The sequence below is a fragment of the Pseudomonas sp. NPDC089554 genome, from assembly GCF_050280645.1.
Lineage (GTDB): Bacteria > Pseudomonadota > Gammaproteobacteria > Pseudomonadales > Pseudomonadaceae > Aquipseudomonas.
The window spans coordinates 1-49,769 of the sequence record NZ_JBNNVR010000031.1 but is presented as its reverse complement, the minus strand read 5'-3'; the positions used below and the strand labels follow the sequence as shown (position 1 = coordinate 49,769).

At 64.1% G+C, this 49,769-nt stretch carries 51 protein-coding genes and 1 pseudogene; 20 read left to right on the top strand and 32 right to left on the bottom strand.

All coding sequences use genetic code 11. From position 1 onward, the window contains the following. Window positions 1-201 precede the first annotated feature (201 nt). Window positions 202-600 (bottom strand): DoxX family protein, encoded by a 399-nt coding sequence (locus ACQKPE_RS12045; protein WP_427666059.1) that lies wholly within the window; start codon window positions 598-600, stop codon window positions 202-204. A 164-nt stretch (window positions 601-764) separates the two neighbouring features. Between ACQKPE_RS12045 and ACQKPE_RS12040 the strand changes: the two genes are divergently transcribed. After that, the gene (locus ACQKPE_RS12040; RefSeq protein WP_427666058.1) at window positions 765-1,331 is read left to right on the top strand and encodes a TetR/AcrR family transcriptional regulator; all 567 of its coding nucleotides are present in this window, start codon (window positions 765-767) and stop codon (window positions 1,329-1,331) included. Window positions 1,332-1,334: 3 nt separating this feature from the next. On the opposite strand, the gene glcC is transcribed toward ACQKPE_RS12040, so the two are convergent. Continuing rightward, window positions 1,335-2,114, bottom strand: coding sequence for a transcriptional regulator GlcC (glcC, locus tag ACQKPE_RS12035; RefSeq protein WP_427666057.1), 780 nt, complete (start codon window positions 2,112-2,114; stop codon window positions 1,335-1,337). A gap of 229 nt (window positions 2,115-2,343) precedes the next feature. On the opposite strand from glcC, the gene glcD reads away from it, so the two are divergent. From glcD to ACQKPE_RS12015, 4 genes are read left to right on the top strand one after another with little or no spacing between them, the layout of a single operon-like run. Beyond that, complete coding sequence (gene glcD / locus ACQKPE_RS12030) at window positions 2,344-3,843, top strand: glycolate oxidase subunit GlcD (protein WP_427666063.1); 1,500 nt, start codon at window positions 2,344-2,346, stop codon at window positions 3,841-3,843. After that, window positions 3,843-4,895 carry a glycolate oxidase subunit GlcE gene (gene glcE, locus ACQKPE_RS12025; RefSeq protein WP_427666055.1) on the top strand — a complete coding sequence of 351 codons (1,053 nt, stop codon included), beginning with the start codon at window positions 3,843-3,845 and terminating at the stop codon, window positions 4,893-4,895. Before glcD ends, glcE begins: the two co-directional genes overlap by 1 nt. Window positions 4,896-4,904: 9 nt before the next feature. Continuing rightward, on the top strand, window positions 4,905-6,122 hold the full coding sequence (gene glcF / locus ACQKPE_RS12020; protein ID WP_427666053.1) for a glycolate oxidase subunit GlcF: 1,218 nt from the start codon (window positions 4,905-4,907) through the stop codon (window positions 6,120-6,122). A 9-nt stretch (window positions 6,123-6,131) separates the two neighbouring features. Continuing rightward, complete coding sequence (locus ACQKPE_RS12015; RefSeq protein ID WP_427666052.1) at window positions 6,132-6,530, top strand: heme-binding protein; 399 nt, start codon at window positions 6,132-6,134, stop codon at window positions 6,528-6,530. 76 nt (window positions 6,531-6,606) lie between these two features. Here ACQKPE_RS12015 and ACQKPE_RS12010 read toward each other — a convergent pair whose 3' ends face one another. Next, window positions 6,607-7,155: a GNAT family N-acetyltransferase gene (locus tag ACQKPE_RS12010; protein WP_427666050.1), complete on the bottom strand. Its 549-nt coding sequence runs from the start codon at window positions 7,153-7,155 to the stop codon at window positions 6,607-6,609. A 328-nt stretch (window positions 7,156-7,483) separates the two neighbouring features. Between ACQKPE_RS12010 and ACQKPE_RS12005 the strand changes: the two genes are divergently transcribed. The 4 genes from ACQKPE_RS12005 (at window position 7,484) to ACQKPE_RS11990 (ending at window position 12,712) form a co-directional block, all read left to right on the top strand. Further along, window positions 7,484-7,942, top strand: a complete 459-nt coding sequence (locus tag ACQKPE_RS12005; RefSeq protein ID WP_427666049.1) for a (2Fe-2S)-binding protein — start codon at window positions 7,484-7,486, stop codon at window positions 7,940-7,942. Further along, the gene (locus tag ACQKPE_RS12000) at window positions 7,942-10,194 is read left to right on the top strand and encodes a molybdopterin cofactor-binding domain-containing protein (RefSeq protein WP_427666048.1); all 2,253 of its coding nucleotides are present in this window, start codon (window positions 7,942-7,944) and stop codon (window positions 10,192-10,194) included. Before ACQKPE_RS12005 ends, ACQKPE_RS12000 begins: the two co-directional genes overlap by 1 nt. 15 nt (window positions 10,195-10,209) lie before the next feature. Next, a complete protein-coding gene (locus ACQKPE_RS11995; RefSeq protein WP_427666046.1) occupies window positions 10,210-11,553 on the top strand; it encodes a c-type cytochrome in 1,344 nt (447 codons plus the stop codon). Between the two features lie 136 nt (window positions 11,554-11,689). Then, a complete protein-coding gene (locus ACQKPE_RS11990; RefSeq protein ID WP_427666045.1) occupies window positions 11,690-12,712 on the top strand; it encodes an XdhC family protein in 1,023 nt (340 codons plus the stop codon). Window positions 12,713-12,731: 19 nt separating this feature from the next. On the opposite strand, the gene ACQKPE_RS11985 is transcribed toward ACQKPE_RS11990, so the two are convergent. From ACQKPE_RS11985 to ACQKPE_RS11975, 3 genes are all read right to left on the bottom strand, one after another. Continuing rightward, window positions 12,732-14,144 carry a DOPA decarboxylase gene (locus ACQKPE_RS11985; protein WP_427666043.1) on the bottom strand — a complete coding sequence of 471 codons (1,413 nt, stop codon included), beginning with the start codon at window positions 14,142-14,144 and terminating at the stop codon, window positions 12,732-12,734. A gap of 89 nt (window positions 14,145-14,233) precedes the next feature. Next, window positions 14,234-15,178 carry a LysR family transcriptional regulator gene (locus ACQKPE_RS11980; protein WP_427666041.1) on the bottom strand — a complete coding sequence of 315 codons (945 nt, stop codon included), beginning with the start codon at window positions 15,176-15,178 and terminating at the stop codon, window positions 14,234-14,236. A 135-nt stretch (window positions 15,179-15,313) separates the two neighbouring features. After that, complete coding sequence (locus ACQKPE_RS11975) at window positions 15,314-16,027, bottom strand: YebC/PmpR family DNA-binding transcriptional regulator (protein WP_427666039.1); 714 nt, start codon at window positions 16,025-16,027, stop codon at window positions 15,314-15,316. A gap of 191 nt (window positions 16,028-16,218) precedes the next feature. Here ACQKPE_RS11975 and ACQKPE_RS11970 point away from each other — a divergent pair, with 191 nt between their 5' ends. After that, window positions 16,219-16,593, top strand: coding sequence for a DUF2784 domain-containing protein (locus ACQKPE_RS11970; RefSeq protein WP_427666061.1), 375 nt, complete (start codon window positions 16,219-16,221; stop codon window positions 16,591-16,593). Here the strand turns inward: ACQKPE_RS11970 and tam are convergent. The 5 genes from tam to ACQKPE_RS11945 form a co-directional block, all read right to left on the bottom strand. Beyond that, window positions 16,570-17,346 (bottom strand): trans-aconitate 2-methyltransferase, encoded by a 777-nt coding sequence (gene tam, locus ACQKPE_RS11965; protein ID WP_427666037.1) that lies wholly within the window; start codon window positions 17,344-17,346, stop codon window positions 16,570-16,572. The two genes, ACQKPE_RS11970 and tam, sit on opposite strands and share 24 nt — an antisense overlap. Window positions 17,347-17,417: 71 nt before the next feature. Next, entirely contained in the window at window positions 17,418-18,281 is an 864-nt protein-coding gene (locus tag ACQKPE_RS11960; protein WP_427666036.1) for a diguanylate cyclase domain-containing protein, read from the bottom strand. A gap of 452 nt (window positions 18,282-18,733) precedes the next feature. Then, window positions 18,734-19,150 carry a RidA family protein gene (locus ACQKPE_RS11955; protein ID WP_427666034.1) on the bottom strand — a complete coding sequence of 139 codons (417 nt, stop codon included), beginning with the start codon at window positions 19,148-19,150 and terminating at the stop codon, window positions 18,734-18,736. Between the two features lie 132 nt (window positions 19,151-19,282). Then, complete coding sequence (locus ACQKPE_RS11950; protein ID WP_427666032.1) at window positions 19,283-20,074, bottom strand: hypothetical protein; 792 nt, start codon at window positions 20,072-20,074, stop codon at window positions 19,283-19,285. A 102-nt stretch (window positions 20,075-20,176) separates the two neighbouring features. Then, window positions 20,177-21,616, bottom strand: a complete 1,440-nt coding sequence (locus ACQKPE_RS11945) for an amidase (RefSeq protein ID WP_427666030.1) — start codon at window positions 21,614-21,616, stop codon at window positions 20,177-20,179. A 117-nt stretch (window positions 21,617-21,733) separates the two neighbouring features. On the opposite strand from ACQKPE_RS11945, the gene ACQKPE_RS11940 reads away from it, so the two are divergent. Both ACQKPE_RS11940 and ACQKPE_RS11935 read left to right on the top strand, forming a co-directional pair. Further along, on the top strand, window positions 21,734-22,315 hold the full coding sequence (locus ACQKPE_RS11940) for a TetR/AcrR family transcriptional regulator (RefSeq protein WP_427666028.1): 582 nt from the start codon (window positions 21,734-21,736) through the stop codon (window positions 22,313-22,315). Window positions 22,316-22,443: 128 nt separating this feature from the next. After that, complete coding sequence (locus ACQKPE_RS11935) at window positions 22,444-22,824, top strand: NUDIX hydrolase (RefSeq protein ID WP_427666026.1); 381 nt, start codon at window positions 22,444-22,446, stop codon at window positions 22,822-22,824. Between the two features lie 35 nt (window positions 22,825-22,859). Here the strand turns inward: ACQKPE_RS11935 and ACQKPE_RS11930 are convergent, their stop codons facing one another. After that, complete coding sequence (locus ACQKPE_RS11930) at window positions 22,860-23,030, bottom strand: hypothetical protein (protein WP_427666024.1); 171 nt, start codon at window positions 23,028-23,030, stop codon at window positions 22,860-22,862. Between the two features lie 377 nt (window positions 23,031-23,407). On the opposite strand from ACQKPE_RS11930, the pseudogene ACQKPE_RS11925 reads away from it, so the two are divergent. Continuing rightward, window positions 23,408-25,155 (top strand): annotated as a pseudogene (locus ACQKPE_RS11925) (OPT family oligopeptide transporter). 238 nt (window positions 25,156-25,393) lie between these two features. Here the strand turns inward: ACQKPE_RS11925 and ACQKPE_RS11920 are convergent. Beyond that, entirely contained in the window at window positions 25,394-25,804 is a 411-nt protein-coding gene (locus tag ACQKPE_RS11920) for a hypothetical protein (protein ID WP_427666023.1), read from the bottom strand. 421 nt (window positions 25,805-26,225) lie between these two features. Here ACQKPE_RS11920 and ACQKPE_RS11915 point away from each other — a divergent pair, with 421 nt between their 5' ends. Continuing rightward, window positions 26,226-26,894 (top strand): glutathione S-transferase family protein, encoded by a 669-nt coding sequence (locus ACQKPE_RS11915; RefSeq protein WP_427666021.1) that lies wholly within the window; start codon window positions 26,226-26,228, stop codon window positions 26,892-26,894. Window positions 26,895-26,921: 27 nt separating this feature from the next. Here the strand turns inward: ACQKPE_RS11915 and ACQKPE_RS11910 are convergent, their stop codons facing one another. Next, window positions 26,922-27,827 (bottom strand): LysR family transcriptional regulator, encoded by a 906-nt coding sequence (locus ACQKPE_RS11910; RefSeq protein ID WP_427666019.1) that lies wholly within the window; start codon window positions 27,825-27,827, stop codon window positions 26,922-26,924. 424 nt (window positions 27,828-28,251) lie between these two features. On the opposite strand from ACQKPE_RS11910, the gene ACQKPE_RS11905 reads away from it, so the two are divergent. The 3 genes from ACQKPE_RS11905 (at window position 28,252) to ACQKPE_RS11895 (ending at window position 30,172) form a co-directional block, all read left to right on the top strand. After that, window positions 28,252-28,500 (top strand): hypothetical protein, encoded by a 249-nt coding sequence (locus ACQKPE_RS11905; protein ID WP_427666018.1) that lies wholly within the window; start codon window positions 28,252-28,254, stop codon window positions 28,498-28,500. Between the two features lie 142 nt (window positions 28,501-28,642). Further along, complete coding sequence (locus tag ACQKPE_RS11900) at window positions 28,643-28,927, top strand: DUF3077 domain-containing protein (protein WP_427666016.1); 285 nt, start codon at window positions 28,643-28,645, stop codon at window positions 28,925-28,927. A gap of 324 nt (window positions 28,928-29,251) precedes the next feature. Then, window positions 29,252-30,172 (top strand): LysR family transcriptional regulator, encoded by a 921-nt coding sequence (locus ACQKPE_RS11895; RefSeq protein ID WP_427666014.1) that lies wholly within the window; start codon window positions 29,252-29,254, stop codon window positions 30,170-30,172. A 119-nt stretch (window positions 30,173-30,291) separates the two neighbouring features. On the opposite strand, the gene ACQKPE_RS11890 is transcribed toward ACQKPE_RS11895, so the two are convergent. Further along, window positions 30,292-31,233, bottom strand: a complete 942-nt coding sequence (locus tag ACQKPE_RS11890; RefSeq protein ID WP_427666012.1) for a GlxA family transcriptional regulator — start codon at window positions 31,231-31,233, stop codon at window positions 30,292-30,294. A 113-nt stretch (window positions 31,234-31,346) separates the two neighbouring features. Between ACQKPE_RS11890 and ACQKPE_RS11885 the strand changes: the two genes are divergently transcribed. Continuing rightward, window positions 31,347-32,144 carry an SDR family NAD(P)-dependent oxidoreductase gene (locus ACQKPE_RS11885; RefSeq protein WP_427666010.1) on the top strand — a complete coding sequence of 266 codons (798 nt, stop codon included), beginning with the start codon at window positions 31,347-31,349 and terminating at the stop codon, window positions 32,142-32,144. A gap of 10 nt (window positions 32,145-32,154) precedes the next feature. On the opposite strand, the gene choX is transcribed toward ACQKPE_RS11885, so the two are convergent. From choX to ACQKPE_RS11825, 12 genes are all read right to left on the bottom strand, one after another. Continuing rightward, window positions 32,155-33,102, bottom strand: a complete 948-nt coding sequence (choX, locus tag ACQKPE_RS11880) for a choline ABC transporter substrate-binding protein (RefSeq protein WP_427666008.1) — start codon at window positions 33,100-33,102, stop codon at window positions 32,155-32,157. 85 nt (window positions 33,103-33,187) lie between these two features. Then, window positions 33,188-33,661 carry a thioesterase family protein gene (locus ACQKPE_RS11875; RefSeq protein WP_427666006.1) on the bottom strand — a complete coding sequence of 158 codons (474 nt, stop codon included), beginning with the start codon at window positions 33,659-33,661 and terminating at the stop codon, window positions 33,188-33,190. Between the two features lie 17 nt (window positions 33,662-33,678). Next, the gene (locus ACQKPE_RS11870; RefSeq protein WP_427666004.1) at window positions 33,679-34,632 is read right to left on the bottom strand and encodes a PDR/VanB family oxidoreductase; all 954 of its coding nucleotides are present in this window, start codon (window positions 34,630-34,632) and stop codon (window positions 33,679-33,681) included. Between the two features lie 55 nt (window positions 34,633-34,687). Next, window positions 34,688-35,620, bottom strand: a complete 933-nt coding sequence (locus ACQKPE_RS11865) for a 3-hydroxyacyl-CoA dehydrogenase NAD-binding domain-containing protein (protein ID WP_427666002.1) — start codon at window positions 35,618-35,620, stop codon at window positions 34,688-34,690. Beyond that, the gene (locus ACQKPE_RS11860) at window positions 35,620-36,369 is read right to left on the bottom strand and encodes an SDR family NAD(P)-dependent oxidoreductase (protein WP_427666000.1); all 750 of its coding nucleotides are present in this window, start codon (window positions 36,367-36,369) and stop codon (window positions 35,620-35,622) included. The genes ACQKPE_RS11865 and ACQKPE_RS11860 overlap by 1 nt, the downstream gene beginning before the upstream one ends. Then, window positions 36,366-37,796 carry an aminobutyraldehyde dehydrogenase gene (locus ACQKPE_RS11855; RefSeq protein ID WP_427665998.1) on the bottom strand — a complete coding sequence of 477 codons (1,431 nt, stop codon included), beginning with the start codon at window positions 37,794-37,796 and terminating at the stop codon, window positions 36,366-36,368. The genes ACQKPE_RS11860 and ACQKPE_RS11855 overlap by 4 nt, the downstream gene beginning before the upstream one ends. Before the next feature lie 20 nt (window positions 37,797-37,816). Beyond that, window positions 37,817-38,746, bottom strand: coding sequence for a 3-keto-5-aminohexanoate cleavage protein (locus ACQKPE_RS11850; protein ID WP_427665996.1), 930 nt, complete (start codon window positions 38,744-38,746; stop codon window positions 37,817-37,819). An 8-nt stretch (window positions 38,747-38,754) separates the two neighbouring features. Beyond that, the gene (locus tag ACQKPE_RS11845) at window positions 38,755-39,510 is read right to left on the bottom strand and encodes an SDR family NAD(P)-dependent oxidoreductase (protein ID WP_427665994.1); all 756 of its coding nucleotides are present in this window, start codon (window positions 39,508-39,510) and stop codon (window positions 38,755-38,757) included. Further along, window positions 39,507-40,649, bottom strand: coding sequence for an aromatic ring-hydroxylating oxygenase subunit alpha (locus ACQKPE_RS11840; protein ID WP_427665992.1), 1,143 nt, complete (start codon window positions 40,647-40,649; stop codon window positions 39,507-39,509). Before ACQKPE_RS11840 ends, ACQKPE_RS11845 begins: the two co-directional genes overlap by 4 nt. Before the next feature lie 158 nt (window positions 40,650-40,807). Continuing rightward, the gene (locus ACQKPE_RS11835; protein WP_427665990.1) at window positions 40,808-41,812 is read right to left on the bottom strand and encodes a GlxA family transcriptional regulator; all 1,005 of its coding nucleotides are present in this window, start codon (window positions 41,810-41,812) and stop codon (window positions 40,808-40,810) included. A gap of 164 nt (window positions 41,813-41,976) precedes the next feature. After that, a complete protein-coding gene (locus ACQKPE_RS11830; RefSeq protein ID WP_427665988.1) occupies window positions 41,977-43,071 on the bottom strand; it encodes an alkene reductase in 1,095 nt (364 codons plus the stop codon). 28 nt (window positions 43,072-43,099) lie between these two features. After that, entirely contained in the window at window positions 43,100-43,849 is a 750-nt protein-coding gene (locus tag ACQKPE_RS11825) for an SDR family oxidoreductase (RefSeq protein ID WP_427665986.1), read from the bottom strand. 122 nt (window positions 43,850-43,971) lie between these two features. On the opposite strand from ACQKPE_RS11825, the gene ACQKPE_RS11820 reads away from it, so the two are divergent. Beyond that, window positions 43,972-44,937, top strand: coding sequence for a LysR substrate-binding domain-containing protein (locus ACQKPE_RS11820; RefSeq protein WP_427665984.1), 966 nt, complete (start codon window positions 43,972-43,974; stop codon window positions 44,935-44,937). On the opposite strand, the gene ACQKPE_RS11815 is transcribed toward ACQKPE_RS11820, so the two are convergent. Further along, window positions 44,927-45,679, bottom strand: coding sequence for an SDR family oxidoreductase (locus tag ACQKPE_RS11815; RefSeq protein ID WP_427665982.1), 753 nt, complete (start codon window positions 45,677-45,679; stop codon window positions 44,927-44,929). The two genes, ACQKPE_RS11820 and ACQKPE_RS11815, sit on opposite strands and share 11 nt — an antisense overlap. Before the next feature lie 111 nt (window positions 45,680-45,790). Here ACQKPE_RS11815 and ACQKPE_RS11810 point away from each other — a divergent pair, with 111 nt between their 5' ends. Then, window positions 45,791-46,717 (top strand): LysR substrate-binding domain-containing protein, encoded by a 927-nt coding sequence (locus tag ACQKPE_RS11810; protein WP_427665980.1) that lies wholly within the window; start codon window positions 45,791-45,793, stop codon window positions 46,715-46,717. Window positions 46,718-46,723: 6 nt separating this feature from the next. Here the strand turns inward: ACQKPE_RS11810 and ACQKPE_RS11805 are convergent, their stop codons facing one another. From ACQKPE_RS11805 to ACQKPE_RS11790, 4 genes are all read right to left on the bottom strand, one after another. Continuing rightward, window positions 46,724-47,356 (bottom strand): response regulator, encoded by a 633-nt coding sequence (locus ACQKPE_RS11805; RefSeq protein ID WP_427665978.1) that lies wholly within the window; start codon window positions 47,354-47,356, stop codon window positions 46,724-46,726. 33 nt (window positions 47,357-47,389) lie between these two features. After that, window positions 47,390-48,736, bottom strand: coding sequence for a cache domain-containing protein (locus ACQKPE_RS11800; protein ID WP_427665976.1), 1,347 nt, complete (start codon window positions 48,734-48,736; stop codon window positions 47,390-47,392). A gap of 66 nt (window positions 48,737-48,802) precedes the next feature. After that, window positions 48,803-49,006, bottom strand: a complete 204-nt coding sequence (locus ACQKPE_RS11795; RefSeq protein WP_427665974.1) for a YbdD/YjiX family protein — start codon at window positions 49,004-49,006, stop codon at window positions 48,803-48,805. A 10-nt stretch (window positions 49,007-49,016) separates the two neighbouring features. Continuing rightward, window positions 49,017-49,769: carbon starvation CstA family protein (locus tag ACQKPE_RS11790; RefSeq protein WP_427665972.1), on the bottom strand; the 753-nt coding region annotated here is incomplete at its 5' end.

The window sequence follows — 49,769 nt, the reverse complement described above, 5'->3', positions numbered from 1 at the left end:
ATCTCGCGACTTCGGCTACGCCGAAGGGCGCTGCGCGCCATGGCCCTCCAGACGCCTCCGTTCGGCCTCCTGTAAGTCGCAATTTGTGTCGCCTGGGCTATCGCGCACGAAGATCAAGATCAAAAGCGGTTGCGAGGCGCTGCGCGCTTGCTGAAGCAAGAGCAAGAGCAAGCCTGGCCAGCACCTGGTTCTTGCCAAATATCAAACGGTCAAAGCCGCCGCACACATCAGCCCCCCAATGATCCCCACATGCTCAAGTGCAATCTGAAACTCCTCCATTTTCCTGGGCGCCTCAAGCTTCCAGAACGCATGCCCCAACGGAATGGAGAGCAGCGTGAAAACCCCCAGCGCCCCCGCCCCGAGCCATCCCAGATTCGCGAAGTTGGTAATCAGCAAAGCCGAACCAAAAAGCTCGGTTACCACCATGAGCACGACGATCCATTCAGGTGCGGGCAGCCGATGCACTTTGATGGCCTGCACCATCACCTCGAACTTCAGAAGGCCGAATATCCCCGCCACCCAGAAGAACGAAGTCAATACGATGCGAGCTAGAAGCTCGAATACAGGGCTGAGCAGAAGGTCATGTATCAACGTTGGCATCCTATGGCTGATCCTTTAAGGTGGCTGACGCAACGTATTGCGCAGAGACTGGAAAAGCCTACGGCATAAGGTGCCAAGCACTTACTCGCATTCCAAGGAGCCGTCCCGCCATGCCCTCGAGCCCCTACAGCCCCCGAAAAGCCCCACGGCAAACCCGGGCACACATGACCTACGCCGCCATTTTGCAAAGCGCTACTCAGCTTCTCTCAAGAACCGGGCTGGACGGCTTCAATACCAATGCCATCGCAGAACGCGCAGGCACAAGCATTGGCACGCTCTACCAGTACTTCCCCAACAAGGAAGCGGTGATGCTGGAGCTCATACATCGGCAAAAACGAGACATGCTTGCCAATATCTACGAGGCGATGCGCGACGCCTCCGGACGTACGCTCGACGAAGCGGTGCGCTTGTTGATTCAAGGAAGGGTCAAGCACCTGCGCGGCGACCCTCCCATCGCCTGGGTGATCACTCAACAAGAGCAGTCATTGCCAATTCCACACGTCAGGGCTGACCACCTGGCACAAGGCAGCCAGGTATTCATGCGCGGTTTGAGCTATTGGGGGCCTACCGTGCAAGACGTCGACCCGCTGCAACTATCAAGGACAATTCCTGCGTTGGTGCGCGGTGTCATCGAACACTGGACCGACGGGTCGCAGCGCGGGCTCGATGTAGCGGAGCGCGAAGCCGTGGATTGCGTGCTGGGTTACCTCGATCGTCAACAACGTCGGTAGTTATCAGCTCCACCCCTCCAAGCGCATTGTCGCCCGCACCAAACGCTGCTCCTCCTGCTCGATTTCCCGCAAGTTGTCGCGAATGCTGTGGATGTGCTCGCGCGCCGCCCGCTGCGCCTGCTCGGGCAACTGCTCCATCACCGCGTGATACAAACGCCTGTGCTGGCGGTCGATCTGGCGCATCTGCGCCGGGCGTCCGTACAGGTTGTTCACCGAAGCGAATACCGTGCTCAGGTTCAACTCGCTGAGCGACTGCAAGGTGTGCACCAGCACCGGGTTGTGCGAGGCCTCGCTGATCGCCCGATGAAACGCATGGTCGCGACGGGCATGCTCGCGTGGGTCGTGGGCCTGGAGGTCCTCATGGGCCTCGAGCATTTCCTCGTAGCGTCGCTTGATCATTACCCGGTCGACCTCGGTGGCGCGCAACGCCGCCAGCCTGGCCGACTCGCCTTCGAGCAGCGCGCGTACCTCCAGCAGGTCGTACAGCGTGCGTGGCTGCGAGCTGAACAGATGCATCAGCGGTGTGACGTGGTCGGCACCGCTGAGGTCAGCGACGAACGAACCCCGTCCCTGCTCGGTATCGACGATGCCGCGCCCGCGCAGCACCCGCAAACCTTCGCGCAGTGCCGAACGCGAACAGCCCAGCTTCTCCACCAGGCGTCGCTCCGAAGGCAAGGCCTGGCCCACCTTCAGCACCCCGTCGACGATCAGCTTCTCGATACGCTCGGCCACCTGGTCGGCGACCTGCGGCTTGCCTTGCTTGCCTGAACCGGACACAGCCATTGCCACGCTCCATGAACTGGTAGGACCAGTGGCCGCTCACCCGCCACCTGTTCGCCACTCTATACCCGTCAAGCGCAGTTCCTCTACGCTTCAGGTTCAGCACTGGGCAAAAAGTGGTAGGACCAGTGCATCGCCTCATCGACGTCCAGCGCCAATTACGCGCAATCTGCAAACACCCTGCGGCCCAGAGCACGCGGGTTCCAAGAACAACAAGAAGCGCGTGAGCCTTATGAACATCCTCTACGATGAGCGCGTCGATGGCGTGCTGCCTAACGTCGACAAAGCCGCCCTGCTCCAGGCCCTGCAAGACGCCCTGCCCGACCTGCACGTGCTGCACAGCCAGGAAGACTTGCGCCCCTATGAATGCGATGGGCTTTCGGCCTACCGCGTGGTACCGCTGCTGGTAGTGCTACCCGAGCGCCTGGAGCAGGTACAAACGCTGCTCAAGCTGTGCCACGCCCACCAAGTGCCAGTGGTAGCTCGAGGCGCAGGCACCGGGCTGTCCGGCGGCGCGCTGCCACTGGAAAAAGGCATCCTGCTGGTGATGGCGCGCTTCAATCGCATTCTCGAGGTCAACCCTCAGGGCCGCTTCGCCCGGGTCCAGCCGGGGGTGCGCAACCTGGCCATTTCCCAAGCCGCCGCGCCCTTCGGGCTGTACTACGCCCCCGACCCCTCGTCGCAGATCGCCTGCTCCATCGGCGGCAATGTCGCGGAGAACGCCGGTGGTGTGCATTGCCTGAAATATGGGCTGACCGTGCACAACCTGCTCAAGGTCGAGATCCTCACCGTCGAGGGCGAGTACATGACCCTGGGCAGCGACGCCCTCGACGCCCCCGGCTTCGACCTGCTAGCGCTGTTCACAGGCTCCGAAGGCCTGCTCGGCATCGTCACCGAAGTCACCGTGAAACTGCTGCCCAAGCCCCAGGTGGCGAGGGTGCTGCTGGCCAGCTTCGACAGCGTGGAAAAGGCCGGCGGCGCGGTGGCCGACATCATCGCGGCCGGCATCATTCCCGGCGGGCTGGAGATGATGGACAACCTGTCGATTCGCGCCGCCGAAGACTTCATCCATGCAGGCTACCCCGTGGACGCCGCGGCCATCCTGCTGTGCGAGCTCGACGGCGTGGAAGCCGACGTGCACGACGACTGCGAACGGGTCGAGGCAGTACTGAACGCCGCTGGCGCCACCGAAGTGCGCCTGGCCTGCGACGAGGCCGAGCGCGCGCGTTTCTGGGCCGGGCGCAAGAACGCCTTCCCGGCGGTGGGGCGCATCTCGCCGGACTACTACTGCATGGACGGCACCATCCCGCGCCGGGCGCTGCCCAAGGTGCTCAACGGCATCAGTGAGCTGGCCCGCGAACATGGCCTGCGGGTGGCCAATGTGTTCCATGCCGGCGACGGCAACATGCACCCGCTGATTCTCTTCGACGCCAACCAGCCTGGCGAGCTGGAACGGGCCGAGGCGCTGGGCGGCAAGATCCTTGAGCTGTGCGTGGCGGTCGGCGGCAGCATCACCGGCGAGCACGGCGTGGGCCGCGAGAAGATCAACCAGATGTGCGCCCAGTTCAACAGCGACGAGCTGACGCTGTTTCACGCCGTCAAGCACGCCTTCGACCCGCAAGGTCTGCTCAACCCCGGCAAGAACATTCCCACCCTGCACCGCTGCGCCGAGTTCGGCGCCATGCACGTGCACCACGGCAAGCTGCCCTTCCCCGACCTGGAGCGTTTCTGATGCGACACGATCACGACGCCAGTGCCGCGCTGCTGGAACAGGTCAACCAGGCACTCAACCAACGCACGCCGCTGCGTATCCAGGGCAGCAACAGCAAGGCCATGCTCGGCCGCCCGGCGAGCGGCGAAGTGCTCGACACCCGCAGCCACCGCGGCATCGTCAGCTACGACCCTACCGAGCTGGTGCTGACGGCCCGGGCGGGTACGCCGCTGCGCGAGATCGAAGCGGCGCTGGAGGCCGCCGGGCAGATGCTGCCCTTCGAGCCGCCACACCTGGGCAGCGAGGCCACCCTGGGCGGCATGGTCGCGGCCGGGCTGTCCGGCCCACGCCGTCCATGGGCCGGGTCGGTGCGCGACCATGTGCTCGGCACGCGGGTCATCACCGGCCACGGCAAGCTGCTGCGTTTCGGTGGCGAGGTGATGAAGAACGTCGCAGGCTACGACCTGTCGCGCTTGATGGCGGGCAGCTTCGGCTGCCTTGGCGTGCTCACCGAGGTATCGCTGAAGGTGCTGCCCAAGCCGCGACGCTGCCACAGCCTGCGCCTGGAAATGGGTGTGCACCAGGCCCTGGGCGAGTTGGCCGAATGGGGCCAGCAGCCCATGCCGATCAGCGCCGCCAGCCATGATGGCCAGGCCCTGCACCTGCGACTGGAAGGTGGTGAAGGCTCGGTGGAATCGGCGTTGCAGCGCCTGGGCGGCGAGACGCTGGACGAAGGCTATTGGCAAGCCCTGCGCGAGCAACGCCTGGGGTTCTTCGACGCACCCGAGCCGCTGTGGCGCCTGTCGCTGCCGCACAACTGCCCGCCATTGGAACTGCCCGGGCGTCAGTTGCTGGACTGGGGCGGCGCGCAGCGCTGGCTGAAGTCCGACGCCACGCCTGCGCATGTGCGCCTGAGCGTGGCACGGCTGGGCGGCCACGCCACCTTGTACGAGCCGGACCCCGAGGCCTTCCACCCGCTCAGCGGCCCACTGCTGCGCCACCACCGCAGCCTCAAGCAGCAACTCGACCCGTTGGGCATCTTCAACCCTGGCCGCCTGTACGCCGATGTGTGAGAACCCGCCATGCAAACCAACCTGAGCGAACAGGCCAAGCGCCTGCCACGCGCCGCCGAGGCCGAAAGCATCCTGCGCGCGTGCGTGCACTGCGGTTTCTGCACCGCCACCTGCCCTACCTACCAACTGCTGGGCGATGAGCTGGACGGCCCGCGCGGGCGCATCTACCTGATCAAGCAAGTGCTCGAAGGCCAGCCGGTCACCGCCAAGACCCAGCAGCACCTGGACCGCTGCCTGAGCTGCCGTAACTGCGAAACCACCTGCCCCTCCGGGGTGCAGTACCACAACCTGCTGGACATCGGCCGCGCCGTGGTCGAGCAACAGGTGCCGCGCAGCCTCGGCCAGCGCCTGCTGCGCGAAGGCCTGCGCGCCGTGGTGCCGCGCCCTGCGCTGTTCAAGGCCCTGACCCGAGGCGCCAAGGCCTTGCGCCCGCTGCTGCCCCAAGCCTTGCACGCCAAGCTGCCGCGCCATGAGCATCCGGCCAAACCGCGCCCAACCGCTGTGCATGCGCGCCGCGTGCTGATGCTCGAAGGCTGCGTGCAGCCGTCGCTGTCGCCCAATACCAATGCCGCCGCCGCCCGCGTGCTGGACCGCCTGGGCATCTGCGTAACCCCGGCCCGCGAGGCCGGCTGCTGCGGCGCCGTGGACTATCACCTCGACGCCCAGCACACCGGCCTTGACCGTGCCCGACGCAATATCGACGCCTGGTGGCCCGCCATCGAAGCCGGTGCCGAAGCCATCGTGCAAACCGCCAGCGGCTGCGGCGCCTTCGTGCGCGACTACGGCCACCTGCTCGCAGGCGACCCTGCCTACGCCGCCAAAGCCGCGCGGGTGAGCGCCCTGGCCCGCGACCTGGTCGAAGTGCTGCGCGCCGAACCCTTGGAACAGCTGGGCATTCATGGCGACCGCCGCCTGGCCTTCCACTGCCCGTGCACCCTGCAACATGCGCAAAAGCTCGGCGGCGCCGTGGAAGCCGTACTCGAACGCCTGGGCTTCAGCCTGACCGCCGTGCCCGACAGCCACCTGTGCTGCGGCTCGGCCGGCACCTACTCGCTGACCCAGCCAACGCTGTCGCGCCAGCTGCGCGACAACAAGCTCAATGCCCTGGAAAGCGGCAACCCCGAAGTCATCGTCACCGCCAATATCGGCTGCCAAAGCCACCTCGACAGTGCCGGGCGCACTCCCGTGCGACACTGGATCGAATTGGTCGAACAAGCCCTCGCCTAGGAGAAACCCATGCAACGTAAAGCCGTGCTCGAACATGCAGACGCTACCCGCATCCTCGCCGCCGCCCGCGCCGAGGCGCTGGAAAACCAATGGGCGGTGACCATCGCCGTGGTCGATGATGGCGGCCATCTACTGGCGCTGGAGCGCCTCGATGGCGCGGCGCCCATCAGCGCCTACATCGCCGCCGAAAAAGCTCGCAGCGCGGCGCTGGGGCGGCGGGAAACCAAGGGCTATGAAGACATGGTCAACGGCGGGCGCACGGCATTCGTCAGCGCGCCGCTGCTGACCTCACTGGAAGGCGGCGTGCCGGTGCGGGTGGACGGGCATGTGGTGGCAGCGGTGGGCGTGTCCGGGGTGAAGGCCGAGCAGGATGCCCAGGTGGCGATGGCGGGTATTGCAGCGCTCTGATTTGCATGCCAGGTCAGGTCTGTGGGTGTTGCCTCATCCCCGTCCACGCGGGGATGAGTGCAGTATTCGTGATGGCTCAAGAAGCGTCATGAGGGTTGATCAGCGACCTCAGCGTGTGGTCCTCCCAAACGCCCGCAATTTTCAGGTAGGCCCGCGCATAGCCTTCCTTTTCAAAGCCTAAAGAATCAAGAACTCGCTCGCTGCGTAAGTTGCGTGGCATGTGATTGGCCATGATCCGGTGAAGTTGCAACTGTTCGAAACAGTAACGGTTGGTGACTGCAAGGGACTGCCTCATCAAACCCTGCCCTTGAGCACTTTCTGCCAACGAAAAGCCGAGATTACATGCCTGGAAAATGCCCCTTACCATGTTTGTGTAGTTGCACCGCCCCAGCAACTTCCCACCTTCAGACTCCAGAATGAGGAAAAAAATGGACTGCCCAGCCTCCATGTTTTCAACCTGCTGCGCGACCCTGCCCCTGACACTGTCGCGGCTGAAATAGCCTTCACCTCTAAGAGGCTCCCATGGCGACAGGTGCTGACGGTTGTCGCGTTCATAATCGCCGACAAGCGAAAAATCGTCCTGCCGAAGTAATCGAATAAAGAAACCGTTACCTGAATAATTCATGGGTATCGTCCGAGTCACTCGTGATCAGGTTTTACCAAGGCGTATAGATAAACAGAACCACGACCTGAACCACACTAAAAATGGTAATCCGCACGTTTAATGATCTATCCAAGCGTTTTCCTGATCCAGCGCACCAGCGAACATCACACTTGCATCGCCCTAGCACAATCCACCGAAATGCTTGCCTGATTCTCTGATTCACCTACTCCCCGCATGGGCAAACACCCCCTCCAAGGTCTAGAGTTCTTGCACTAAGGCCGCGGCGCCAGGCGCCTCGCTGCACGGCCAATAACGACAAGCCATCGACCGATGATCAGCGGGTGAGCCCATGGAACTACGCATCAACCAGAAGACCTACCAAGTCGACGCCGACGCCGATACCCCGCTGTTGTGGGTGATCCGCGATGACCTGGGCCTGACCGGCACCAAGTACGGCTGTGGCCTGGCGCAATGCGGCGCCTGTTCGGTGCTGGTTGACGGCAACGTAGTGCGCGCCTGCGTCACCCCAGTGGCCGGGGTGGTGGGCCGCGAGGTCACCACCATCGAGGCGGTCGAGGCGGACCCGGTGGGCAAGCGCGTGGTCGCGGCCTGGGTCGAGCACCAGGTGGCCCAGTGCGGCTACTGCCAGTCGGGCCAGGTGATGGCCGCCACGGCGCTGCTCAAGCACACGCCCAAGCCAAGCGATGAGCAGATCAGCGCGGCGATGGTCAACCTGTGCCGCTGCGGCACCTACAACGCCATCCATGCCGCCGTGCACGACCTGGCCGGCCAGCAGGAGAACGCCTGATGAAGCTGCATAGCGAGGCCTTCGAGGCCGTGATGAAGCTGCCTGAGGGCGAAACCGTCAACCTGTCGCGCCGACGCTTCCTCACCGGCACCGCCATCGGCGCGCTGGTGCTGGGCTTCGGCCTGCCGCTGGGTTCGACCCGGGTGCAGGCGGCTGCGGCGGCCAGCACTGTCGAGCGTGGTACCCAGGTGCCGGCGTTCCTGGCGATCCAGCCCGACAACCGGGTGCGCCTGCTGTGCCCGTTCATCGAAGGTGGCCAGGGTACCTTCACCGCCATGGCACAGATCGTCGGCGAAGAACTCGACGCCGACCCCGCATCCTTCCTGGTCGAATGCGCACCGCCGGGCGATGCCTATTACGTGATGGAAAACGGCCTGCGTATCACCGGCGGCAGTATGTCGATACGCATGAGCTACCCGACCATGCGCCGCCTCGGTGCGCTGGCCCGCGCCATGTTGCTGCAGGCCGGTGCCGAAGCGCTGAAGGTTCCGGTGGGCGAACTCACCACCGAGCCTGGCAAGGTGGTACACGCCGCCTCCGGCCGTTCGCTGCCCTATGGCGAGCTGGCTGAGCGCGCTCTCGACCTGCCGGTACCGGACCCAGCCAGCGTGCAACTGCGCGACCCCAGCCAGTTCCGCTGGATCGGCAAGCCGGTCAAGCGCCTGGATGCCTACGACAAATCCACCGGCAAGGCGGTGTTCAGCATCGACCTCAAGGTCGACGATATGCTCCACGCCGCCGTGCAACACGCCCCGCGCCTGGGCATGACCGTAGGCGCGCTGCGCAACGAAGCGCAGGTCAAGGCCATGAAGGGCGTGCACTCGGTGCACCAGTTGCCCGGCGCCGTGGCCGTGGTGGCCGAACGCTGGTGGCACGCCAAGCGCGCGGTCGAGGCGATCCAGGTCGACTGGCAGGAAGCGGCCAGCGACTCGGCGTTGCGGGTGATGCCTGCCGATTTCTCCAGCGACGGATGGCGCGACCACCTGGCCGCACAGACCGGCCCGGCCCGCGACGACGAGAACCATGGCAACCTGGCCGATGCGCTGGCAGGCGCCAAGACCCAGGTCGAGGCCACTTACCACAACCAGTACCTCAACCACGCGCAGCTAGAGCCGCCCTCCTCCCTGGCGCGCTTCAACCCCGACGGCTCGCTCGAGGTGTGGATCCCCAACCAGGCCCCTGAGATGTACGTAGCCGACATCGCCAAGCGCACCGGCCTGAAACCCGAGCAGATCACCCTGCATTCGCCGCTGCTCGGCGGCTTCTTCGGCCGGCACTTCCTCTACGACTCGGCCAACCCCTATCCCCAGGCCATCGCCCTGGCCAAGGCGGTGGGTAGGCCGGTCAAGATGATCTGGACTCGCGAGGAGGAATTCCTGCGTGACGCCCTGCGCCCGGTGGCGCTGGTGAAGTTCCGCGCCGGGCTGGACGACAAGGGCCTGCCGGTGGCGATCGAGGCGGTCAGCGCCACCGAAGGCCCCACCGAGGCCCTGGCCGGCAAGCAGGGCGAGAAGATCGACCCTACCGCCATGGAAGGGCTGGCGGGCAAGGCGTATGCAATCGCCAACAAACGTATCGCACAGATCTACGTCAAAGGCCCGGTGATGCTGGGTTACTGGCGCTCGGTGGGCAACTCGCTGAACGATTTCTTCTATGAAGCCTTCCTCGACGAGTTGGCCGACAAGGGCGGGCACGACCCGTTCGAGCTGCGCCTGCACCTGCTGCGCGACAACGCGCGCCTGACCACCTTGCTGCAAGCGGTGGGCGAGTTGTCCGGCGGCTGGAAGCGCGGCCCGTTCACTGCCGAGGACGGCAGCAAGCGTGCCCGGGGCGTGGCCATGGCCTCGCCGTTCGGCACGGAAACGGCAGTGATTGCCGAGGTGTCGATCGAGAACGGCCAGGTCAAGGTGCACGATATCTGGCAGGCCATCGACCCCGGCAGCATCGTCAACCCGGCGATCGTCCAGGCGCAGGTCAGTGGTGCAGTGGCGCTGGGGTTGTCGCAAACCCTGGTGGAGGAAACGGTGTACGTGAACGGCCAGCCGAAAGCGCGCAACTACGACCTCTACCCGATCCTGCCGCCGGCGCGCATGGCGCGGGTGCATGTGAAGGTGGTGGAAAGCGGCGCGAAGATGGGCGGCATTGGCGAACCTCCGTTGCCTGCCGTGGCACCTGCCGTGGCCAATGCGGTCGCGCAGTTGACCGGCCAACGCGTGCGTAGCCTGCCCATGAGCCGCCATACCTTCAGCTGACCAGGGATACGCTTGATGAACAACAGCCGAGTGCTAAACACCTTGGGCTGGCTGGCCCTGCCGTGCCTGGTCGCGGCAGGCTTGCTGGCCTGGTACGTCACCCGCGAGCCTGCCTCGCCCCTGGCGCAGGAACCGCCTAGCGCCGATGCGGCGATGGTGGCGCGCGGCGAATACGTTGCGCGCCTGAGCGACTGCGTGGCCTGCCACAGCCTGCCCGGCAAGGCGCCATTCGCCGGCGGGCTGGAGATGGCCACGCCCTTGGGCGCGATCCATGCCACCAACATCACCCCGGACCGCGAGACCGGCATCGGCACCTACAGCCTGGCCGACTTCGACCGCGCCGTGCGCCATGGCGTGGCCCCCGGCGGGCGGCGCCTGTACCCGGCCATGCCCTATCCGTCCTATGCCAAGCTCAGCGACGACGATGTGCGCGCGCTGTACGCCTTCTTCATGAACGGCGTGCAACCGGCCAACCAGGCGAATATCCCCAGCGATATTCCCTGGCCGATGAACATGCGTTGGCCAATCGCGCTGTGGAATGGCCTGTTCGCAGCGGATACGCCCTATGCCGCCAAGCCTGGCGAGGATGCAGCGTGGAACCGTGGCGCCTACATCGTCCAGGGCCCGGGCCACTGCGGCAGCTGTCACACCCCACGGGGCCTGGCGTTCAACGAGAAGGCCCTGGACGAGGACGACAAAGCCTTCCTGGCCGGCGCCCTGCTCGACGGCTGGTATGCGCCAAGCCTGCGCCAGGACCCGAACACCGGCCTTGCACGCTGGAGCGAAGCGGACATCGTGCAGTTCCTCAAGGTCGGGCGTAACAAGCATGCGGTGGTGTATGGCTCGATGACCGAGGCGTTCAACAACTCCACGCAGTTCATGAGCGACGACGACCTCGGCGCCATCGCCCGCTACCTGAAGTCGCTGCCCGGCGACCCGGCGCGCGACGGTACGCCATGGCAGTACCAGGCGGTGTCGGCCGCGGAAAAACTGGACGTGCCCGGTGCCCATACCTACGTCACCCAGTGCGCCTCGTGCCATGGCCTGGACGGCAAGGGCCAGGCCGAATGGATCCCGCCGCTGGCGGGCGCGACCTCGATGTTGGCCAAGGAGGATGCCTCGGCGATCAACATCACCCTGAACGGCTCGCAGCGTATCGTCGCCGCCGGGGTGCCGGACGCCTACCGCATGCCGGCACTGCGCGAGCAGCTGTCGGACCAGCAGATCGCTGAAGTACTGAGTTTCGCCCGTGCGGCCTGGGGTAACCATGGCGGCGCGGTGGATGCCAAGGCCGTGGCCAAGTTGCGCGAGCATACCGATCCGGCCAGCAGCAGCCCGATCATTCTGCATATGCGATAGTGAATGTAAGGGCCTCTTCGCGGCGGTCCGTCGCCACGGCAAGCCCCGCTCCTACAAGGACCATATTGAACCCTGTAGGAGCGGGCTTGCCCGCGAAGCGGCCCTTATAGCTCCCCAATAATCCCAAGGAGCCCCCATGGAAAGTATCGACCTGTTGGTCCTGCGCACCGCCCGTGACTGGCTCCAGGAAGGTCACCGGGTGCTGCTCGCCACTGTGGCACGCACCTGGGGTTCGTCCCCCCGTCCGGTCGGCTCGATGATGGCCCTACGCAACGATGGCCGCGTGGTCGGCAGCGTGTCCGGCGGTTGCATCGAGGACGACCTGATCCACCGCTACACCACCGCCTATGGTGGCCCTGGCCTGCCGCAAAGCCTGCCGCAGCAGGTGCGCTATGGCGTCACCGCCGACGAGGCGCACCGCTTCGGCCTGCCCTGCGGCGGCACCCTGGAGCTGGTGCTGGAATTCGACCCCGACTGGCCATTGCTCAGCCAACTGCTCACCCAGCTCGACCAAGGCCAACTGGTACGCCGCCAGCTCGACCTCGCCAGCGGCCAGGCCAGCCTCGCCGCTACCGACACCCCGGAGCAGTTCGCCCTCGACCCGCTGCACATGCTCAACACCCTGGGCCCCGGCTACCGCCTGCTGCTGATCGGTGCCGGCGCCCTGGCTGAATACCTGGCCACCATGGCGCTGTTCAATGGTTTTCGCGTGGCGGTCTGCGACCCCCGCCCGGAGTACATCGACGGCTGGAACGTGCCCGGCGTGGAGCGCCTGGTCGGCATGCCGGACGACGTGGTGCGCGCCTTCACCCCCGACCTGCGCACCTGCATCGTCGCCGTCAGCCACGACCCCAAGCTCGACGACCTGGCCCTGCTCGAAGCCTTGCACAGCCCAGCTTTCTATATCGGCGCCATCGGCTCACGGCGCAACAGCCAGCAGCGTCGTGCGCGGCTGATCGAGCATTTCGGGGAAACCGAGGCGACCCTTGCACGCTTGCATGGGCCGATCGGGATCTATATCGGCAGCAAGACCCCGGCGGAAATCGCTGTGAGCGTGATGGCCGAGATTCTTGCAGCGAAGAACGACGTGACCCTGCCGGGGGCAGTCGATGTGTCGAAGGCCAAGGGTGAGCGGGAGCAGGCGATGCTGGAGGGTTGAGCCTGGCCCGCCCGTGCCGCTAGGCCTTCACTACTGCCTGCAACCGCGCCCACAGCCTCTCTACATCGCTACGCTCGGTCGGCAACGCGCCGATCGACACCCGCACCATCCAGCGCCCATCCAAGGTTGCCGGTGTCACATAAGCATCGCCCGAGGTATTGAGGCGCTCGGCCCAGACCTTGGTGTGCGCATCCAGGGCCTCGCCTTCCAGGCCCTCGGGTCGATGTTGCAGGCACAGTGTCTGCAACTGCATGGGTGCCACAAGCACCCAGCCAGGCGTCGCCTCGACCTGCTCGGCCAGCCAGCGGGCGTTGTCCAGGTCGCGCCGCAAGCGTTGCTGCAACGCCTCCACACCTTCGCTACGCAGCATGAACCACAGCTTCAGGGCGCGGAAACGTCGGCCCAGGGGAATGCCCCAGTCGCGCAGGTTCTTCACTTCGCCATCGACCGACGATTGCAGGTAGCTGGGGTTGGTGCTCATCACCCGGATCAGGTGTTGCGGGTCACGCACGTAGTAGATCGAGCAATCGAAGGCCACGCCCAGCCACTTGTGGGCGTTGACCACCACCGAATCGGCCAGCTCGATGCCGTCCCACATCCAGCGGCATTCTGGGAGGATCATCGCGGAACCGGCCATGGCCGAGTCGACGTGCAGCCACAGCCCGGCGGCCTGGGCGATCTCGCCGATCGGGCGCAGCGGGTCGAGTGCCGTGGTGGCGGTGGTGCCGGTGGTGGCCACGACCGCGCAGGGCTGGTTACCGGCGGCCAGGTCCTGCTCGATGGCGGCCTGCAAGGCCTCGGGCAGCATGGCGTAGCGTTCGTCGGTGGGGATCTGGCGGATGTTGTCGCGACCGAAACCGGCCAGTAGCGCGGCTTTGTCTACCGAGCTGTGGGCATGGGCGCTGACGTATACCACCAAGGGCTTGTCCTGGGCTTGCAGGCCGCCACGCACCAGCGCATAGCCCGTGGTGCGCTCGCGGGCGCAGATCAGCGCGACCAAGGTGCTGGTGGACGCGGTGTCCTGGATCACCCCGCTCCACTGCGCCGACAGGCCGAGCAACTGGCGCAGCCAGTCGAGGGTGGTTTCCTCCAGCTCGCTCAGCGCCGGGCTGGATTGCCACGACAGGCCCAGCACACCTAGGCCGGTGCTGAGGAAGTCGCCGAGCACCGACGACAGGGTGCCGTTGGAGGGGAAGTAGCCGTAGAAGTCCGGGTGCTGCCAGTGTGACAGGCCGGGCATCACCAGCTTCGAGACATCGCCGAGGATGGTGTCGAACGCTTCGCCTTGTTGTGGCGCTGCGGCGGGCAAGGCGGCCTTGAGGTAGCCCGGCTCGACCTGGGCCATGACCGGGCGCTCGGCGATGGTCTGGCGGTAGTCGGCGATCAGGTCGATCAGTTGGTGGCCGTGCTGGCGGAATTGTTCGGGGGTCATTGGAGATCCTGGTTTGACAAGGGTCTGATGAGGTGAACCCAGTCTAGACAGCACCTCGGTGAGGAAGAACCCCACTTCGCGCATAGCTGCTATCGCGAAGCCGCATGCCCGCCCTGCACACCGAACTGCGACTGGCGCCACAGCTCGAACACCCGGTTACGCAGCCAGCGGTGCTCGGCCGAGGCCTGCAAGCGCTGGTGCCACACCACCCAGTAGCGCTGGGTATGCTCGATAAAGCCCAACGGGCGCCAGGCCACTGGGTGCGTACGCTCCAGTTGCCGGGCGATGTGCTCGGGCACCGTGGACAGGGCCTGGCCGTTGCCGACCACCTGCACCATGGCACTGAAGAACGGCACTTGCAGCGCCATGCGCCGTTGCAGGCCCTGGGCGCGCAGGTGGCGGTCGATGAAGCTGTCCTTGTCGCCACCACCGGACACCCGCACATGCTTGTAGGCCAGGTAGTCGTGCTGGCTCACCGTGTCGCTCGCGGTCAGCGGGTGCTCGCGGTGCATCAGGCACACCGCGCGGTCCTCGCCGAGCAGGCGGCCATGCAGGTTGGGCGGCGACTCGTCGAACAGCGTGGTGGCCAGGTCGATCTCGCCGCTGGCCAGCAAGGCGTACTGCCCGGCCTGCCAGGTGCGGTACTCCAGGGACACGCCAGGTGCCTCGCGCTCGAGCGCCGTGACCAGGTCGGGCAGGATGTGTTCGGCGACGTAGTCCGAGGCGGCCAGGCAGAAGCGCCGCTCGCAGCGGGCGGGGTCGAAGGCGGCGGGTTGGCGCAGGGCGCTGAGCTCGTCGAGCACTTGGCGTAGCGGCTCGACCAAGGTTTCGGCATGCTCGCTGAGTACATAGCCACGGCCCTGGCGGACCAGCAGCGGGTCATCGAAGGCGTCGCGCAGGTGGGCCAGCTGGCGGCTCAGGGCCGATTGGCTGCAACCCAGGCGTTCGGCGGCGTGGCTGAGGTTCTTCAGGTGCAGGAGGGTGTCGAGGGTGCGCAGGTGGGCGAGGCTGAGGGAGGCGAAGGTGGGGGTCATGGCGTTCGACTCCAGTGGCACTGGCGAGGGCGTTGCCCTCGAATCGCGACACAAGGCCGCTCCTACAGGCCCCAGGCGAATCTGTAGGAGCGGCCTTGTGTCGCGAAAGACCGCGCAGCGGCCCAGATGGGTGACTCAGGCAGTCAGGCCGACATAGACGTTCTGCACGTCATCGTTCTCGTCGATGGCTTCGAGGAAGGCTTCCACCTCGGCCAGGGCTTCGGCGCTCAGGCTGGCAGCGCTCACCGGGTTCTTCGGGGTGTAGCCGATTTTCGCCGCCGTCACGGTGAAGCCGTGCTCGGGCAAGGCTTTCTGCACGGCATCCAGGTCGGTGATGTCGGTGATGAACAGGGTCGCACCCTCTTCCTCGCCTTCCTCGAAATCCTGGGCGCCGGCTTCGATGGCGGCCATTTCCGGGTCGGCATCGGCAGCGGCCGGGGTGGCCTCGATCAGGCCGACATGGTTGAAGTCCCAGGCCACGGAACCGCTGGCGCCCAACTGGCCCTTGCGGAACAGCACGCGGATCTGCGCGACGGTACGGTTGACGTTGTCGGTCAGGCACTCGACGATCAGCGGCACCTGGTGCGGGGCGAAGCCTTCGTAGCTGACGGCGCTGTACTGCACCGCGTCGCCATCCAGGCCTGCGCCTTTGCGGATCGCGCGCTCCAGGGTATCGCGGGTCATCGAGGCCTTCTTGGCCTGCTCTATCGCCAGGCGCAGGCGCGGGTTCATGTCCGGGTCGGCGCCAGACTTGGCGGCGATCTGAATTTCCTTGGCCAGCTTGCCCATGATCTTGCCTTTGGCATTGGCTGCGGCTTCTCTATGCTTGGCTTTCCACTGTGCGCCCATGTCGACTCTCTTTGTTTCAGCGGCCAGTTCAGGAAGCGACCGGCCTAAAAAGTGGGTTGCAGTTTATACGCCCTCGGGCAGGTGATCGACAAGAAATCGCGTAGAGGCCTTCGCGGGTGAACCCGCGCCCACAAGGTTCGCGGCGTCGCTACTACAATCAGCGCTATCGACTGCCCTACGACGCCCCCAACATGCTCTACCGCCTGAGTGCCGATACCCTGCTCGTGCTGCACCTGGCCTTCATCCTGCTGGTGCTGTTCGGTGGCCTGCTGGTGCTGCGCTGGCGCCGCGCCGTGTTCGTCCACCTGCCGGCCCTGGCCTGGGGCCTGGCGGTGGAGTGCCTGCACCTGGAATGCCCGCTGACCGAGTGGGAAAACCGCCTGCGCCTGGCCGCCGGGCAGGCCGGCTACCAAGGCGGGTTCATCGAGCACTACCTCTGGCCGCTGATCTACCCTGCCGGGCTCACGCCGCAGATCCAGACCGTGCTGGGCGCCATCGTGCTGGGCCTGAACCTTGGGGTGTATGGCTACGTGGTCTGGCGCCTAGCGCGTCGCCACCACGAATAGCCGGGGGAACGGCAGCAGCACCTTGCCGTCGCTGGCCGTCGGGTAGTCCTGCTCCATCGCTTGCAGGTACAGCTGCAAAAAATCCTCGCGCTCGCCCTCCTCCAGCCGCGCCAGGTACGGCCGTAGCCCCGAGCCCTTGAACCACTCCACCACCGCCTGCGCGCCACCCTCGAGCGGGTGATGGTAGGTGGTGCGCCACACATCCACCCGGGTGCACAGTGGGCTGAGCAGGTCGTAGTAGAAGGCGCCGTTGTGCCGGGGCGGCAGCGAGAAATCGGCGAACTTGGCGGCCCACGGGCCTTGGCTGGCGATCTCGCGCATGCGCCGATGGGCGGGCTCGTCGAGGTTGTCCGGGGTCTGCACCGCCAGGCTGCCGCCGTCGGACAGCTGGCGCACCAGGTGCGGATAGAGGTCGCCGTGGTCAGGCACCCACTGCAACGAGGCGTTGGCAAGGATCAGGTCCTGGGGCACGACCGCGCTCCAGTGGGCGATGTCGGCGATCTCGCAGCGCACCCGCGGCACTTTCAGGCGTGGGCGCTCGCGGGCCTTTTCGATCATGTCCGGGTCGCTGTCGAGGGCCGTCACCTGGGCATCGCCGCTTTGCTGCAACAACACCTCGGTGGAGTTGCCCGGGCCGCAGCCCAGGTCGGTGGCCTGGCGTATCGGGCGCGGCGGTACGGCGGCGAGCAGGTCGCGCACGGCGCGGGTACGTTCGTTTTCGAAGAGGGAATACTGGGTGGCAGACCAGGCCATGGGGTGGGCTCCTTCGGCATTGAAGCCCCTAGCATAAGCGCTTTGTCGTCGCCTGGCAGGTTAAGAAGCGGTCAGCCGGTACCCGTGGCCAGGCGCTTGATCCGGTACATGTCGCTGTCGGCGTGGCTGAGCAACGCATCGGCATCCTCCCCGTCGTCGGGGTAGCAGGCCACGCCGATGCTGCACGAGGGCATGGGCAAGCCGGCGAAATCCGCGCCCAGGGGCTCGGCCATGGCGGTGATGATCCGCTGCACCTGCTCGCACACGGCGTTTTTCGACGCCACCTCGCTCAGCAGCACGGTGAACTCGTCACCGCCAATGCGTGCCACGGTGTCGGTCTCGGCCACGCAGGCCTGCAAGCGTTGCGCCACGGCGCACAGCACGCGGTCGCCCATGGCGTGACCAAAGGCATCGTTGATGCCTTTGAAGCCGTTGATGTCCACGAACAGCAGCGCCAGCGAATGGCCATGGCGCCGCGCGCTGCGCAGGGCGGTGGCCAGGCGGTCGTTGAACAGCGAGCGGTTGGTCAGGCGGGTCAGCGGGTCGTGGTGGGCGAGGAAGCGCAGTTCTTCCTCTGCATGGGTCAGGGCCGTGACGTTGCGCGCCACGCCGATGCGCGCGCCAATCTCCTCGGACCAGCACGCCGACCAGAGGATGTACACCACCCCGCCGTCCTTGCGGATATAGCGGTTGCGGAAATCGACATGGGGCTGGCCGTTCATCACGCGGATGATCGAGGCGCGCGTGGCGGCCAGGTCGTCGGGGTGCATGTAGTGAGTAATCGGCGTGCCAACCAACTCTTCGGGCCGGTACCCCAGCAGCGCCTCGCAGGCCTCGCTGACGAAGACGATCTGGTTGTCGCGGTTCACCACGAAGACCGTGTCCAGCATCAGGTGGATCAGCCTGGGATACAGGGCGTGCAGGTCGAGGGGCATAGGGTGGGACGTCCAGGGCGACGGGAAGGCGTGCAGACATCCAAATACCCGGAGCGGGGCAACAATTCAAGTGGAAAGTGCGTGGCTGGCGGAGGATCGGCGCCGGCTAAATTGCGGGGAGCGGTGGGAGGTGAGAGCAGGACTGCAAGACTGGTGCAATAAACGAAGCCGATGGGGTCGAGCATCACCTCTGCACAACCACCCTGACACGCGGTCTTTGGAGGGGAATCGCCGACATCGTGCAGGGCGCGAGCGCAGGGGGGTTATTGCACGCAGGCTTGCAGGCCTGGCCGCTGAATTGGCAACGACGGCGCAGAGACTAAAGGGCCCGATGGGGCATCGCAATGGCGAAATGACTTCAGGGGCATGTTTCAGAAAGCCCCTACACGAAGCAGAAAGTTCGATGCTTGTATCGGCTTCCAAGTGCAAGCGCCGGATACCTTGCTGGCCCTTTACCCAGCAGCCACCGCATCAATTTCAATCAACATGCCATCCAGTGCCAGGCGCGGCACCGGGATCAGCGTGCAGACCGGTTGCCGCCCTGGCTCCCAGATGCGGTTAGCATGTGCGACCCAGGCGCGCAGACGCTCCTCGTCATGGTCGACGATCAGCAGCGTCAGCTTGAAGACCTGTGCCAAGCTTGCACCCCGAGACGCTAATGCCGTCTCCAGGTTGGCCAGCGCCTGGCTGGCCTGAGCGGTAAAGTCCGAGGACAGATGGCCCTCGGCATCTTCGCCGCCCTGCCCTGCGATGAACAGCAGCCGGGTGCCTGGCGCCACTTCAGCGACGTGGGAATATCCGTTACCACGAGGATCGTACAACTCATCAGGGTTGGACAGGGTGAATGCTGTATGAGAGGCAGGTGTCATGGGACTACTCCGTGAAAGGTGCGGGCAGTCTGCAACCTCAGGTTAAGTAGAGGTCAAGCGGCCTTGCAACGAGCACCGCTGGGTAAGCCCGGGGCTGACACTTCGAGTGAACTGCTAGCGAGTGTGCGCGGGTTATTTGCCCCGCGCGAGCGCCCGCTGCATCGCTTCAACGGTCTTGGCGTAACAGCCAAACTCGCTCGCCAAACTGAGGTGTTGCTGGGCCATGTCACGGTTGTCAGTCTGCTCCAGCGCTGCCAATTGAAAGTGCGCCTCGGCCTTGAATTGCTCCAGGTCCATGAACGGAGGCTGCATGGCCAGGAGTTGCTCCTGCTGGCTCATCGTTGCTAATACCTCTGGGGTCGGCAGCTCAATACACTCTGCCAGGGTAAACGCCTGGACCGGATAGAACGCTCCGTAAGGGTCCTGACGGTCGATGTCCGAGCGCAGGCTGGCCCGGACCGCGTCGCTGGAGGTAAGGAGTTCGGCAGCGCTGTTCGGTTTGTTGCAGTAACGCGCTCGGCCCAGGCTCGCCGCCATGAAGCCCTGCCTGGAAGCGTCGTTCAGAAGCTCGCAGACTGCACTGCGATCGTTCTTGGGCGGCTGCCCCATCCTGTTCTCGCTTTTCAGCAATACCGCATACAGATATTGCGCGGGAGCGAAGCCTGCGGTGGCCGAGGCACGAAGCTGCTCACGGTAATCTGACGTAACGGTAAGCATGTGCTTTGCCTTGGCCTCTTTCTCCGCGGCGGGAAGCTGCTTGATGGCTTCCACGTCGGCGTTGAGCACTTCATCCGCAATTTGCCCCAGTTGCTCCTGGGTCGCCATGGCCTTGTGGTATTCCTCAAGACCCGGTGTACCGGCAAGCACGGTGGTGCTGAACATGCCAGCGCAAAGCCAGGCAAAGGTTTTCGTCAGTGTGGGCACTGTGACTCCAGAAACGGGGCGAGTTAGTCGGGAAGTCGCCTGTCGGCGACTGCCCTATCTAGATCGGCAGGCCCTTGCAGGACATGAATAGCCAGGGCACAGCTATCGGTAGTTCCCCACCCAAACGCCAGGCCGCCGCCCTTTCCAAGGCAACGCCCGCTCCAGCTGCGCCGCCAATTGCAGCAAGGGCCCCTCACGCCCATACCCTGCCCCGAACTGCATGCCGATCGGCAAGCCACTGGCCGCATCATGGGCCAGCGGCACGGACATGGCCGGGCATCCGCTGACGTTGGCTACGGCGGTGAACGGCGAGTGCTCGAACACGCGGGCCATCCAGCCAAGGCCATCGAGTGCTTGCTGGCCGTCGTTGTACTGGCCGATGACGGGTTGGGCGTTGGGCAGCGTCGGTGTCAGCAGCACGTCGTAGTGGCTGAAGAGCTGGCCCAGGTTGCGGGTCACTCTATTGCGTTGGTACATGGCGCCCAGTAATTGCGTTGCGCTCAGTTCCTGGCCGAGCCGGTAAAGCGCCAGGGTTGCAGGCTCCAGCGTGGATTCGTCGATGGTCCGACCTGTAGCTGCAGCGATGACGTCGATCCAGGCCGCCGTATTGCTGGACCAGAAGCACGCATTCAACTCCACGAACGCCTCCCAGCTCAGGCCGATATTGGCGACGACGGGAGTCACCTGATGGCCCAACTCCTCCAGTGCCTGGCATACCTGCTTCAGGGCGGCGCTCACTTCGGGGGCGGTCCGCTGGCCATTGAGGGCATGCTCCTGCACGGCAATACGCAGAGGCCCCGGCTCACGTTCGAGCAGCGAAGCGAAGGGCTGCGGCGGCGATGCGATGTGGAACGGGTCGCCCTGGGCTGGCCCGTGTACGGCATCGAGCACGGCGGCGGTATCCCGTACGGAACGGCTCAGCACGCCGTGCACGGCAAGCCCGGCCCACACTTCGTCGACATCCGGGCCCATGGGCAGCCGACCCCGGCTGGGTTTCAGGCCGAACAGCCCGCACGCGGCCGCAGGCACGCGGATCGAACCGCCGCCATCGGTAGCGTGGGCTAGCGGCACCAAGCCCGCCGCCACCACCGCCGCCGAGCCGCCACTGGAGCCGCCTGCGCTGCGGGTCAGGTCCCACGGGTTGCGGGTGGGGCCATCCACACGGTTCTCGGTCGTGGTGCTGGCCGCCAGCTCTGGCGTAGTGGTGCGGCCCAGCGCGACCAGGCCGCTGCGTCGAAACCGGCTCATCAGCTCGGTATCGGCCCCGGCGATGCAGCCTTGCGCCAGTCGGCTGCCCAGCTCATTGCGACGGTTGCGTACGCTCAGGCCCAGGTCCTTGACCAGCATCGGCACCCCTTGCAGAGGGCCTGGCTGCGACGTTGGTTCGTCTTCCCAGGCCTCGACGACAGCGTTGATCTGCGGGTTGAGCGTCTGCATGGCGCGCAGCGCGGCGTTGCGTACTTCGAGCTCGCTGACCTGGCGGTCGGCGATCAGGCCTGCCAGGCCAACGGCGTCATGTTCGGCGTATTCGGAAAGGTCCATCGCGGTCTCCTGCATTGAGCAAATATACTGGTCGGTATCGTGCGATACTTGTTAGTATCATGCAATACTGTTTAGTATCGCCGTCAAGCAAAATGTGACCGCTGGAGAATGCTCGCCGTGGAACCATCCATCCGCCCTGAACGCATCGCGCAGTTGCCCCCGCGTGAACGCATCATCGATGCCGCCCAGGCGCTTTTTTTCGAACAGGGCATCGCGCGGGTGACCGTGGACGCCATCGCCGCCCAGGCGGGCTCGACCAAGATGACCCTGTACCGGCACTTCGAGACCAAGGACGTACTGGTGCTGGAATGGCTGCGACTGCTCACCGAGCAGTACAACGCCGTGCTCGATGAGCTGGCGCAGCAATGGCCAGGGCAGCCTAAGCAGCAGTTGCTGGGGTTCGCCGAATTTATCGCGGCGAGCCTGGCCACGTCGGGGTACCGCGGCTGCCCATTCACCAACAGCTTGGCGGAGCTTGCCGACCCACAGCACCCGGCAAGGCAGTTGATCGAGTCGCACAAGCAGCGCCAGTTCGGGCGGCTGACCACGCTGTGCCAGCAGGCCGGCTTGCCCGAGCCTATATACATGGCCCAGGAGCTGACATTGCTGCTGGAGGGCGCGCAGGTGGTTGCGCAGAACAAGGGCGTAAGCGAGGTAGCCGTGCATCTTCTGCGGATGGTGAATGCACGCCTTGCCTGACCTATCGATCAACCTGAACCGTCTTCTGGCTGCAACGGTCATCTAACCGACACAACGACCGTTTAACCTCGGGAAGGAACCTGCCGGACCCAGCCCAACCAGCCATGACGGGACAGCGCATGAAGGCAATGGACACTGCAACAGCCAGACGCAAGGGCATCAAGCTGCGTGCCACGGTGATCTACCGCAAGGATGGCGAAGTGCTGTTCGTGCGTAAACGCAACGCCAAGTGGAACCTGCCTGGCGGGCGGGTGGAGCGAGACGAAACGCCACTCGAAGCTGCCATGCGCGAGATGGCCGAGGAGACCGGCCTGGCATTCGATGAGCTTCGCTACCTCACGATGTACCGCGAGGACAGGGTTATCCACTACCTGTTCGAAGCGCGCCAGACCGACGACAAGCCCCGCCCTCGCAACGAGATAGAGGCCTGTCGCTGGATCAAGTCGAGGGATGTCTGCAAACGCCGGGTGCGCCGGCCCAGCAAGACGATTCTCAAGCGCTGCGCCTGATAAGCACGGCGTATTGTAGAAGCCGTCCGGCTCTGCTAGGCCGGGTTTTCCGGGGCCGCGAATGCGTGGGGTGCGGCTTGCAGACGCTCTTGCAGGCGTGCGACGTACGCTTGCGCATCACCGACGCTGGCGAACGAGACCGCATGGCCGTCGATGACTACCTTGCAGCCACAACCGCTTGCGTCTTGCTGAATCTCGACCTTCATCCTTGCCTGCTCCTTGGTATTGTTTTGGCGGCAGGAGGGTAGCGCAGTTCGCAGGTTCAGGAAAATCCTATTGACCGCTCTAGAATGCTGGATTCACCAGGTTTTCGGCTCATCAGGAGCACGCGTATTTCGCCGATCACCCAGTGGGGCAAGGGTTTAAGTCGCTCTTCGATTGGATAGCCGCTTGTATCAAATGGATGCAATCTAATACCAAAGTCTTAGACGGCATGCATGAGCTCACTCAGTGATCACCTTCCTCTGTGCCAGCGGACTTGCCCTAGGCAAAAAAGCTTACCCTCCCCTCGACCCAGTGAACCTTCGTGGCCGCCAGGGCTCAGTTGTGCAAACCGCGCTCGCAACCTCCAGGAAGGATCGCCATGGGAAATGCCCCATCCACCGCCCTGCCCCCGGTTCGCGTCGAACGTGAACTGAGCCTGCGGGCAGTGCTCACCGGCGCGATGCTGGGCATCCTGCTCACGCCCTCGAATGTGTATGCAGGGCTGAAGATCGGCTGGTCGTTCAACATGTCGATCATCGCGCTGCTGGTCGGCTTCGCCCTGTGGCAGGGCCTGAAGGCGCGGCCCGCATGGTCGCTGCACGAAAGCAACATCAACCAGACCGTGGCCTCGGCCGCCGCCTCCATCGTGTCCGGCGGGCTGGTCGCGCCGATCCCCGCCTATACCCTGCTCACCGGCCAGCAACTGGACCCCGTACCGATGATGGCGTGGGTGTTCTGCGTTAGCTTCCTCGGCATCTGGATCGCCTGGTACCTGCGCCCCGCCTTGCTCAACGACCATGACCTGAGGTTTCCGGAAGGCATGGCGACCCTGGAAACGCTGCGTCAGATCTACAACCAAGGGCGTGAAGCGATGGCGCGGATCAAGGTGCTGTGCGCCGCCGCGTTGTTGTCCGGGCTGGTGAAGTGGATCGACGGGGTTGTCTGGGCCATACCGCGCTGGGCACCTACACCTGCCCTCGAACGCCTGACCTTCACCTTCGACCCTTCGCTGATGCTGATCGGCTTCGGCGGCATCATCGGCATTCGTGTGGGCCTGACCTTGCTGGTCGGCGCGGTCTTGGCCTGGGGCGGGCTGGCGCCGTGGCTGGTCGAGCATGGTCTGGTGACGTTCGCCCCGCACGCCAGCGGCCCGCAGTTCGCGGTGTTCGTGGAGTGGCTTTTGTGGCCAGGGGTGAGCCTGATGGTCTGCGCGACCCTGACTTCACTGGCAATGCGGCTGTGGCAAACGTCACGGCAGTCGCGCGCCAAGCGACGGGCAGATCCTCAGCCTGTTGCCCGCAGGCGCTTTTCGCCTTGGCCCGCGTTGGGCCTGATGCTGTCCGCCTTGCTGGTAGTAGCCCTGCAAGTGCTGCTGTTCGGCATCGATTGGTGGATGGCACTGTTGAGCATTCCCTTGGCCATTTGCCTGGCAGTGGTCGCCGCACGCGTGGTCGGCGCCACCGGCATCGCGCCGATTGGCGCCATCGGCAAGCTGTCGCAACTGAGCTTCGGCCTGATCGCCCCCCCGGCCAGGTGGCCATCAACCTGATGAGTGCCAACACGGCGGGCGGCGCGGCCGGGCAATCCACCGACCTGATGAACGACTTCAAGGTGGGCCAGGCGATTGGCGCAACGCCGCACAAGCAGTTGGTTGCCCAATGTATTGGGATCTTCATCGGCAGCATCGTGGGCGTGCTGGTGTACCTGCTGCTGATTCCCGACCCGAAGGCGATGCTGCTGACCGAGCAGTGGCCCGCACCGGCCGTTGCGACCTGGAAAGCGGTGGCCCAGACGCTGACGCAAGGGCTGGGGGTGCTGTCGCCGGAGATTCGTTGGGCGATTGTGGTTGGTAGTGCGCTTGGCGTGTTGCTAGGTGCGCTGGACAGTCTCCTGCCACAACGCACGGCCCGATGGCTTCCGAGCACCGCTGCGCTGGGCTTGGCGTTCATATTGCCAGCTTCGATTGCCATGATGATGGGCCTGGGCGCGGTGCTCACCTGGTTGGTGAGCTGCCGCTGGCCGAGCGTCACGGAGCGCTTCGCGATCACTGCGGCGGCGGGGTTGATTGCAGGGGAAAGCATCACGGGGGTGGGCGCATCTTTCTGGGAAATGCTGCGGACGCTGTAACTACGCTGCATGTGCGCCCCTTTGTAGGAGCAACTGTCTTCTCGTGGAGCCTGCTCCTGCCACCGGTGTCGCGCCCGACTTCTCGTCAACACCCATGAATGACTGCGACGCGACCCGCGTTTCGTGCGGGTCGCGTCTGCGGCATGCTTTGAATAACGATCCCGGATTCGGTGGTGGTTCAGTTGACCGCTCCTGGAAGGGCCAGTTGCACCGATCCAACGCTATCGCAGCCCGCTGATCAGTCTTGCGGCGAGAACTCTGGTGCGGGCTTTACACGCTCCAGGTAGTGGGCATGTTCCGAACCCTGCTGAGCCTTGAGCCAATGCGGGTAGCTTACGTACACGGCCTGAGTATCGTCTTCGCCCGCCTCATAGGCGACCTTCGTGCCCTTGGCGATGAAGATGATCTCGCCTTGTTGCGCGGTCTTGCTGCCCCCTTCGAAACGAATGGTCAGCGCGCCCCGGGTAACGACCAGCACTTCGTCGTAAGCCACGATCCACTCGTTGTTCACACCCTTTTTCGGGTTGATGTAATAGCCGGCGCTCATGGTCGTGCTCTTGGAGTCGTCCAGAACGTCGCCGAGGAACACTTCCTTGTCTTGGTAGCGGTGGTAGCTGGCGTCCTTGGCCGTGAGGTGGATCACTGACATGGTTACTCTCCTTTAACTGTTATTAATCGTCGTTTTCGACCCGCCAATGGCGATACGAGACGCAGGTAAAGCGCCGCACAATTTCCAGTTTCGGGTCAGCAAGACGGTTCGGCTATTGGCCCGAACTGAGGGTCACGTTAGCGAATAATCAGAAAGTTTTGGCTCGCACTTTTGCGTTTCGACGAATGCAGAAATGCGCTTGTTGTTAGGCGTGGGTAAGCACTTTTGTACAAGCAATGCCAAGGGCGGCTATGACCTGGTCTCGCCGAACGCTGCCCAATCAACGGCGCAAATATTCGCGCTTCGAATAGATGTCATTCATTGCTCGCGCCTTCTGCCGCCAAACACTCAGGCATACCTTTAGTTGCGAGTCACGCACTGTGACGTCAAATCCCTCTAATCACCTACCTGCGAAACTACTATGACGATTAAAATCCATGGCGACCTGGGCTCGGGCAGTCTTCGTCGTGTCACGACTGCGGCAAAGATCATGGGCATCGACTTCGAACGCATCAACGTCGACCTCTTCAAAGGCGAAAGCCATACACCTGAGTTTCTGAAGCTCAACCCGCACGGGCTGACGCCCGTTCTTCAGGAGGGCGAAACGGTCCTCTGGGAGTCTTCTGCAATCAATATCTACCTCGCGGAAAAGACCAACTCCCCTCTGCTTGGAAAAACCGCGAAAGAGCGCTCGGAAGTCTTGCAGTGGATGTTCTGGTCGGGCGAACAGTGGCGTGTGTTCTTCGTGCTGCTTTTCGACGAGCGTGTAGGTGCCCGGGCGATGGGCAAACCCCAGAACACGGCCGTGGTCGATCTTGCCTTGAGCAAGATTCGCACGGCGGCCCAGGTGCTCGATGCGCACCTTGCAGATCGGCAGTTTATGGTGGGCGATGAACTCACCTTGGCTGACATCGATATCGCCGCGCCCTTCTCGCAGATCGACCGATCCAGGCCGCCACTTGATGAGTTCCCGAATCTGTATGCCTGGCATCAGCGCTTGCTGGATACGGTGCCGGCGTGGGCGCAAACCAAGCGGGAGCTCGACGGCCGGATGGATGCATTCTTCAGTGCCGCCGGGCTGACCTTCTGATTTGAATCGGAGCACGGGAGCGAACTTTTACCTCACACCATATCGCGTCGTTGCAAGTTGATCTTCGACGAAGGCAATGAAAGCGCGGGCTTTCGAGCTCGCGTGGCGAGCCCCGTTGGGCAGCACCATCCATAAATCGAGGTTCTGCATCATCCAGTCGCCCAGCACTTCAACGACCTGTCCGCTTTCCAGCTCATCCTGAACGATCCATTCACTTGCCACTGCCAAGCCCATACCGGCCAGCACCGCAGCCTTCAGCCCTTCCAATGCGCTGACGCGCATCCTGGGCTGGAGCATCAGCTCGATTGAACGGTCATCCTTGGAGAAAGCGATATGTTCGCCGCCTTCGCCCCGAGACAAGACGATGGCAGCGTGCTTCTCAAGGTCGCTCGGCTCTTCAGGCCTGCCATGCTTTTCCAAGTAACTGGGGGACGCAATGACGATGCGACGACACTGGCCTATCTTGCGGGCTGTCAGGTTGGAGCTGGCTAACTTGCCCATCCGTAGCGCGACCTCAGCCCCTTCTTCCACCAGGCCGATGTTTCCATCATCCAGAAGCAGGTCGATGGTCAGGTCTGGGTGTCGCTCCAGGAATATGGGCAGCCTCGGGATAATGTGTTGGCTCATGAACGTGATGGTGCCGCTGACCCGCAACCTGCCGGTCAACGGCGCGTTCTCACCTTTGACCGCTCTTACGGCCAGGTCGGCCTCATCCAGCGTGCGCAGCGAGTGTTCATAGAATTTTTGCCCTGCATCGGTCGGCGTCAGGCCGCGTGTCGAGCGCAGGAAAAGCTGTGTACCCAGCGCCTGCTCAAGCTGCGCAACGGCCTTGGACACCGAGGGTTGGCTCAGGCTCAAGTCTTTAGCGGCCGCGCTGAACGAGTGCGTTTCGTAGACACGTACGAACGATCGCATCACATGAATCAGGTCCATTGGCTATTCGAGTTCTGCACATAAGGAAGAGGTTGCGTTAGCGTACGCCTGTTGAGGGGAATAAATCTTGGGGGCCGCTTACCATTCCTACGCGAAGGAATCAGATTTTCCTCATTTCACGTAGTCCGTTTCCCAAGCATCCTTTGGCCGCTTTTGCGCCATCGAGATGACGACTAGTCTCGCCGGGCCGCTGCCAAATCAGCGGCCGGGCCTGCAAGCCTGTTCGAACATCGATGTGCTCACCTTTGAGTCGCAGGCGTTTGCCCGTGGCGGTGCTCAATGGTGGCTGCGTACGGGTGGCCCTTTGGGCCAGCCGGGTTTTGCTCGATGTTCCCCGGACTTGCAGGCCTGTACGTAGCCGCCACCCCTCGCTCTGCAGGTGAAGGGGACGTGGCTGAATACCCACGAACGTCGAGATAAGCACATGTTGAAAATCGTCCCCGACCCACCCTGCCCCGTCGAATCCCCCGACTACCTCGAAGACATCTTGGTCGATGCCATGGAACACACCTTGTGCGGACTTGCGGTAGCCAACCAGTCAGTCGCCTGCCTCCCCAAATCCCCTGCCACGATCATGCTACGCACCGTGTCGCATGAGCTCGATGCTGTGCGTTCACTGCTGGAATGTGCTCTGGAGCGAGTGCAGCTCAAAAGCCGATCACCAATGCACTGAACCGACCTCGCAGGCAGGGCGTACGCGATCCCTGTAGGAGCGGGCTTGCCCGCGAACACCGGCAACGCCGGTGCCATCCAACCCACAACTGCCGAACGCCTGCCACCCCCACTACTGTATTGCATCCCGAAAGGATTTCCCTATGGACAAGGACCCATCCAACCGCATAGGCAAACTCGGCTGGACCGTCGGCTCCGCCACCTGCCTCGACGGCGCCACCCCAGACAAAAAGCTTTTCCGCGTAGAACCCGGCAATTGCGCCGACCACGCCCTGGAACAGGCTTCCGTGCTACTCGATAGCGCCCGCCGCGCATCGTTCATCGGCGTGATGGACAACGAACCGGTGCTGGTATGGGCTTCGCATTTTCTCAGCGAGATGGCCAAGGCGCTGGTGGATGATGCACACATGGGGATGCAGAAAACTTAGGGTGACGTAATTGGATTGCCGAACGGGTCAGCGTTACTCGTCCGGCTTCGCGTCTACATCCTTGTACTCACGAGCCTCTTCAAAGGTAGCGGATTCCAGCTCAAACGCTGCACCGGGACCATCGGCCAGCCCATGAACTGCACGGACAATACCGTCGGCGAAGCCTTGCCATACGTGCAATACCTCTGGTTTCGCCAGTCGCTTGGGCATAGATAATCAGTACTTTTTTCGACATGAATGACGGCTCCGCTGTGATGTCGATGAAGTGTCGCGGGGCCGGGGTGACCTGTGAAATCGCCAAATTTTTCTGCTAGCATCAGCCCGATGGATACCAGACGCCTTGACCTCAATCTGCTTGTGACATTGGAGACCCTTCTCATCGAGCAGAACGTGACTAGGGCGGCAGCCCGGTTGCATTTGAGCCAGCCCGCGGTGAGTGCGCAGTTGAACCGCCTGCGCGATGTGTTCAACGACCCTCTTCTTATCCCCGCACAGCGTGGAATGACACCCACCATCAAGGCATTGGAGCTGCTTGTCCCACTTCGCCAAGCGCTCGACCAGGTAAGGGCCACAGTCACCACTCACTTGAACTTCGAACCCGCTACGGCGAGTTTGACGGTATCGATCGCCTGCACGGACTACGTGCAGGCGGTATTGATCAAGCATGTCGTTGTCGCCATGCGACGCGAAGCGCCGGGTGTCCGTATCGCATTGCGCGTCCTGGACGTACCCCAGTTAGAGCTGCAAATGAGCCGCGGTGAGGTGGACCTCGCCGTGATAAACATGAACGGCGTTCCACCCGGGCTGCACTCACAACACCTCTACGAAGAAAGTTATGTGCTGATCGGACGCCATGGGCATCCGAGCTTACGCAAAGGTTTGACTGTGGATGAGTTCGCGCAGTTGGAACATGTCGTGGTGTCATTACGAGGCGGTGGCTTTTCTACTTCGGTTGATAACGCTCTGGTCGCGCGAGGTCTGAGGCGTAACGTAGTGCTGTCAGCGTCGTCATTCCTTCCAGTGCCGGAGTTGGTAGCTCAGTCGGATTGCGTGGCCCTGGTTCCACGCCGACTCGTAGAGGGTCGCAGCGAGCAACTGCTATGCGTAGAGCCTCCTTTGCCGGTGGAAGGTTTTCCGATTGGCATGTTCTGGCATGAGCGATCGGATGGTCACGCCGGCTTCAAATGGGTGCGTGAGTTTATCGCGCTCATGGCCGATTCCCGGACTTCAGTCTTCGCGCGGTAAAACCGGTTCAACTTAATCGAACACAATGCCTGGTAGTTCTGAGTGGTGTTTGAACGCTGCGGCCTTTCGCGAGGGGCAGTAGTGGGTCGAAAGCAGTCAATCACGAACCCTCTCAAACACTACACCCGACGCGCATCCCGCCTAACCGCCTGCGGCGGCACCCCAAACCCACGCATGAACACCTCGCGCATATGCCGCCGATCCCGAAACCCCGTCTCCCGCGCCACCTGCTCCAAGCTGTGCCGACTCTGCTCGATCATCAACCGCGCCGCCTCCAACCTCAACCGCTCCACCGCCCTGGCCGGCGACTGCCCGGTCTCTGCCGTGAACACCCGGGTAAACTGCCGCGGGCTCAAGTGCACCACCTCGGCCAACTCCTCCACACTCAAAGGCTGGCTCAAATGCCTGCGCGCATACTCCAACGCACTCTGGATGCGGTCTGACTTCGGCGACAGGGTCAGCAACTCCGAATGCTGCGACTGCCCCCCGGACCGGCGCTGCGGCATCACCAGCTTGCGCGCCACAGACCGCGCTACGTCGGCGCCCAGGTCCTCCTCCACCATCCCCAATGCCATGTCGATGCCGGCAGTCATGCCCGCCGAGGTCCACACCGGCCCGTCGACAATGAAGATGCGGTCTTCATCCACCTCAATCTTCGGATACAGGCTCTGCATATCCCGGGCGTGAATCCAGTGGGTCGTCGCGCGGCGCTTGTCCAGCACGCCGGCCTGGGCCAGCACGAAGGCGCCGGTGCAGATACCGGCGGTGCGCCGGGCGCTGGCGACGAAGCCGCGCACGCTCTCCAGCACCTGCGGCGACGCCGGTTCCAGGGGCGAAACCGTACCGGCCACCATCCAGCTGTCGGCAAGGCTCGGCGCGCCCAGGGGCAAGGTTTCGATCGGCATGCCCAGGGATGAGCGCACCATGCCGCCCTCCTGGGAGTAGTTCTGGATCCGGTAGACCAGCTCGCCCGCCGCCACATTGGCGTACTCGAACACCGCCTGGGAGGCCAGCGACATCACCTGAAAACCCTCGGTTACCAAATAGCCCACGCGGTGCATGGCGGCGCTCCTCGATTGCAATGTCTTGAAACGCTACCTTATGCGTCGTTTAAGACATAGGCAATGTTTCGCATCATGGCTCCACCTTCAAACAACGCAACAGGAGCAGGACCATGACCGACATTCGCAAAGGCACCGCACTCGTAACGGGCGCATCCTCCGGCATCGGCGCCGTCTACGCCGAACGCCTGGCACAGCGCGGCTACGACCTGGTACTGGTGGCGCGCAACCAGGAGCGCCTCGACACCCTGGCCAGCCGCATCAGCCTCGACACCCAGCGCAACGTCGAAGTGCTTGCCGCCGACCTGGCCAACGCCGCGCAACTGGCGCAGGTGGAGCGCAAGCTGCGCGAAGACGCCAGCATCACCCTGCTGGTGAACAACGCCGGCATCGGCACCCACACCGGTGTGCTGGAAAGCGACGTCGAGCGCATGGCCGAGATGATCGCCCTGAACATCACCGCCCTCACCCGCCTCACCTACGCTGCCGTACCCGGTTTCGTCGCTCGCCAGCAGGGCGCGCTCATCAATGTGTCCTCCGTGGTCAGCCTGGCGCCGGAGCTGTTGAACGGCGTGTACGGCGGCAGCAAGGCCTATGTCACGGCCTTCACCCATTCGCTGCACAAGGAACTGGCCGGGCAAGGTATCCAGGTGCAGGCCGTGCTGCCTGGCGCCACTGCCACCGAGTTCTGGCAGATCGGTGGCTTGCCACTGGAAAACCTCGACGCCAGCACCGTGATGACTGCCAGCGACTTGGTCGAAGGCGCCTTGCAGGACTTCGATGCCGGTGTACTGGTGTCCATCCCGGCGATGCACGACCTGCAGCACTACCAACGCTACGAGAGCAGCCGCCAGGCGCTGCTCGGCAACCTGTCCAGCAACCAGCTCGCACCGCGCTACAGCACCAAGTGAGGCCCCCGGCTCAAGGCGCCAAGTGCGCCTTGAGTGCTGGCAAACCCGCCTGCCCGTCCCAGGTGGTCACCCCCGCCAACCAGGTGTCAAGCACCTGGGGGTGCTGCTTCAGCCACGCCTTGGCCGCCGCTTCCGGCGCCATCTTCTGATACAGGATCGCCCCCATGATGTGGTTCTCCATGTCCAGGGTGAAGCTGAGGTTCTGCAACAGCCGCCCCACGTTCGGACACTCGTCCACATACCCCTTGCGGGTGCTGGTATAGACCGTGGCATCGCCGAAATCCGGGCCGAAGTAGGCATCACCGCCGGTGAGGAACTTCATCTTGAAGCGCGTGTTCATCGGGTGCGGCTCCCAGCCCAGGTAGACGATCGCCTGGTTGCGCCGCTGCGCCCTCTCCACCTGCGAAAGCATGCCTGACTCGCTCGAGGCGACCACTGAGAAACCTGCGTCCTTGAGCCCGAACGCGTTGTCGTCGATGGCCTTGAGCACAGCGTTGTTGCCGCCGTCGCCAGGCTCCAGGCCGTAGATCTTGCCGCCGAGCGCATCCTTGAACCTGGCGATGTCGGCGAAGTCCTTCAGCCCTTGGTCCCACAAGCTCTGCGGCACCGCCAGGGTGTACTTGGCGTGTTGCAGGTTCACCCGCACGATATCGATGCTGCCGTCATCGCGATAAGGCTTGAGATCCGGCTCCATGGTCGGCAGCCAGGTGCCGAGGAACACATCCATGCTCTTGCCCTCGGACAACGCCTTGAAGGTCAAGGGCACCCCGACCAGGGTCGACTTGGTCTGGTAGCCCAGGCCCTTGAGCAAGGTGGTAGCGATGGCGGTGGTGGTCTGGATGTCGGTCCAGCCGGGGTCGGACATGCGGACCAGGCGACACTGCGGTGGTTCGGCGGCGTAGCTGTTCACCGACAAAGCCAGTGCGCAACACAACAGGATGCGAGATGCAGGTTTCATGACACAGGTTCCTCTCTAGGTGGCCAGTGCAAGCGGCAGTTGTTGTTATGAAGAGGCGAAACGTTCTTGTCGTTATGAGGATTGGCTAGCGGCGAATACCGATCACCCGCCCGCAGTAGCCGGGCCGAGGCAACTCGCGATGAGCCTGGAACAACGGCGCGATTCGCACCTCGACGGCGCCGGCGAACTTCGCCCCACGCCCGGTATTGGCAGCGATGTTCATCAGCATCTGCTCGCTGACCGCCAGCAGCTGGGCATCGGCGGGCCGGTACAGGTGGTGCACGATGTGCAGGCGCTTGCTGTCATGGTCGAGCAGTTGGGTGAACACCTGCACCTGCTCGCCCAGATGGGTTTCGCTCAGGTAATTGATGTGCGCCTCCAGCGTGTACAGCGTATGGCCATATAGGGCGCGGCCATCGGCATCCAGGCCGATGTGTTCCATCAAGGCATCGGTGGCGTGGCTGAACAGCAGCAAGTAGTAGGCATCGCGCAAATGGCCGTTGTAGTCGATCCAGTCCTCGATGATCGAAGCCTGGTGAACGCGTAGCAGGGCATCCATGTGAAAGGCTCCGAAGGTCAGAGGTCGAGGACCAGATGGGGGGAAAGCGCACGGGAAACACAGATCATCATCACCTCGTTGCGGCTGCGCTCAGCCGCACTCAGCACGCTGTCGCGATGCTCCGGCGTGCCCTCCAGCACACAGGTTTCGCAGGAGGCGCAGGTGCCCTCGCGGCACGAACTCTCTACTCGCAGGCCGTTGGCCTCGAGTACCTGGAGAATGCTTTTGTCCGCCGGCACTTCCAGGGTCTGGCCGCTTCGCGCGAGCTTGACGGTGAAGGGGCGGCCCGTTTCGGTGTGCAGTTCATGCCGGGGCGTGAACCACTCGAAATGCACCTGATGCTCGGGGAAGCGGCGCGTTGCAGCTTCCACGGCGAGCATCAACGGCGCAGGACCGCAGGTGTAGAAATGCACGTTGGCCGCCTGCCGACCGACTGCCCCGGCAATATCGAACAGGCCGCCCGCCTCGTCGTCGGCATGCAGGGTCACGCGCTCGCCAAAGGGCGCCAGCACCTGCATGAACGCGGCGCGCTCGCGGCTGCGTACCAGGTAGTAGAGGTGCCATGGTCGGCCATTGGCCTGGCACCGCTGGATCATCGACCAGATCGGCGTAATGCCGATGCCACCGGCGAAGAACACCAGTTCAGGTGCGTCCGGCACCAGGGGAAAGTGATTGCGCGGCGGGCTCACCTGAAGCCGGTCGCCTACCCGCAGCACCTGGTGAACATGACGCGAACCGCCGCGGCTGGTGGGCGACAGCCCCACCCCGACGCAATAGCGGTGCCGCTCCTGGGCGTCATTGCACAGCGAATACTGGCGCACCAGGCCGTCCGGCAGGTGCAGCTCGATGTGTGCACCGGGGGAAAATGCAGGCAGCAGCTCGCCAGTCGGCGAACGTAGCTCGAGCACCACCACGTCCTTGGCCTCGGCGACCCGGTCGGTGACCTGCAAGGTCAATACTTCATCAGGCATGGAAAACCTCACGCAGCGAGAAGAGCGCCGGAGCCCGCTGGGCCCCGGCCCAGGCTCAACGGCGCCGAAACGGCGCGGTCGCCTTCAACAGATGAGTGATCAGTTCATCGCGCTGGCTCGCCAGTACCGCCCAGCTATCCTGGCCGGCCTCATCCAGCACACCTTCGACCAGCCTTGCAGCGGTCCCACTGTCGAGCCGCGGGTCGCCCAGGTCGTCCCACCAGCCGTGGAAGCTCTCGGTGTATTTCTCGCAAAACGACGCCAGGCCCTGAGGACCACCGCCGAGGTGGAACAACATCGTCGGCCCCATCGCGGCCCAGCGCAGGCCAGGGCCTGCCCATACCGCCTTGTCGACGTCTTCGACGCTCGCCACGCCGCTGCTCACCAAGTGGATGGCTTCGCGCCACAACGCCGCTTGCAGTCGGTTGGCCACATGCCCAGGCACTTCGCGATTGACCCGGATCGTCACCTTGCCCACCTGCTGGTAGAAACGCTCGGCGCGCGCCACCACATCGGGTGCGGTGCGCTCGTTGCCCATCACCTCGACCAACGGGATCAGGTGCGGCGGGTTGAACGGGTGGCCCAGGATGAAATGCGAAGGGTCCTGCCAGCCCGCCTGCATCTCGCCCAGGCGCAGGCCAGAGGCGGAAGAGGCGACGATGGCGCCGGGCTTGAGCGCGGCTTCCAACTGGGCGAACAGCGCATGCTTGATGGCGATGCGCTCGGGCACGCTCTCCTGCACGAAGTCGGCATCGCCCACGGCGCTGGCCACGCTGTCATGGAAGCTCAGTTGGCCCGGCAGGATGTTGGCCAAGCCCAGTTCGCGCAAGGTCGGCCAGGCGTTGTCGATGTAGCGGCGAACATCGGCCTCCATCGTCGGCGACGGGTCGTGGACCGCCACGTTACGGCCGCAAGCCAGGAACAGTGCGGCCCAGCTGGCGCCGATGACGCCCGCGCCGATCACCGCGACATTGTTGAACTCACTCATCAGAAGAACCTCGGTTGCAAGGGAGAGGCACAGGTCAGGCCGCCATCGACGACAAAGCACTGCCCGGTGATGAAGCGCGCCGCGTCGCTGGCAAGCCAGGCCACGGTTTCAGCGATGTCCTCGGGCTGGCCGAAGCGCCCGGCAGGATGACGGGCCAAGGCATCGGCCTTGGCCTTGTCGGGGTCATGGGCCATGGCGAAGGCGTCTTCGGCCATGGCGGTCATGATCCAGCCGGGGCTGACCGCGTTGCAGCGCACCTGTGGCCCATGGTCCACGGCAATGGAACGGGTCAGGCCATGCACGAACGCCTTCGAGGCGTTGTACACGGCCATGGCGGGGTCGGCGCAAAGCCCTGAAATGGAGCCCAGGTTGACGATCGAGCCGCCCCCTTCGAGCATGCCGGGCAGTACGGCGCGGCACAGGTTGAAGGTGCCACGAGCGTTGATCCCCATCACTTCGTCCCAGTCCTCGTCGGTGGTGTCGAGTACGGTTTTCTCCAGCTGTACACCGGCGTTGTTGACCAACACCGTGACCCTGCCGAACCGCTGCTCGGCGCGCTCGACCACAAACCGGGCATCGGCAGCGCGCGCCACATCGGCCTGCACCCACTCCACGGCGGGGTCCAGGTCACGCGGCCGAACCCCACGTCCGCAGGTGAGCACCTGGCAACCCTGGGCAAGGAACTTGTCGACGATGGCCCGGCCAATACCTCGACTACCGCCGGTGACGACTACCACAGGAAGGCTCATGGTCGTTCTCCATGAGCGAGCATGACGTGGCGAATGCTGGTGTAGGCATCCAGGGCGAACACCGACATGTCGCAGCCATGGCCCGAGCCTTTCATGGCCGCCCAGGGCATTTCCGGGGTCGCCACGCCATGGGTGTTGACCCAGGTGAAGCCGTAGCGCAGTTGGCTGCTGGCCTGCATCGCACGCCCGCTGTCGCGGGTCCACAGCGAGGACGCCAGGCCATAGCGGGTGGCATTGGCGATCGCGATGGGGTCCTGGTCCTCTGTGAAGCGCGACACCGTTACCACCGGCCCGAACACTTCCTCGGTAGCGATTTCGGCATGGTGGTCGACATCGGCGATCACCGTGGGGCTGTAAAAGAAGCCACCGCCCGCCCCGCTCGTGCCGCCGGTCACTACCTCGGCATAGGCCCGCGCCCGGTCGACGAACCCTGCCACGCGCTGACGATGCAGGGCGCTGACCAATGGCCCCATTTCCGTGCCTTTGGCCCTAGGTGCACCAACCTTGATCGACGCCGCCGCTTCGGCCAGGGCACCGACCACGCGGTCGTAAACCTTGCTGGCCACCAGCAGCCGACATGGCTGCGCGCAATCTTGCCCGGCATTGAAGAAGGCCGTGGCGCGCAGGGTCGCCACCAGGGTTTCGAGGTCGGCGTCTTCGAATACGATCACCGGGGCCTTGCCGCCAAGCTCCACATGCACCTGGCGCATCTGCCGCGCCGCAGCGCGCATGGCCGCACTGCCGGTGGCGGGTGATCCGGTGATGCTCACCGCCTCGATAGCGGCCGCGTTGAGCAGGCGTTCGCCGGTACTGCTGCCTGCGCCGTGGACGATGTTTACCAGCCCGCGTGGCACCACGTCTGCCAGCAGGTGCGCCAGGTGCAGCGTGGAAAGGGGGGTGGTCTCCGACGGCTTGAGCACCACGCTGCAACCGGCCGCCAAAGGCGCCGCCAGCTTCCACGCTGCCATCATCAACGGGTAGTTCCAGGGTGCGATGGCGGCCACCGGGCCGATCGGGTCGCGACGAATCAAACTGGTATGCCCTGGCACGTATTCACCAGCGGCCACACCCGCGAGGGTTCGCGCCGCACCTGCGAAGAAGCGAAAGGTATCGAGGGTCAGCGGCATTTCGTCTTCGAGCGCCGATGGCCAGGGCTTGCCGACGTTCAGGCTCTCCAGCGAGGCCAGTGTCTCGGCGTGCTGCTCGACGACCTGTGCAATGTCCCGCAACAGCGCTGCTCGCTGCGCCGGGGTGGTTCGCGCATAGGACTGGAAGGCTTCGTGCGCGCCGTGTACGGCAGCATCCACTTGCTCATCGTCGGCCTGGTGAACGTGCGCGATATCTTCACCGGTCGAAGGGTCGGTCACCGCCAGGGCCTGGCCGGCGCCTTCAACGCGCTCGCCGTTGATCAACATTTTCGTATACATGGTCGTAGTCCCTCAGGCCCTTACAAGGTGATCCTGTCACGCCCTTTCAAGCCCAGACGAGCGCGTGCTTCTGTCGGCGTAGCCACCTTCAGCCCAAGGCTCTCGATGATCGAGCGAATCTTCTGCACCTGCTCGGCGTTGCTCCGGGCCTTCTCGCCAGGGCCAATGAACAGGCTGTCCTCCAGCCCCACGCGCACGTTGCCGCCGAGCATCGCGGCCTGGGTGGCGAAGGTCATCTGGTGTTTGCCGGCGGCCAGCACCGACCATTCGTAGTCATTGCCGAACAGCTTCTGCGCCACGCCATGCATGTGCGTGAGGTTGTCCAGGTCGGCGCCTACGCCACCCAGCACGCCGAAGACGATCTGGATCAGGAACGGTGGCTTGACCCAGCCCTGGTCGATGATCCACGCCAGGTTGTAAAGATGGCCCAGGTCGTAGCATTCGAACTCGAAGCGGGTGCCATGGCCTTCGCCCAGTTCCTTCACGATGTACTCGATGTCGGCAAAGGTGTTGCGAAAGATGAAGTCGCGAGTGCTGTCGAGGAACGCAGGCTCCCAATCGTGCTTCCAGTTCGCGTACTTGGCCTTCATCGGAAAGATGCCGAAGTTCATCGAGCCGACGTTCAACGAGGCCATTTCCGGGCTGACCGCCAACGCGGCACGCAGACGCTCTTCACGGCTCATGCCCAAGCCGCCGCCGGTGGACACGTTGAGGACCGCATCGCTCTGGCGGTGGATCTGCCCCATGAAGTCCTGGAACAGCTCCGGACGTGGGTCAGGCTTGCCAGTCTGTGGGTGGCGGGCATGCAGGTGGATGATCGATGCCCCCGCCTCAGCGGCTTCGATGGACGAGTCGGCAATCTGCTGCGGGGTGATCGGCAGGTACTCGGACATGGTCGGGGTGTGCACGCCACCGGTGGTGGCGCAGGTGATGATCACAGGCTTGGACATGACAGGGCTCACAATTTCATTTGTTGGACTTGGGCGGTGAGGCCGCCATCGAGGACCCACAGCTGGCCGCTGGCATAGCGCGCCTCGTCACTGGCCAGCCAATAGACGAGGTTGGCGACATCCTCCGGGGTGCCGTAGCGCCGGGTGAGGTGAACGTCACGCACCGCGCTTTCCAGGCTGGCGATGTCGCCGTGGTCGCGGAAGAAACTGCGCAGCATCGGTGTGTCGATGTAGCCTGGGCAGACCGCGTTTACCCGGATACCCTCGGGGCCGTGATCGCAGGCCATGGCGCGCGTCAGCGCATGCACTGCACCTTTGCTGGCGCAATAGGCGGCCAGACCGGGGTCGGCAATGAAGCCGTCATAGGAGCCGAAGTTGATCACGCTGGCCCCGGCGCTCTCGCGCAGCAATGGCAGGGCGTGCTTGCTGACCAGGAAGGTGCCGGTGACATTCACCGCGAACACCCGGTTCCACACCTCCAGGCTGGTGTGCTCGATGGTCTGCTCTACCTCGATCCCCGCAGCATTGACCAGCACGTCGAGCCGCCCCTGTGTGCGTGCCACCTGCTGCATCGCGGCTTGCACCTGGGCCTCGTCAGTCACGTCCAGACGCAGCGTTTCGATACCCTGCCAACCTGGCCCAGGCGAGAGGTCCGCGGCGTACACCACCGCCCCCTCCTTGGCCAGGCGCTCGCACACCGCCCTGCCGATACCACCGGTGCCGCCGGTCACCAGTGCGACCTTGCCTTGCAGTCCCTTGCTCATGGCTTGACGCTCCGTGCGTAGGCGTCCAGCACCAGCCCATGGAAATGGTGCAACGCATGCTCGGACTTACCCGACCCGTTGGGGTCGGTGACGATACGCCCCTGCTCGAACGCCGGTGTCTGCATGCCCCGCTGGACGTTCTCCACCAGGGCGATGTCCTCGACTTGCAGCACTTCGTCGAGGTAGCGGATCGCTTCTTTCTCCATGTCGTCCGGTTCGGGCGTCTCGAGGAAGAAGTCGTAGGTTTCGAAGGTGCGGTCCGGCCCCATGGGCACGATGTTCAGCACGATCATCGAGCTGCGCCCGGGGTAGCGCATCAGGCAGGTGTTGGGCCACAGCCACCACACCGCATGGGTGCGCACGCTGGCCTTGGAGACGTCGTAGGCAGAGTTCTGGCCCTTGCCCGCCTCGGCCATGTGGCTGGAGTAGATGCCGTGGGTCTGGACCTTGTAGGTGTCCATGTCCACCAGGGTGCAGAAGTCCTTGTGCGCCGTGGGGCAGTGGTAGCACTCGAGGAAGTTGTCGACCACGTTCTTCCAGTTCGACTTGATCTCGTAGGTCAGCCGATGGGCGAAGGTGAGCTTTTCGATGTCGGGTGCCCAGTGCAGCACTTCCTTGGCCAGGTCGCCGGACTGCTCGTGCAAAGGAGCAGCAGCGACATCGAGGTTGACGTAAACGAACCCGCAGAACTCCTCCACCAACACTGGCGTGAGGTGGATCTGGTTCTTGTCGAAGTCCTTCAGCCCACCGACGTGGGGCGCGGCGACCAGCCCGCCGTTCAGCCCATAGCACCAGGAGTGGTAGGGGCAAACGATGCGACGGGTCTTGCCTTCGCCTTGCAGCACGGGGTGGGCGCGGTGCTTGCACACGTTGTAGAAGGCGCGCAGCACGCCATCCTGATCGCGAACCACGGCAATGGGGTGGCCGGCGATGTCCACGGTGGTGTAGCTGCCCGGCTCGCGGACCTTTTCGACGTGGCATACCCACTGCCAGCTTTTCGCGAGGATCTGCTGCTGATCGAGGCGAAACCACTCCGGCTGCACGTAGGCATCGGCACGCAGCGACTGGGAGACCAGCGGGTCCGGGTGGTAACCCTGCTTGATCGATTCGAATTGGCGAGGATGCAGCAATTCAGACATATCAACGGCCCTTTTCTTGTCACGGACATGGGGTCGTGCCCGTTCTCTGGGGTTGATAGTGGTCTGGGTGAGGATGGCGAAATGTGCAGAAAAAGCCGCGTTTTGTGCTTATTCAGCCATTGTCGTTTTTAGATACGTGCACGCTGTCGGCGACAGGCTCAGCGGTCCTTACCGAGCTGGTGCATGGGCCAGGCCCGGTAATCGAAGGGTACCCGGCCCTCCTGACGGTCCTGGCGCGGGGTAAGGCCGAAACGCTCGCGGTAGATACGACAGAAGTGCGACTGATTGGGAAAACCCGAGGCAACACCGACCTTGGTCAGCGCAAGGTCGGTCTGGGTAATCAGGCCACGCGCCCGGTCCAGACGAATGTCGCGGTAATAGAGCGCGGGGCTTTTGTGCACCACCTGGCGGAACAGGCGATCGAGCTGGCGCTGCGATATACCGACCTGCTCGCAGATCTCGGGAATGCTCAGTACCTCTTCCAAGTGCTTTTCCATCAGCTTGATCGCCTGCCGGACCACCAGCGTAATGGTGTGGCCGAGCGGTTGCCGGGCCTCGGGGTTCTGCTGGGCGCTGCCGGGGCGAAATTGCTGGTGGAATACATACCGCGCAGCTTCGTTGGCCAGGGTCTCGCCATGCAGGTTGCGAATCAGCTGCAAGGCAGTGTCGGTGGCGGCCGCGCCACCGCAGCAGGTGATGCGGTTCTGGTCGAAAACGTAAAGGTCTTCGACGATGGTGATGTCCGGGTAAAGCTCGAGCAATGCGTCGATATGTTCGTAGTGCGCAGTGGCGCGGCGCCCTGAAAGCAGGCCCGCCTCGGCCAGCAGGAAGGTGCCTGTGTCGATTGCCCCCAGCATGCAGCCCCTGCTCACCCAGCCCCGAAGCAGGCCGTGCAAGTAGGTGCCCTGATGCTGCTCGGGCGCCCAACTACACGACACCAAAACCAAGTCCCAGGGCTCGTCGCGCAGCGTTGCAACCGCTTGGGTGCAAAGCTCCATGCCGTTCGAAGCTTTGACTCCGGCACCCTCGAGCGAGGCGAACGCCCAGTGGAAACGGCTCTCGCCACTGAGGTAGTTGGCCGCCCGGAAAGGGTCGACGAAGGCGGTGGTCGCAGCGGCGTTGAAATAGGGAAAGACGATGACCAGGAACCTGAACACACGCATCTCCGGCAGGTGTCGATGCGCGTGATGATAGGCCCAGGCGCGGGGGCGTTGTAAACCACCATCAACGCCTCGGCCCAAGCAGAAGCAGGCTCACACTCAAGTCTCTGCCTATCTCCTGGTCGCTCGACTGCAACGACAAATACCAGGTGTTTCTCCGAGCGTCTTCAACCTTCACCGCCCGCCTCGACATACGCCCCATAGCTGGTGTATCCCTCCGCGCCCTGTGTAAACCAGGTGCTGGCATCATCCGCAGCCAATGGCAGCCCTCGCTGGCTGCGTGCCGGGAAATCCGGGTTGGCGATGAAGGGCCGGCCAAAGGCGATGGCATCAGCCTGCCCGGCATCCAATGCGGCCTGGGCACGCGCCAGGTCGTAGTCGGAGTTGAGAATCAACGTGCCGTTGAAGGCCTTGCGAATCGCGGCGGCCACGGGCGGGGTCTCGGACTTGCCGAAGGTGCCGTCCATGGGCGGTTCGCACAATTCAAGGTGAGCTACACCTAAGGCCGACAACACCTCGGCTGCACGCACGAACAACGCTTCAGGGTTGCTGTCGCGCACACCCAGGTCATGGCTGCTGGGCGACAGGCGTACGCCGGTACGCTCCTTGCCGATCACCTTGATGACCGCCTCGGTCACCTCGCGCAGCAGGCGCACACGGTTATCGATCGAGCCGCCGTAGGCATCCAGGCGGAAGTTGCTGCCGTCACGCAGGAACTGGTCGATCAGGTAGCCGTTGGCGGCGTGTATCTGCACACCATCGAAGCCTGCCGCCATGGCATTGCGGGTGGCGCTGCGGAAGGTTTCCAGCAACGGCCCTATCTCATCGACGGCCAGTGCCCGGGCCGGGGCGTAGGGCTGCTTGCCGGTGTAGGTGTGGGCAAGGCCTGGGGCGGTGGTCACCGAGGCAGAGACCGCTTGGCCAGCGGGCAGGAAGCTTGGGTGCACCGAGCGCCCCATGTGCCACAGCTGGGCGATGATGCGCCCTCCAGCAGCGTGCACCCGGTCGGTGACCTGGCGCCATCCCTCGACCTGCGCTTGCGACCAGATACCCGTGGCATAGGCCCAGCCCAACCCTTGCTGGCTGATGCCGATGGCCTCGGAAATGATCAGGCCGGCACCGGCACGCTGGGCGTAGTAGTCGGCCATGATCGCGGTCGGCAGGTGCTCGCGGGTACCACGTCCACGGGTCATGGGGGCCATGAGCAGGCGGTTGGGCAGGGTCAGTGCACCCACTTCAAGGGGCGTGAAGATGGAAGTCATGAAATTTCTCCTCGTCGGTTGAAGGGGTTCAGGCCAGCCGCGCGCCACCGTCGACATTGAGCACGGCACCGTTCATGTAGGTGTTGTTCATCAGGAAGACCACCGCGTTACCGGCTTCCTCGGCAGAGCCCAGACGGTGCAGTGGCAGCGCTTGCTCGAGCGAGGCGACGAAGGCGTCACGCCCTTCGCCCAGGGCCTTGCCAAGGATCGGCGTGTCGATCGGGCCGGGCGACAGGGTGTTTACCCGCACCGGCGCCAACTCCAGGGCCAGGCCTCGGGCCAGTGCCTCCATGGCGGCGCTCGCTGCGGCCAGCACGGCGGTGCCGAAGGCATTCGGGCGGTCGGCGAGGTTGCCGGAGATGAAGGTGATGGAGCCTTGCCGGGACAGCCTGTCACCCAATGCGCGGATGGCATGCACCGAGGCCCACATGCGTTCTTCGAAGGCACGGCGCAGGTGGTCCACGTCGGCGTCCAGCACGCGGCCGGCGACGAAGCTGCCCGCCAGCAACACCAGATGGTCGACCTGGGGAATATCCGCCAGGGCGGCGTGAATCGTTTCGCTGCGGGTCACGTCTGCCGCACGCCAGCCGGCCAGGCCGTGGTCGTGGGCCGCTTGCTGGGCACGCTCGGCATTCGAGCCGATGACGATGACCTCGGCACCGGCGGCCTTGGCCTGGATCGCCGCAGCCAGGCCGATGCCCGAGGTGCCACCGAAGAGCACCACGGTTTGACCGGCCAGGTTGTTGGGCAGCGACGCGTTCAGTTGAGCAGTGTTCATGGGAGGTTCTCCAAGTGGGAATGCCCGGTTGGCATTCGATGGAGAGAAGCTTACGGATCGGAACCAACATTGATAATTAGGCCGTAATTCGCTTTACTCATGCCATGACGGAACGAATAGGCTTGGACCGCCTCACAGGTCTGATCGCATTTGCCCGCGCGGCCTCCCTGGGCAGCTACACCGCAGCCGCGCGGGTGCTGTCGGTGTCGCCCTCGGCCGTGAGCAAGAGTGTGCAGCGCCTCGAAGAACACTTCGGGCTCAAGCTGTTCACCCGTACCACGCGCTCGCTGACCTTGACGCCCGAAGGGCGCGAGCTGCACGAGCGTGCGCTGCGCATCCTGGAAGAGGTGGAAGGCATCGACCAGGCGGCGCTGGCAACCCGCGCCGAGCCTTCGGGGTCGCTGAAAGTCACGGCGCCCTTCCCCATCGGCCTGAACATCCTGGCCCCGGCGCTGCCGCGCTTTCGCCAGCGCTACCCGCGCCTGGCCATCGACCTGCGCCTGGGCGACCAGCAGGCCGATATCATCGAGCAAGGCATCGATGTGGCCATTCGGGTAGGCAACCTGGCCGACTCGCGGCTGATCTCTCGGGTATTGGGCCCACACCGCACGGCGGCATTCGCCTCACCTGGCTACCTGGCCCAGCGCGGCACGCCCTTGCATCCGCAAGACCTGCTGCAGCATGAGTGCGTGAACTTTCGCTACCAGAGTTCAGGGCAGGCGTTGCGTTGGCCGTATCAGGAAGGTGAGCGCCTGCTCGAAGTGACGCCTCAAGCAGGCATTACCATCGACCTCAGCGATGCCGTGGCGATTACCCTGGCCGCCGGGGGCGGTATCGGTATTTCGCCCTGCTATGTAGCCGCGCCCTATGTGCAACGCGGTGAACTGGTGCCGGTGCTGCCACAGTTCAGCGTGGAGCGCTTCCCGATTACAGCCTTGTGGCCGGAAAGCCGTCGCGGCAGCCCGAACGTGAAGGCGTTCGTGCAGTTCCTGGGCGAGCTGTTCCCCTCGCCCGCACCTTGGGACCAGGTGGTGAAACAGGCCTCACAAGGGTCGTTCAGCGCCGCCCCGACCCTGCTCAAGCCGTGAAACCACCATCGACCAACAGTTCGGCACCACTGACGAAGGCCGCACCGGGGCTTGCCAGGTAGGCCACGGCAGCGGCGATATCCTGGCCTTCGCCGTAGCGGCCCACGGCGATGTTCGGGCGTACGAAGTCGGCCACCGGGCCGTCGGCGGGGTTCATGTCGCTGTCGGTTGGGCCGGGGTGCACGGTATTGACGGTGATGCCACGGGGGCCAAGGTCACGCACCAGGCCACGGCTGAAACCTGCGACGGCGCCCTTGGTCAGGGTGTAGGCCGAGGCAGTGCCGAACGCCGCGTACTGCACCATGGAGCTGCCGATATTGATGATGCGCCCGCCGCGCCCCATGTGCCGCAGGGCCTCCTGGGTGGCGACGAACACGCCGGTGACATTCACCGCCAGAATACGCTGCAAGTCCGCCAGGGCGATGTCTTCGGGGGCGCCGAGTACGCTGATGCCGGCATTGTTGACCAGGATATCGACCTTGCCGAACTGCTGCGCCACCTGCTGCACCGCGCGTTGTACCGCGCAGGGGTCGCCGGCGTCGGCGGCCAGGGCGATGGCCTTGCCGCCAGCACGCGTTATGTCCTGTACCACCGCCTCGGCGCGCTCGGCCGAGGCGTTGTAGGTGATGGCGACGGTAGCGCCGTCGGCGGCCAGGCGCTTGGCGATTGCAGCGCCGATGCTGCGCGAGCCGCCGGTGACGATGGCGACTTGGTTGGCCAGGGGTTGAGTGTGGGTAGTCATGTTGGGTGCCTCATGGGTGTGTGGAAGGTGAGGCTATGAAACACCCTTGCGCTTAAACTGATTAGTCGGTAATGAGTGGAATCATTTTCAACGAATGCTTGAAGGGAAACGATGGAGACCCTGGCCAACCTGAATGCCTTCGTCCGCAGTGCCGAGGCTGGCACCTTCTCGGCAGCGGCCCGCCAACTAGGCCTGACACCGGCGGCGGTCAGCCGCAACGTGGCGCAGTTGGAGGCCAACCTGGGCGTGCGCTTGTTCCAACGCAGCACGCGCCAACTAACCCTGACCGAAGCGGGCGAACGCTTTTTACAGAATGTGGGCGCAGGGCTGCACAGCGTGCAGGCCGCCATCGACGACCTGGCCAGCAACGCCGGGGCGCCAGCGGGGGTGCTGAGGGTTTCGGCGGCGCCGACCTTCGGCCTGGCCTACCTGCTGCCTTTGATGCCTGCCTTTCTCGCCCGTTACCCGGCAGTGGTGCCCGAATGGCAGCTCGACAACCGCCAGGTGGACCTGATCGCCGACGGCTTCGACGCGGCCGTCGGCGGCGGCATCGAGCTGTCGCCCGGCGTGGTCGCCAGGCCCCTGGCGCCAGCGCACCTGGTGCTGGTGGCGGCGCCAACGTTCCTGGCAACGCACCCGCCCATCGAACGGCCGGAGCAACTGCGCGAAGTGCCGGGCTTGGGGATGCGCTCGCCGCAGACTGGACGTGTGCGTCAGTGGACGCTACAAGATCGCAACGGCCAGCAGCATGGCCTGGAAGTGAACGCGCAGATGCTGTTCAACGACCCACAAGGCCTGTGCCAGGCAGCGCTGCTGGGCATGGGGGTGGCCTTGCTGGCCATGCCGGATGTGCTGGCGCACCTGCAAAGCGGCGCGTTGCAGCGTGTGTTGCCAGGTTGGTACGCCGATGCCGGGCCGATCTCGCTGTATTACGCCAGCCAGAAGCTGTTGCCCGCCAAGACGCGGATATTCATCGACATGCTGGTGGAACAGGCGCGGGAGCAACGCTGGATGGAGCGCTTCGACGCCCGGCCCTGAACAACCTCAGAGCGACACCAACCCGTGCTCCAGCGCGTACTTCACCAAGGCCGCCGCCGTATCGATGTTCAGCTTGCGCCGAATGCTCAGCCGGTAGGTCTCTACCGTACGCACGCTGATCCCCAGCTCCCGGGCCATCTCCTTGTTGTTGGCGCCCCTGGCAATCATCGCCAGCACCTGTATTTCACGCGGCGTCAGGTCGTTCTCGTCGCGGCTGTTGCTGACCAGCTTGCGGGCGATTTCCGGGCTGTAGAAGCTGCCGCCGGCGGCAATGGCCTCGATGGCCGCCACCAGCTCGGTGGACGGCGCGTTCTTCAGCACATAGCCCAAGGCGCCAGCGTTGATCGAGGTGCGCACGTACTCCTGGTTGTCGTACATGCTCAGCATCAGGATCTTGATGCCGGGGTACAGCGCGCGCAGCTTGCGGGTCAGCTCCAGGCCGTTGATGTCCGGCAGGCCGATGTCCAGCAGCAGGATATCCAGCTCGGTGCAGGCCACCAGCTCCAGCGCCTGGGCACCAGACTCGGCCTGGCCGACCACCTGGAAGTTCGGCAGTGCGCTGAGCAGCGACTTGACGCCGTCGCGCACCAGGACGTGGTCATCGACCAGGGCGATTCGGATGGGGCTGGTAGGGCTCATGGCAGTCTCGGGCATTCGGGGTAAAGAGGCCGTTCAAACGCGGCCTATCGGTATCTGGATCTGCAATTCCGTGCGCCCCTGGTACGAGGCGATGCTGAAACTACCACGGTGGTGGTCGACCCGCTCGCGGATATTGCGCAGGCCGATGCCATGGCTCTCGTCGGCGGCATCAGGGTCGAAGCCCACGCCGTTGTCCTGCACACGCAGCACGATCAGGCCTTGGCGGGCAGAGAGCGAGATTATAGCGGCGCTGGCCCGGGCATGGCGCTCGATGTTCGCCAGCGCCTCTTGGATGATGCGGAACAGGGTCAGCGCCAGGTCCGCGTCGACTTCCGTTTCGTTCAGGCCGCACTCGTAGCGGGTATGGATCGCCGTGCGCTGCTCGAACTCGCGTACATGCTGGTCGATGGCCGGCGACAGCCCCAGGGTGTCGAGCAGCGAGGGGCGCAGGTCGTGGGAAATACGGCGTATTTCGCCGATCGCCGCCCCCAAGCGGGTGGTGCCCTTGCGCAGGTTCTCCAGCCCTTCCTCGCGACCGTTGGCCACTTCCATGGCGGCAAGCTCGAACTGGAACTTGATCGACACCAGCAACTGGCTGATGCCGTCGTGCAGCTCGCGCGACACCCGCGAGCGCTCCTCTTCCTGAAGGTTGACGATACGCTGGTTGAGCACCGACAGCTTGCTGTCGGCCAGGCGGTGCTCGCTGACGTTGAGCATCAGCCCGCCGGCGAAGATCACCAGCACCGCCAACAGGGAAAACGAGCCGATCGCCAGGACCGTGGTCAGTACGCCCGAGGCGACTTCCTGGCGCGACTTCAAGGTGGCGACCTCGACATCGTCGATGTAGATACCGGTGCCCAGCATCCAGCCCCAGCGTTCGAGCATGACCACGTAGGCAAGCTTGCCGGTGCTCAGGCCCGTGGAGGGTTTTTGCCAGGCGTACAGTTGATAACCGCCGCCCTGCTCGGCGCTTTTGAGCAGGGCCTGGATCACCGGCAGGCCGTTCTTGTCGGTCATGCCGATCAGATCCTTGCCCACCAGGTCGGCCTGGCGCGGGTGCATCAGGCTCTTGCCGTGGCGGTCGTAGACGAAGAAATAGCCATCCACGCCAAAGCTGGCATGGGAAAGAATCTGTAGGGCGCGTTGGCGCGTCTGCTCGTCGTCGGCGCCGCTGTCGTACAGCGGGGCGATCAGGCTCATGGCCAGTTCCAGGTAGTTCTTAAGCTCGGCCTTCTTGGTGGCCATGATGCTGCTTTCCACCAGCCGCGCCTGTTCTTCCTCGAGCTTGCGGCTCTGGGCGAACACCAGGACGCAGATGAACAGCACCGACACCAGCAACGGCAGGACGCTGAGGGTGACGATCTTGTGTTTGAGTTGCATGGGTTTGGCCCGGAAAAAGAAAGAGGGGCCGCAAGGCGGCCCCTCTTTTATGACACGTTCAGCGGCTCAGCAGCAACGCACGGGGCGACCGCTGCCGCCTCCGTAGCGCGCGTCCTGGCGCTCACGGAAGAAGGCGTCGTAACTCATCACCGGCTTGTCCGGGTGCTGGCTCTGCATGTGCTCGACGTAGTAGTCGTAGTCAGGCATGCCAACCAGCATCCGAGCGGCCTGGCCGAGGTACTTGCCCATCTTGCCCAGGTCGTTGAACATCGATCTGTCCTCAGGCCTCAGGCATAGGCTGGTACGGCGACTCCTTGTCGGTACGCTCTTCCTTCACCCAGGCACGGCGACCGACCTTGATGGCGTAGAACAGAATGCTCAGTGTCACGCACAGGAACAGCACGCTCAGCGTGGCGTTGGTGTAAGCGTTGAACACCACGTGCTGCATCTGCCCCAGGCTCTTGGCCGGAGCCAGTACTTGGCCGGCGTCCAGTGCGGCGCTGTACTTCTTGGCCAGGGCCAGGAAGCCGACGGCCGGGTTCGGGTCGAACAGCTTGATCAGGCTGGCGGTGACGGTGCAGATCAGCAGCCAGGTAGCAGGTACCAGGGTGACCCACACGTACTTCTGGCGCTTCATCTTGATCAGCACCACGGTGCCCAGCATCAGCGCGATACCGGCCAGCATCTGGTTCGAGATACCGAACAGCGGCCACAGGGTGTTGATGCCGCCCAGCGGGTCGACCACGCCTTGGTACAGCAGGTAGCCCCACAGTGCCACGCAACCGCCGGTAGCGAGCATGTTGGCGCCCCACGACTCGGTGCGCTTCAGGGCTGGCACGAAGCTGCCCAGCAGGTCCTGCAGCATGAAGCGACCGGCACGGGTACCGGCGTCCACTGCGGTGAGGATGAACAGCGCCTCGAACAGGATCGCGAAGTGGTACCAGAAGGCCATGGTGTTCTCACCCGGCAGCACCTGGTGCAGGATCTGCGCGATACCTACCGCCAGGGTCGGTGCACCACCGGCACGGGCCAG

Excerpts from the sequence above, each read along its gene's own strand:
- ACQKPE_RS11860 (WP_427666000.1), bottom strand. The coding sequence starts at position 36,369 with ATGAGCCTTCCTGTGGTAGTCGTCACCGGCGGTAGTCGAGGTATTGGC.
- ACQKPE_RS11960 (WP_427666036.1), bottom strand. The coding sequence starts at position 18,281 with ATGCCCCTCGACCTGCACGCCCTGTATCCCAGGCTGATCCACCTGATG.
- glcF (WP_427666053.1), top strand. The coding sequence starts at position 4,905 with ATGCAAACCAACCTGAGCGAACAGGCCAAGCGCCTGCCACGCGCCGCC.
- ACQKPE_RS11810 (WP_427665980.1), top strand. The coding sequence starts at position 45,791 with ATGGAGACCCTGGCCAACCTGAATGCCTTCGTCCGCAGTGCCGAGGCT.
- ACQKPE_RS12000 (WP_427666048.1), top strand. The coding sequence starts at position 7,942 with ATGAAGCTGCATAGCGAGGCCTTCGAGGCCGTGATGAAGCTGCCTGAG.
- ACQKPE_RS11890 (WP_427666012.1), bottom strand. The coding sequence starts at position 31,233 with ATGCACCGCGTGGGCTATTTGGTAACCGAGGGTTTTCAGGTGATGTCG.
- ACQKPE_RS12005 (WP_427666049.1), top strand. The coding sequence starts at position 7,484 with ATGGAACTACGCATCAACCAGAAGACCTACCAAGTCGACGCCGACGCC.
- ACQKPE_RS11905 (WP_427666018.1), top strand. The coding sequence starts at position 28,252 with ATGTTGAAAATCGTCCCCGACCCACCCTGCCCCGTCGAATCCCCCGAC.
- ACQKPE_RS11840 (WP_427665992.1), bottom strand. The coding sequence starts at position 40,649 with ATGTCTGAATTGCTGCATCCTCGCCAATTCGAATCGATCAAGCAGGGT.
- ACQKPE_RS11875 (WP_427666006.1), bottom strand. The coding sequence starts at position 33,661 with ATGGATGCCCTGCTACGCGTTCACCAGGCTTCGATCATCGAGGACTGG.
- ACQKPE_RS11835 (WP_427665990.1), bottom strand. The coding sequence starts at position 41,812 with ATGCGTGTGTTCAGGTTCCTGGTCATCGTCTTTCCCTATTTCAACGCC.
- ACQKPE_RS12015 (WP_427666052.1), top strand. The coding sequence starts at position 6,132 with ATGCAACGTAAAGCCGTGCTCGAACATGCAGACGCTACCCGCATCCTC.
- ACQKPE_RS11850 (WP_427665996.1), bottom strand. The coding sequence starts at position 38,746 with ATGTCCAAGCCTGTGATCATCACCTGCGCCACCACCGGTGGCGTGCAC.
- tam (WP_427666037.1), bottom strand. The coding sequence starts at position 17,346 with ATGGCCTGGTCTGCCACCCAGTATTCCCTCTTCGAAAACGAACGTACC.
- ACQKPE_RS11970 (WP_427666061.1), top strand. The coding sequence starts at position 16,219 with ATGCTCTACCGCCTGAGTGCCGATACCCTGCTCGTGCTGCACCTGGCC.
- ACQKPE_RS11955 (WP_427666034.1), bottom strand. The coding sequence starts at position 19,150 with ATGACACCTGCCTCTCATACAGCATTCACCCTGTCCAACCCTGATGAG.
- ACQKPE_RS11920 (WP_427666023.1), bottom strand. The coding sequence starts at position 25,804 with ATGTCAGTGATCCACCTCACGGCCAAGGACGCCAGCTACCACCGCTAC.
- choX (WP_427666008.1), bottom strand. The coding sequence starts at position 33,102 with ATGAAACCTGCATCTCGCATCCTGTTGTGTTGCGCACTGGCTTTGTCG.
- ACQKPE_RS11945 (WP_427666030.1), bottom strand. The coding sequence starts at position 21,616 with ATGGACCTTTCCGAATACGCCGAACATGACGCCGTTGGCCTGGCAGGC.
- ACQKPE_RS11910 (WP_427666019.1), bottom strand. The coding sequence starts at position 27,827 with ATGGACCTGATTCATGTGATGCGATCGTTCGTACGTGTCTACGAAACG.
- ACQKPE_RS11825 (WP_427665986.1), bottom strand. The coding sequence starts at position 43,849 with ATGAACACTGCTCAACTGAACGCGTCGCTGCCCAACAACCTGGCCGGT.
- ACQKPE_RS11935 (WP_427666026.1), top strand. The coding sequence starts at position 22,444 with ATGGACACTGCAACAGCCAGACGCAAGGGCATCAAGCTGCGTGCCACG.
- ACQKPE_RS11805 (WP_427665978.1), bottom strand. The coding sequence starts at position 47,356 with ATGAGCCCTACCAGCCCCATCCGAATCGCCCTGGTCGATGACCACGTC.
- ACQKPE_RS11855 (WP_427665998.1), bottom strand. The coding sequence starts at position 37,796 with ATGTATACGAAAATGTTGATCAACGGCGAGCGCGTTGAAGGCGCCGGC.
- ACQKPE_RS11830 (WP_427665988.1), bottom strand. The coding sequence starts at position 43,071 with ATGACTTCCATCTTCACGCCCCTTGAAGTGGGTGCACTGACCCTGCCC.
- glcE (WP_427666055.1), top strand. The coding sequence starts at position 3,843 with ATGCGACACGATCACGACGCCAGTGCCGCGCTGCTGGAACAGGTCAAC.
- ACQKPE_RS11800 (WP_427665976.1), bottom strand. The coding sequence starts at position 48,736 with ATGCAACTCAAACACAAGATCGTCACCCTCAGCGTCCTGCCGTTGCTG.
- ACQKPE_RS11865 (WP_427666002.1), bottom strand. The coding sequence starts at position 35,620 with ATGAGTGAGTTCAACAATGTCGCGGTGATCGGCGCGGGCGTCATCGGC.
- ACQKPE_RS11980 (WP_427666041.1), bottom strand. The coding sequence starts at position 15,178 with ATGACCCCCACCTTCGCCTCCCTCAGCCTCGCCCACCTGCGCACCCTC.
- ACQKPE_RS12045 (WP_427666059.1), bottom strand. The coding sequence starts at position 600 with ATGCCAACGTTGATACATGACCTTCTGCTCAGCCCTGTATTCGAGCTT.
- ACQKPE_RS11930 (WP_427666024.1), bottom strand. The coding sequence starts at position 23,030 with ATGAAGGTCGAGATTCAGCAAGACGCAAGCGGTTGTGGCTGCAAGGTA.
- ACQKPE_RS11990 (WP_427666045.1), top strand. The coding sequence starts at position 11,690 with ATGGAAAGTATCGACCTGTTGGTCCTGCGCACCGCCCGTGACTGGCTC.
- glcD (WP_427666063.1), top strand. The coding sequence starts at position 2,344 with ATGAACATCCTCTACGATGAGCGCGTCGATGGCGTGCTGCCTAACGTC.
- ACQKPE_RS11975 (WP_427666039.1), bottom strand. The coding sequence starts at position 16,027 with ATGGGCGCACAGTGGAAAGCCAAGCATAGAGAAGCCGCAGCCAATGCC.
- ACQKPE_RS11900 (WP_427666016.1), top strand. The coding sequence starts at position 28,643 with ATGGACAAGGACCCATCCAACCGCATAGGCAAACTCGGCTGGACCGTC.
- ACQKPE_RS11885 (WP_427666010.1), top strand. The coding sequence starts at position 31,347 with ATGACCGACATTCGCAAAGGCACCGCACTCGTAACGGGCGCATCCTCC.
- ACQKPE_RS12040 (WP_427666058.1), top strand. The coding sequence starts at position 765 with ATGACCTACGCCGCCATTTTGCAAAGCGCTACTCAGCTTCTCTCAAGA.
- ACQKPE_RS11870 (WP_427666004.1), bottom strand. The coding sequence starts at position 34,632 with ATGCCTGATGAAGTATTGACCTTGCAGGTCACCGACCGGGTCGCCGAG.
- ACQKPE_RS11985 (WP_427666043.1), bottom strand. The coding sequence starts at position 14,144 with ATGACCCCCGAACAATTCCGCCAGCACGGCCACCAACTGATCGACCTG.
- ACQKPE_RS11895 (WP_427666014.1), top strand. The coding sequence starts at position 29,252 with ATGGATACCAGACGCCTTGACCTCAATCTGCTTGTGACATTGGAGACC.
- glcC (WP_427666057.1), bottom strand. The coding sequence starts at position 2,114 with ATGGCTGTGTCCGGTTCAGGCAAGCAAGGCAAGCCGCAGGTCGCCGAC.
- ACQKPE_RS11795 (WP_427665974.1), bottom strand. The coding sequence starts at position 49,006 with ATGTTCAACGACCTGGGCAAGATGGGCAAGTACCTCGGCCAGGCCGCT.
- ACQKPE_RS11915 (WP_427666021.1), top strand. The coding sequence starts at position 26,226 with ATGACGATTAAAATCCATGGCGACCTGGGCTCGGGCAGTCTTCGTCGT.
- ACQKPE_RS11845 (WP_427665994.1), bottom strand. The coding sequence starts at position 39,510 with ATGAGCAAGGGACTGCAAGGCAAGGTCGCACTGGTGACCGGCGGCACC.
- ACQKPE_RS11815 (WP_427665982.1), bottom strand. The coding sequence starts at position 45,679 with ATGACTACCCACACTCAACCCCTGGCCAACCAAGTCGCCATCGTCACC.
- ACQKPE_RS11995 (WP_427666046.1), top strand. The coding sequence starts at position 10,210 with ATGAACAACAGCCGAGTGCTAAACACCTTGGGCTGGCTGGCCCTGCCG.
- ACQKPE_RS12010 (WP_427666050.1), bottom strand. The coding sequence starts at position 7,155 with ATGAATTATTCAGGTAACGGTTTCTTTATTCGATTACTTCGGCAGGAC.